This window comes from Hydrogenophaga aromaticivorans (assembly GCF_013387465.1).
GTDB classification, from domain to species: Bacteria; Pseudomonadota; Gammaproteobacteria; order Burkholderiales; family Burkholderiaceae_C; genus Hydrogenophaga; species Hydrogenophaga aromaticivorans.
In genome coordinates this window covers 58,872-112,255 of sequence record NZ_VYGV01000016.1, presented here as the reverse complement: position 1 = coordinate 112,255, position 53,384 = coordinate 58,872, and the positions used below count along the sequence as shown (strand labels likewise).

Annotated in this window: 58 protein-coding genes (1 of these 58 only partly in view); 14 read left to right on the top strand and 44 right to left on the bottom strand. The window is 68.4% G+C overall.

Annotated features, from left to right (window positions below; translation table 11 throughout):
* The 3 genes in view from F3K02_RS17470 to F3K02_RS17460 are tightly spaced (each overlapping or abutting the next) and all read right to left on the bottom strand, a layout consistent with a single transcriptional unit that may run on beyond the window.
* Window positions 1-656: the 5' portion of a lysylphosphatidylglycerol synthase domain-containing protein gene (locus tag F3K02_RS17470; RefSeq protein ID WP_177136914.1), read on the bottom strand. 310 nt of this gene lie to the left of the window's left edge; the window shows 656 of its 966 coding nt (coding positions 1-656); the start codon lies at window positions 654-656; its stop codon lies off the left edge, out of view.
* On the bottom strand, window positions 653-1,861 hold the full coding sequence (clsB, locus tag F3K02_RS17465) for a cardiolipin synthase ClsB (RefSeq protein ID WP_177136913.1): 1,209 nt from the start codon (window positions 1,859-1,861) through the stop codon (window positions 653-655). The genes F3K02_RS17470 and clsB overlap by 4 nt, the downstream gene beginning before the upstream one ends.
* Complete coding sequence (locus F3K02_RS17460; protein ID WP_218179488.1) at window positions 1,858-2,604, bottom strand: endonuclease/exonuclease/phosphatase family protein; 747 nt, start codon at window positions 2,602-2,604, stop codon at window positions 1,858-1,860. The genes clsB and F3K02_RS17460 overlap by 4 nt, the downstream gene beginning before the upstream one ends.
* Window positions 2,605-2,842: 238 nt before the next feature.
* On the opposite strand from F3K02_RS17460, the gene F3K02_RS17455 reads away from it, so the two are divergent.
* Window positions 2,843-3,079: a hypothetical protein gene (locus F3K02_RS17455; RefSeq protein WP_177136911.1), complete on the top strand. Its 237-nt coding sequence runs from the start codon at window positions 2,843-2,845 to the stop codon at window positions 3,077-3,079.
* Window positions 3,080-3,100: 21 nt separating this feature from the next.
* Here the strand turns inward: F3K02_RS17455 and F3K02_RS17450 are convergent, their stop codons facing one another.
* The 3 genes from F3K02_RS17450 to F3K02_RS17440 all read right to left on the bottom strand — a co-directional run bounded on the left by F3K02_RS17450 (window position 3,101) and on the right by F3K02_RS17440 (window position 6,151).
* Window positions 3,101-3,739: an MBL fold metallo-hydrolase gene (locus F3K02_RS17450; protein WP_177136910.1), complete on the bottom strand. Its 639-nt coding sequence runs from the start codon at window positions 3,737-3,739 to the stop codon at window positions 3,101-3,103.
* Between the two features lie 43 nt (window positions 3,740-3,782).
* Window positions 3,783-4,739 (bottom strand): LysR family transcriptional regulator, encoded by a 957-nt coding sequence (locus tag F3K02_RS17445; RefSeq protein WP_177136909.1) that lies wholly within the window; start codon window positions 4,737-4,739, stop codon window positions 3,783-3,785.
* A 518-nt stretch (window positions 4,740-5,257) separates the two neighbouring features.
* Window positions 5,258-6,151, bottom strand: coding sequence for a LysR family transcriptional regulator (locus tag F3K02_RS17440; RefSeq protein WP_177136908.1), 894 nt, complete (start codon window positions 6,149-6,151; stop codon window positions 5,258-5,260).
* Between the two features lie 144 nt (window positions 6,152-6,295).
* On the opposite strand from F3K02_RS17440, the gene F3K02_RS17435 reads away from it, so the two are divergent.
* The 3 genes from F3K02_RS17435 (at window position 6,296) to F3K02_RS17425 (ending at window position 8,525) form a co-directional block, all read left to right on the top strand.
* Entirely contained in the window at window positions 6,296-7,186 is an 891-nt protein-coding gene (locus F3K02_RS17435) for a class I SAM-dependent methyltransferase (RefSeq protein ID WP_177136907.1), read from the top strand.
* 92 nt (window positions 7,187-7,278) lie between these two features.
* Entirely contained in the window at window positions 7,279-8,190 is a 912-nt protein-coding gene (locus tag F3K02_RS17430; protein ID WP_177136906.1) for a DnaJ C-terminal domain-containing protein, read from the top strand.
* Window positions 8,187-8,525, top strand: coding sequence for a chaperone modulator CbpM (locus F3K02_RS17425; RefSeq protein ID WP_246309567.1), 339 nt, complete (start codon window positions 8,187-8,189; stop codon window positions 8,523-8,525). Before F3K02_RS17430 ends, F3K02_RS17425 begins: the two co-directional genes overlap by 4 nt.
* An 11-nt stretch (window positions 8,526-8,536) precedes the next feature.
* Here the strand turns inward: F3K02_RS17425 and F3K02_RS17420 are convergent, their stop codons facing one another.
* Complete coding sequence (locus F3K02_RS17420; RefSeq protein WP_177136905.1) at window positions 8,537-9,340, bottom strand: exodeoxyribonuclease III; 804 nt, start codon at window positions 9,338-9,340, stop codon at window positions 8,537-8,539.
* Here F3K02_RS17420 and pyrE point away from each other — a divergent pair.
* Both pyrE and F3K02_RS17410 read left to right on the top strand, forming a co-directional pair.
* Window positions 9,339-10,055: an orotate phosphoribosyltransferase gene (gene pyrE, locus F3K02_RS17415; protein WP_177136904.1), complete on the top strand. Its 717-nt coding sequence runs from the start codon at window positions 9,339-9,341 to the stop codon at window positions 10,053-10,055. The two genes, F3K02_RS17420 and pyrE, sit on opposite strands and share 2 nt — an antisense overlap.
* Window positions 10,056-10,064: 9 nt before the next feature.
* On the top strand, window positions 10,065-10,706 hold the full coding sequence (locus F3K02_RS17410) for a DUF4124 domain-containing protein (protein WP_177136903.1): 642 nt from the start codon (window positions 10,065-10,067) through the stop codon (window positions 10,704-10,706).
* Window positions 10,707-10,835: 129 nt separating this feature from the next.
* On the opposite strand, the gene gatB is transcribed toward F3K02_RS17410, so the two are convergent.
* Genes gatB through gatC form a run of 3 tightly spaced genes read right to left on the bottom strand, consistent with a single transcriptional unit; the run spans window position 10,836 to window position 14,079 of the window.
* Window positions 10,836-12,290 carry an Asp-tRNA(Asn)/Glu-tRNA(Gln) amidotransferase subunit GatB gene (gatB, locus tag F3K02_RS17405; protein ID WP_177136902.1) on the bottom strand — a complete coding sequence of 485 codons (1,455 nt, stop codon included), beginning with the start codon at window positions 12,288-12,290 and terminating at the stop codon, window positions 10,836-10,838.
* A 2-nt stretch (window positions 12,291-12,292) separates the two neighbouring features.
* A complete protein-coding gene (gene gatA, locus F3K02_RS17400) occupies window positions 12,293-13,783 on the bottom strand; it encodes an Asp-tRNA(Asn)/Glu-tRNA(Gln) amidotransferase subunit GatA (protein ID WP_177136901.1) in 1,491 nt (496 codons plus the stop codon).
* Window positions 13,780-14,079: an Asp-tRNA(Asn)/Glu-tRNA(Gln) amidotransferase subunit GatC gene (gatC, locus tag F3K02_RS17395; protein ID WP_177136900.1), complete on the bottom strand. Its 300-nt coding sequence runs from the start codon at window positions 14,077-14,079 to the stop codon at window positions 13,780-13,782. The genes gatA and gatC overlap by 4 nt, the downstream gene beginning before the upstream one ends.
* Window positions 14,080-14,346: 267 nt before the next feature.
* Between gatC and F3K02_RS17390 the strand changes: the two genes are divergently transcribed.
* The 4 genes from F3K02_RS17390 to mrdA all read left to right on the top strand — a co-directional run bounded on the left by F3K02_RS17390 (window position 14,347) and on the right by mrdA (window position 19,015).
* Window positions 14,347-15,390: a rod shape-determining protein gene (locus tag F3K02_RS17390; RefSeq protein WP_177136899.1), complete on the top strand. Its 1,044-nt coding sequence runs from the start codon at window positions 14,347-14,349 to the stop codon at window positions 15,388-15,390.
* A gap of 52 nt (window positions 15,391-15,442) precedes the next feature.
* Window positions 15,443-16,369 (top strand): rod shape-determining protein MreC, encoded by a 927-nt coding sequence (gene mreC / locus F3K02_RS17385; protein ID WP_177136898.1) that lies wholly within the window; start codon window positions 15,443-15,445, stop codon window positions 16,367-16,369.
* Window positions 16,366-16,896 carry a rod shape-determining protein MreD gene (gene mreD / locus F3K02_RS17380; RefSeq protein ID WP_177136897.1) on the top strand — a complete coding sequence of 177 codons (531 nt, stop codon included), beginning with the start codon at window positions 16,366-16,368 and terminating at the stop codon, window positions 16,894-16,896. Before mreC ends, mreD begins: the two co-directional genes overlap by 4 nt.
* A gap of 139 nt (window positions 16,897-17,035) precedes the next feature.
* Complete coding sequence (mrdA, locus tag F3K02_RS17375) at window positions 17,036-19,015, top strand: penicillin-binding protein 2 (RefSeq protein WP_177136896.1); 1,980 nt, start codon at window positions 17,036-17,038, stop codon at window positions 19,013-19,015.
* Between the two features lie 76 nt (window positions 19,016-19,091).
* Here mrdA and F3K02_RS17370 read toward each other — a convergent pair whose 3' ends face one another.
* The 3 genes from F3K02_RS17370 to F3K02_RS17360 form a co-directional block, all read right to left on the bottom strand.
* Window positions 19,092-19,838, bottom strand: coding sequence for a hypothetical protein (locus tag F3K02_RS17370; protein WP_177136895.1), 747 nt, complete (start codon window positions 19,836-19,838; stop codon window positions 19,092-19,094).
* A gap of 72 nt (window positions 19,839-19,910) precedes the next feature.
* Window positions 19,911-20,504, bottom strand: a complete 594-nt coding sequence (locus F3K02_RS17365) for a Tle-like phospholipase domain-containing protein (protein ID WP_177136894.1) — start codon at window positions 20,502-20,504, stop codon at window positions 19,911-19,913.
* Window positions 20,501-21,109, bottom strand: a complete 609-nt coding sequence (locus F3K02_RS17360) for a hypothetical protein (protein ID WP_177136893.1) — start codon at window positions 21,107-21,109, stop codon at window positions 20,501-20,503. Before F3K02_RS17360 ends, F3K02_RS17365 begins: the two co-directional genes overlap by 4 nt.
* Window positions 21,110-21,414: 305 nt before the next feature.
* Between F3K02_RS17360 and F3K02_RS17355 the strand changes: the two genes are divergently transcribed.
* Window positions 21,415-21,609: a hypothetical protein gene (locus F3K02_RS17355; RefSeq protein WP_177136892.1), complete on the top strand. Its 195-nt coding sequence runs from the start codon at window positions 21,415-21,417 to the stop codon at window positions 21,607-21,609.
* A gap of 12 nt (window positions 21,610-21,621) precedes the next feature.
* Window positions 21,622-21,822, top strand: a complete 201-nt coding sequence (locus F3K02_RS17350; protein ID WP_177136891.1) for a hypothetical protein — start codon at window positions 21,622-21,624, stop codon at window positions 21,820-21,822.
* A gap of 160 nt (window positions 21,823-21,982) precedes the next feature.
* Here the strand turns inward: F3K02_RS17350 and F3K02_RS17345 are convergent, their stop codons facing one another.
* From F3K02_RS17345 to F3K02_RS17200, 30 genes are all read right to left on the bottom strand, one after another.
* Window positions 21,983-22,741, bottom strand: coding sequence for a sulfite exporter TauE/SafE family protein (locus F3K02_RS17345; RefSeq protein WP_177136890.1), 759 nt, complete (start codon window positions 22,739-22,741; stop codon window positions 21,983-21,985).
* A 128-nt stretch (window positions 22,742-22,869) separates the two neighbouring features.
* Complete coding sequence (locus F3K02_RS17340; protein WP_177136889.1) at window positions 22,870-24,213, bottom strand: PAS domain-containing sensor histidine kinase; 1,344 nt, start codon at window positions 24,211-24,213, stop codon at window positions 22,870-22,872.
* Between the two features lie 7 nt (window positions 24,214-24,220).
* Window positions 24,221-25,678: a nickel-dependent hydrogenase large subunit gene (locus tag F3K02_RS17335; RefSeq protein ID WP_177136888.1), complete on the bottom strand. Its 1,458-nt coding sequence runs from the start codon at window positions 25,676-25,678 to the stop codon at window positions 24,221-24,223.
* A 7-nt stretch (window positions 25,679-25,685) separates the two neighbouring features.
* Window positions 25,686-26,681 (bottom strand): NADH-quinone oxidoreductase subunit B family protein, encoded by a 996-nt coding sequence (locus F3K02_RS17330; RefSeq protein WP_177136887.1) that lies wholly within the window; start codon window positions 26,679-26,681, stop codon window positions 25,686-25,688.
* Window positions 26,678-27,157, bottom strand: coding sequence for a hydrogenase maturation protease (locus tag F3K02_RS17325; protein WP_177136886.1), 480 nt, complete (start codon window positions 27,155-27,157; stop codon window positions 26,678-26,680). Before F3K02_RS17325 ends, F3K02_RS17330 begins: the two co-directional genes overlap by 4 nt.
* Entirely contained in the window at window positions 27,154-28,680 is a 1,527-nt protein-coding gene (locus F3K02_RS17320) for a Ni/Fe hydrogenase subunit alpha (RefSeq protein WP_177136885.1), read from the bottom strand. The genes F3K02_RS17325 and F3K02_RS17320 overlap by 4 nt, the downstream gene beginning before the upstream one ends.
* Entirely contained in the window at window positions 28,673-29,206 is a 534-nt protein-coding gene (locus F3K02_RS17315; RefSeq protein WP_177136884.1) for an NADH-quinone oxidoreductase subunit B family protein, read from the bottom strand. The genes F3K02_RS17320 and F3K02_RS17315 overlap by 8 nt, the downstream gene beginning before the upstream one ends.
* A complete protein-coding gene (locus F3K02_RS17310; protein WP_177136883.1) occupies window positions 29,203-29,901 on the bottom strand; it encodes a 2Fe-2S iron-sulfur cluster-binding protein in 699 nt (232 codons plus the stop codon). Before F3K02_RS17310 ends, F3K02_RS17315 begins: the two co-directional genes overlap by 4 nt.
* The gene (locus tag F3K02_RS17305; protein ID WP_177136882.1) at window positions 29,898-31,721 is read right to left on the bottom strand and encodes an NAD(P)H-dependent oxidoreductase subunit E; all 1,824 of its coding nucleotides are present in this window, start codon (window positions 31,719-31,721) and stop codon (window positions 29,898-29,900) included. The genes F3K02_RS17310 and F3K02_RS17305 overlap by 4 nt, the downstream gene beginning before the upstream one ends.
* Window positions 31,718-33,103: a sigma-54-dependent transcriptional regulator gene (locus F3K02_RS17300; RefSeq protein ID WP_218179506.1), complete on the bottom strand. Its 1,386-nt coding sequence runs from the start codon at window positions 33,101-33,103 to the stop codon at window positions 31,718-31,720. The genes F3K02_RS17305 and F3K02_RS17300 overlap by 4 nt, the downstream gene beginning before the upstream one ends.
* Before the next feature lie 71 nt (window positions 33,104-33,174).
* Window positions 33,175-34,989 carry an enoyl-CoA hydratase-related protein gene (locus F3K02_RS17295; protein ID WP_177136881.1) on the bottom strand — a complete coding sequence of 605 codons (1,815 nt, stop codon included), beginning with the start codon at window positions 34,987-34,989 and terminating at the stop codon, window positions 33,175-33,177.
* Between the two features lie 7 nt (window positions 34,990-34,996).
* Entirely contained in the window at window positions 34,997-35,545 is a 549-nt protein-coding gene (locus F3K02_RS17290) for a hypothetical protein (protein ID WP_177136880.1), read from the bottom strand.
* A 159-nt stretch (window positions 35,546-35,704) separates the two neighbouring features.
* Complete coding sequence (gene hypE, locus F3K02_RS17285) at window positions 35,705-36,817, bottom strand: hydrogenase expression/formation protein HypE (protein WP_177136879.1); 1,113 nt, start codon at window positions 36,815-36,817, stop codon at window positions 35,705-35,707.
* Window positions 36,814-37,977 (bottom strand): hydrogenase formation protein HypD, encoded by a 1,164-nt coding sequence (hypD, locus tag F3K02_RS17280; protein WP_177136878.1) that lies wholly within the window; start codon window positions 37,975-37,977, stop codon window positions 36,814-36,816. Before hypD ends, hypE begins: the two co-directional genes overlap by 4 nt.
* Window positions 37,974-38,222: a HypC/HybG/HupF family hydrogenase formation chaperone gene (locus F3K02_RS17275; protein WP_177136877.1), complete on the bottom strand. Its 249-nt coding sequence runs from the start codon at window positions 38,220-38,222 to the stop codon at window positions 37,974-37,976. Before F3K02_RS17275 ends, hypD begins: the two co-directional genes overlap by 4 nt.
* Complete coding sequence (locus F3K02_RS17270; RefSeq protein ID WP_177136876.1) at window positions 38,213-39,361, bottom strand: Kae1-like domain-containing protein; 1,149 nt, start codon at window positions 39,359-39,361, stop codon at window positions 38,213-38,215. The genes F3K02_RS17275 and F3K02_RS17270 overlap by 10 nt, the downstream gene beginning before the upstream one ends.
* 13 nt (window positions 39,362-39,374) lie before the next feature.
* A complete protein-coding gene (hypB, locus tag F3K02_RS17265) occupies window positions 39,375-40,358 on the bottom strand; it encodes a hydrogenase nickel incorporation protein HypB (RefSeq protein ID WP_177136875.1) in 984 nt (327 codons plus the stop codon).
* Window positions 40,359-40,377: 19 nt separating this feature from the next.
* Entirely contained in the window at window positions 40,378-40,725 is a 348-nt protein-coding gene (locus F3K02_RS17260) for a hydrogenase maturation nickel metallochaperone HypA/HybF (protein WP_177136874.1), read from the bottom strand.
* Window positions 40,718-41,896 (bottom strand): hydrogenase formation protein, encoded by a 1,179-nt coding sequence (locus tag F3K02_RS17255; RefSeq protein WP_177136873.1) that lies wholly within the window; start codon window positions 41,894-41,896, stop codon window positions 40,718-40,720. The genes F3K02_RS17260 and F3K02_RS17255 overlap by 8 nt, the downstream gene beginning before the upstream one ends.
* 61 nt (window positions 41,897-41,957) lie before the next feature.
* Window positions 41,958-42,494 carry a [NiFe]-hydrogenase assembly chaperone HybE gene (gene hybE, locus F3K02_RS17250; protein WP_177136872.1) on the bottom strand — a complete coding sequence of 179 codons (537 nt, stop codon included), beginning with the start codon at window positions 42,492-42,494 and terminating at the stop codon, window positions 41,958-41,960.
* A 4-nt stretch (window positions 42,495-42,498) separates the two neighbouring features.
* Window positions 42,499-42,750: a rubredoxin gene (locus F3K02_RS17245; protein WP_177136871.1), complete on the bottom strand. Its 252-nt coding sequence runs from the start codon at window positions 42,748-42,750 to the stop codon at window positions 42,499-42,501.
* A gap of 2 nt (window positions 42,751-42,752) precedes the next feature.
* Window positions 42,753-43,634 carry a hydrogenase expression/formation protein gene (locus F3K02_RS17240; RefSeq protein ID WP_177136870.1) on the bottom strand — a complete coding sequence of 294 codons (882 nt, stop codon included), beginning with the start codon at window positions 43,632-43,634 and terminating at the stop codon, window positions 42,753-42,755.
* A 26-nt stretch (window positions 43,635-43,660) separates the two neighbouring features.
* Complete coding sequence (locus F3K02_RS17235) at window positions 43,661-44,161, bottom strand: thioredoxin domain-containing protein (protein ID WP_177136869.1); 501 nt, start codon at window positions 44,159-44,161, stop codon at window positions 43,661-43,663.
* A gap of 22 nt (window positions 44,162-44,183) precedes the next feature.
* Window positions 44,184-44,489 (bottom strand): HypC/HybG/HupF family hydrogenase formation chaperone, encoded by a 306-nt coding sequence (locus tag F3K02_RS17230; protein WP_177136868.1) that lies wholly within the window; start codon window positions 44,487-44,489, stop codon window positions 44,184-44,186.
* Between the two features lie 3 nt (window positions 44,490-44,492).
* Window positions 44,493-45,170, bottom strand: coding sequence for a HyaD/HybD family hydrogenase maturation endopeptidase (locus F3K02_RS17225; protein ID WP_177136867.1), 678 nt, complete (start codon window positions 45,168-45,170; stop codon window positions 44,493-44,495).
* Window positions 45,171-45,190: 20 nt separating this feature from the next.
* The gene (locus F3K02_RS17220; RefSeq protein WP_177136866.1) at window positions 45,191-45,520 is read right to left on the bottom strand and encodes a HigA family addiction module antitoxin; all 330 of its coding nucleotides are present in this window, start codon (window positions 45,518-45,520) and stop codon (window positions 45,191-45,193) included.
* Window positions 45,521-45,524: 4 nt separating this feature from the next.
* Window positions 45,525-46,256 (bottom strand): Ni/Fe-hydrogenase, b-type cytochrome subunit, encoded by a 732-nt coding sequence (gene cybH, locus F3K02_RS17215; protein ID WP_177136865.1) that lies wholly within the window; start codon window positions 46,254-46,256, stop codon window positions 45,525-45,527.
* A 41-nt stretch (window positions 46,257-46,297) separates the two neighbouring features.
* Window positions 46,298-46,900 carry a HupE/UreJ family protein gene (locus F3K02_RS17210; RefSeq protein WP_177136864.1) on the bottom strand — a complete coding sequence of 201 codons (603 nt, stop codon included), beginning with the start codon at window positions 46,898-46,900 and terminating at the stop codon, window positions 46,298-46,300.
* A 137-nt stretch (window positions 46,901-47,037) separates the two neighbouring features.
* Entirely contained in the window at window positions 47,038-48,897 is a 1,860-nt protein-coding gene (locus tag F3K02_RS17205; protein WP_177136863.1) for a nickel-dependent hydrogenase large subunit, read from the bottom strand.
* Window positions 48,898-48,921: 24 nt separating this feature from the next.
* Window positions 48,922-50,010, bottom strand: a complete 1,089-nt coding sequence (locus F3K02_RS17200; protein ID WP_177137532.1) for a hydrogenase small subunit — start codon at window positions 50,008-50,010, stop codon at window positions 48,922-48,924.
* Window positions 50,011-50,534: 524 nt separating this feature from the next.
* Between F3K02_RS17200 and F3K02_RS17195 the strand changes: the two genes are divergently transcribed.
* Together F3K02_RS17195 and F3K02_RS17190 are read left to right on the top strand one after the other, a co-directional pair.
* Window positions 50,535-51,917: an ammonium transporter gene (locus tag F3K02_RS17195; RefSeq protein WP_177136862.1), complete on the top strand. Its 1,383-nt coding sequence runs from the start codon at window positions 50,535-50,537 to the stop codon at window positions 51,915-51,917.
* Window positions 51,918-52,045: 128 nt separating this feature from the next.
* The gene (locus F3K02_RS17190) at window positions 52,046-52,471 is read left to right on the top strand and encodes a hypothetical protein (RefSeq protein WP_246309669.1); all 426 of its coding nucleotides are present in this window, start codon (window positions 52,046-52,048) and stop codon (window positions 52,469-52,471) included.
* Between the two features lie 7 nt (window positions 52,472-52,478).
* Here F3K02_RS17190 and F3K02_RS27625 read toward each other — a convergent pair.
* The coding region (locus F3K02_RS27625) for a GMC family oxidoreductase (protein ID WP_246309565.1) at window positions 52,479-53,384 on the bottom strand (906 nt) is incomplete at its 5' end.

The following is a 53,384-nucleotide window of genomic DNA, read 5'->3' as shown; positions in this document are numbered from 1 at the left end:
AGCAGCCAGCTCGCGCCGCCCGCCACCAGCTGCCACACCGCCAGGGGGCCGCTGGCCAGCTTCAGCGACTGGCCGCGCCACGTTAGCCGACGCGGGCGCACGAAGCGGCACAGCACCGGGTAGGCCAGCGCCGCCAGCACCATCGCCAGCCCGATGGCGCGCAGGGCCGGGTCGGGCAGCGCCCAGCCGGCGCTCAGGCGCGGCGGCGCCCACAGCAGCACCGCACCGCCCACCAACAAATAACCCAGCCAGTTGGTCGCCATGCTGTGCGCGATGATCTGCGCCACCGTCGACGCGGACAGGCCCCAGCGCGTGTACAGGCGCAGCCGCAGGGCGAAGCCGCCCACCAGCGAGCCGGCGTTGAGGTTGAAGGCGTAGCTGATGGCGGCGGTGCCGAGCGTTCGCAGCGTGGACAGCCGATGGCCCGTGAGTCGGCGTCCGATCAGGTCGAAACTGGCGTACAGGCCATGGCTGAGCAGCGCCAGGCCGGCCGCCGCCGCCAGCCGACCGGGCGGCATCTGCTGCAGCGCCTGCCAGACCGCGGGCCAGTCCACCGTGCGGGCCTGCCGCACCACCAGTGTGAGCACCAGCGCCGCCAGCGCCCACGGGGCCACCCGCTTGAACCACGACCAGGCGGTGCGGGCCCAGGGCTTCATGTCGAGTCGGTCCGCAGCGGCACGACCCGCGGCGCGCGCAGGGGCGCGAGCCGCGCCCAGCTCGGGTAGCTGCGCAGGACGTGGAACACCACCAGGCTGCGCAGCGCGATCCAGGCCGAGCGCAGCCGCCCTGGCGTCGGCAGCTGCACGCGCTGGCACCCGCGCTGCATCAGGTGTTCGAGACGCCCGCTCAGATGCCGGGCGAACGCGCCGTCGCGCACCACCACGTTGGCCTCCAGATTCAGGCTGAGGCTGGTCGGGTCGAGGTTGCTCGATCCGACGGTGGCCCACAGGTCATCGACCACCGCCACCTTGGCGTGCAACGGGCGCTCAACGTACTCGTAGACGTTCACCCCGGCGCGCATCAGGTGGCCGTACAGCAGCGCCGAGGCCTTCTGCACCCAGGGCTGGTCGGGCCAGCCCTGCAGGATCAGGTCGACCCGAACGCCGCGGCGCGCCGCAGCGCGCAGGTCGCGCAGGAACCGGTAGCCGGGGAAAAAATAGGCGTTGGCGATCAGCACGCGTTCGTGCGCGCTGCGCACCGCAACGCGGTAGTGGCGCTCGATGTCGGTGCGGTGGCCGCGGTTGTCGCGCGTGACGAAGGCCGCCACCGCGCCCTCGCCCACGGCTTCCAGTCCGGAGCGCCGATGGCGGATCGCGCGCCAGCGCTGCAGCCAGTCGTGGCGCGCGGGCTGGGGCGCGTCCAGGTTGGCGCGGCAGAAGGCCTGGATCTGGCCCACCAGCGGGCCCTCAACTTCAACCGCGTAATCCTGCTTGGCCAGCGGCCCGAACTCGGCCAGGTGGTCCAGCGAATAGTTGATGCCGCCGACAAAGGCCCGCCGGCCGTCCACCACCACCAGCTTGTGGTGCATGCGCCGCAGCATGTTGATGCGCGCGCCCAGCAGGCGACGGGCCGGCTCGAAACTGCGCAGCCGCACGCCCGCATCGAGCAGCGGCTGCGTGAACGACGGCGGCAGGTCGGGCGAGCCCCAGCCATCGACCAGCACGTGCACCACGGCGCCGCGCCCGGCCGCGCGCAGCAGCGCCTGCTGCAGTTCGCGCCCGACCTTGTCGTCGAACAGGATGAAGGTTTCGAGCAGCACCTCGTGCTCGGCCGCGGCGATGGCGTCGAACACGCGCGGGAAGTAGACCTCGCCGTTCTCCAGCAGCGTGATGCGGTTGCCCGGCACCCAGTGCGAGTTCATGGCGCCTCCTGCAGATCGATGCCGGCGGCCAGCGGCGCGTGGTCGGACAGCCGGGACCAGGGCCGAAGCGGCAGCGGCAGCGGCGTGGCCGCGGCCACGCCTCGCACGTAGATGCGGTCGAGCCGCAGCAGCGGCCACCCCGCCGGAAAGCTGCGCGCGTGCGCACCCAGATGGTGGCGGAACACCTCGGTGAGCCCGCAGGGATTCAGGCTGGCGTCGGCGCGCGAACGCCAGTCGTTGAAGTCGCCGGCGACGATCAGCGGCGCGTCGGCCGGCACCTCGCGCTGCACCGTGTCGCACAGGCGCTCCAGCTGGTGGCGCCGGTGCGACTCCCTCAGCCCCAGGTGCACACACATCACCTGCAGATCGGGCAGGCCGTCGGGCATGGCCAGCACGCAGTGCAGCAGGCCGCGCGGCTCGACGCCGGGCAGCGAGATGTCGTGGTTGGCACTGTGCAGCACCGGGAAGCGGGAAAGCACCGCGTTGCCGTGGTCCAGCCCCTCGGCCACCGCATTGCGCCCGTAGGCGTGGTCGGACCAGATCTGGTCGGCCAGGAACTCGTATTGCGCGTCCGCGGCCCCCGAGCCGCCTTCGACCTCCTGCAGGAACACCAGGTCGCTGCCCACGGCGCGCACCGCCTCGCGCAAACCGTGCAGCATGGAGCGGCGGTTGAAGGCGCTGTAACCCTTGTGGATGTTGACGGTCAACACGCGCAGGAACCGCGAAGCCGGGAGGATGCTCATGTTCTCGGGTACGGGTGAATGGGAGGCCGGGCAGCGTTCCATCTTGGTCCGTCGGACCCCGCATGACTGTGCGTCATCGCACAGACGTTTTCAACCCCGCAAAAAAGCGCTGGCACCAGCGCCCGCGCCCTGGCATCCACCACCCCACGACCAAAGGGGCAAACGCTGTACGAGCGGGCACGACGCGGCTAGCATCCGCCAGTCGGCGCCTGCCGACGCCCACCCGTAGGAGACAACCATGAAAACCCTGGTGACCGCGTCCGCCTTGCTGTTCTGTTCGGTGGCTTTTGCCAACAGCTGCCCCGCCGAGATGAAGGCGATCGACGCCAAGCTCGGCACCAACCCGAGTCTGTCTGCGTCCGACATGGAGAAGGTGAAGTCCTTGCGCGCGGAAGGCGAAAAAATGCACAAGGACGGCAAGCACGACGAGTCCATGAAGGCGCTCGGCGACGCCAAGAAGCTGCTCGGCCTTTGAGCCCCAGACCGGGCGGGCGGCTCAGCCGCCCTTCACATACGGGTTGAAGCGCCGCTCTTCGCCAAACGTGCTCTCCGGGCCATGGCCCGGGATGAACACCGTTTCATCGCCCATGGGCCAGAGGCGCTCCTTGATGCTGGCAATCAGCTGCGCGTGATTCCCTTGCGGAAAGTCCGTGCGCCCGATGCTGCCGGCGAACAGCACGTCGCCCACGAAAGCGCGCTGCGCCTCGGGCGACTGGAACACCACATGGCCGGGTGTGTGGCCGGGGCAGTGGCGCACGTTGAGCGTGCAGTGACCGATCTGCACCGTGTCGCCATCGGCCAGCCAGCGCGTGGGCGTGAAAGGGCCCGCCGGCGGAAAACCGAACATGGCGCTCTGCTGCGGCAGGCCGTCGATCCAGAACTGGTCGCCCGGGTGCGGGCCGATGATCGGCAGATTCAGCCGGGTGGCGAGTTCGGCCGTGCCGCCGGCGTGGTCGATGTGCGCGTGGGTGAGCCAGATCGCCTTGAGCGTGACGCCCAGGCGCTTCACCTCGGCCAGCAAGCGCTCCAGGTCGCCCCCCGGGTCGATGATGGCGGCCTCCATCGTTTCATCGCACCAGACGATGGAGCAGTTCTGGGCAAAAGCCGTGACGGGAACGGTGAGGTACTGGAACATGGGGATCGGGGTCGGCTTTGAGGGACTGGCGGTACTGTATCAATCAGGTCGGGGGAACGCTGGCATCGCCATGCAGCAGGATTCCACCCGGCCAGTGACCCTCGGTGCAGAGGCGCTGCACCAGCGCCACCACCAGGCTGGCCACGGCCTGAGACGCCGACGACAAGGGGATGTGGACCGATGCGCAGAGCACCAGGACCCGCTCCAGGGGCGGGTTCACCACCGGCGTCGCCACCAGCAGGCCGGCTTCGATTTCCGGCCGCAGCGGCATGACGGGCAACAAGGTGCGGCCCAGCCCCGCCAGCAGCGTGGTGCGCAGGATGCTGATCGAGCTGATGTCGGCAAACACCTGGGGCGGCGCAAGGCCGGCCCGGGCCGCAGCCGCCTCGATGAGGGGGCGCACGCCGTGCGGACTCGCCGGCAGGATCAGCGGCTGCGCCAGTGCCTGGGCCAGCGTGATCGTCGCGGCCAGGGTGGCGCCGGGCCCGGCGGGCTCGATCAGGCACAGCTGCTCGCTCAGCAGGCGCGTGCTGGTGAAACCGCCCAGGTGGCCATCGTCGAACAGCACGGCCAGGTTGATCTGGCCGGTGCGCAGCTGCCGCGTGAGGTTGCCTGTGAGTTCCTCGGTGAGTTCGAGCTCGATCCGGGGGAAGCGCTGGTGGACTTCGCGCAGCAAGGACAGGGCCAATGCGTTGGAAGCGCTGTGCGGAATGCCGAACACCACCTTGCCACGCGGCTCGTCGTCGGTGTGGCGCGCGCTGTGCAACGCTTCCTCGGCCTGCCGCAGGATCGACACCGCGTGGGGAAAAAAGCGCTGCCCGGCGTCGGTCAGCTCCACGCCGCGGCGTGAACGGTGAAAGAGACCGACACCCAGCTCGTCTTCGAGCTGGGCCACCTGGTGGCTGAGCGCCGACTGGGCGACAAACACCCGTTCGGCCGCCTTGGAAAAGCTGCCACTGTCGGCGATGGCCACGAAGTAGCGCAATTGGCGGAGTTCCATGGTGGGCGGGCAATGGGGTTCAGGACGGAACCCATTATCTCGTTTCAAGATGGCAAGTCGCGCAATCTGTATTGGACAGATGATTCAGGCGCCCCTCTAATGCGTTCACCAACTTTGCCGACCATCTCTTCCAGCCACCCGCCAGAAGACAACCGCCGATCAGGCACCCGATGCCGGCAAAAAGCACCTCTTACCGGAAGTGCGGGGCCTTTGGCTTCCCGGCACAAGGAGGCCGACCGCAGAACGGGAAGTCGCATTCGATGGAGATGGGCGCGTGATCGCAGAACGCACCACAGTGCCGGGCAAGTACCCTTCACGGACGACCCCATGACCCGCCCCCATCCTCGACGAGGCCGCCATCCACCCTGCCATCCGCGAGAAGATCGCCCGCCTGCACAACGACCTGATCCAGCAGGTGCAGACCGCCATCGGCAGCCACCCGGTGGTCGTGGTCGGCCTGTCGGGCAACCCCTTTGTGGGCAGCAAGGCACGCAAGGCGCTGAGCGGCCGTCGCCGCCTCAGCCGGTGATGATGGGCCGCAAGGCATCAACCTCATCGACCAGGAAGTCGAACAGCGCCGCCACGCGCGGCGTGTGCCGCAGCTCCGCCGTGGTGAGCACGCGCCAGATACGCGCCAGCTCGGGGATCGGCCCCAGCACCCGCACCAGGTCGGGCTCGGCGTCGCCCAGCGCGGTCGGCAGCGCGGCCAGGCCCATGCCGGCCTTCGCCGAATACACCAGCCCGAGCACGCTGTCGTTGCGCGCCACCACACGGGCCGCTGGAGCGACCTGCTGCAACCATACCGATGCGCGGTGCTGGGCCATGGTTTCGTCAAAGCCGACCCAGTCGTGCTGCGCCAGGTCCTGCAGGCTGCCGGGCTGGCCGCGCCGTGCGATGTACTTCGGGCTGGCGTACACCGCCCACAGCGAATCGCCCACCTTGCGGCCGATCAGGGCGTTGTCTTCCGTGTCGCCCGAGCGCAGGGCCATGTCCGCATCACCCTGCGCCAGGTCGAGGTACTTGTCGCTCATCACGAACGCCACCTCCAGCCCGGGATAGCGGGCGCGAAAGCGCTCCAGCAGCGTCGAGCGGGAGAGCCGCAACATCAGCGGCTCCGGGCAGGTCACGCGCACCACACCCGACACATCGCGCTGGAAGGTTTCCACATGCCGGGCCAGCGCCAGTGCAGCGCGCTCCACGTCCTGCGCCAGCGGCAGCAGCTGTTCCCCATAGGCCGTGAGCCGGTAGCCGCTGGGGTGGCGCACCACCAGCGCTTGCCCCAGGTCGCGCTCCAGTTCGGCGAGCCGGCGCTGGACCGTGGACTGGTTCACCTGCAAGGCGCGCCCGGCGGCGGTGGTGCTCTGGTGCCGCGCCACCGCCAGCAGGTACTTCAGGTCATTCCAGTCGAACATGGCGGGCGACCTCGGGTGGGCAGATGCCTCGGGTGATGTATTTCTGCGGCCCCATTATGCGAGTCTGCGGCTTGTGGCGGGGGTGCCAACGGCCCAGACTGGCCCGGCCATCCCGCACCGCCACCACCGCCCGAGGAGTCCACCATGACCACCCCCTCAGCCCCTGTCGCCAACACACCCGGAACACCCCCGGACGGCCCGGCGTTCAAGGCCGCCGCCCGCGAACAATGGGACCGATCGGCCCCGGGCTGGAACGCCCACACCGCAGAGATCCGTGCCTGGCTGCGCCCCGCGACGGACGCCATGATCGACATGGCCGGCGTCGGCCCCGGCGACGCGGTGCTCGACGTGGCCGCCGGCGCGGGCGACCAGTCGCTGGACATCGCGCAGCGCGTGGGCCCGACGGGCCGCGTGCTCGCGACCGACCTGTCGCCCGCCATCCTGGCGCTGGCGCGGGACAACGCGCGCCTGGCCGGTCACGGCACCGTCCAGACCCTGGTGGCGGATGGCGAGGCCCTGCCGGTGCCGCCCGCCAGCTTCGACGCCGTGGTGTGCCGCCTGGGCCTGATGTTCTTTCCCGATCCCCAACAAGGCCTGCGCGCCATGCACCGGGCGCTGCGCACAGGTGGCGGCATCTGCACCGTGGTGTTCTCGCGACCCGAGCGCAACCCCTGCATCGGCCTGCTCATGGCCACCGCCCTGCGCCACGCCGGGCTGCCCCCGCGCAACACCAACCAGCCCGGTGGCCTGCTGAGCCTGGGCCAGCCGGGCCTGTGCGATCAGCTGTTCCAGTCCGCCGGCTTCCGGCAGGTGGCCACCACAGCGCTGGACGCGCCCTTTCGCCTGCCAACGGCGCGCCACTATCTTGACTTCGTGCGCGCCTCGGCCAGCCCCATCCAGCAGATCCTCGGCCGGCTGGAGCCCGAAGCCGCCGAGGCCGCGTGGGCCGACATGGAGGAGCGCCTCGGCCAGTTCAACACGCCCGGGGGCTGGGTCGGCCCCAACGAGCTGCTGCTCACGGCGGCGCAGCGCTGAAGCGATCTGGGTGGAGCGGGAGGCGCTCAGGGTGCGCCAGCGCACAGACCCGGTTATTCTGGTCACCCAAGCTGTGTCCCCGGGAGTCCTGCATGAAGTACAAAGACTATTACGCCGCCCTGGGCGTGCCGCGTGACGCGGACCTCGACGCCATCAAGAAGGCCTACCGCAAGCTCGCCCGCGAGCACCACCCGGACATGTCCAAGGCACCGGGGGCCGAGGCCCGCTTCAAGGAAGTGGCCGAGGCCTACGCGACGCTGAAGGACCCCGAAAAACGCGCCGCCTACGACGAGCTGGGCAGACACCCGGCCGGTGAGCCGTTTTCGCCGCCACCGCAATGGGGCCGCGACCACGCCACCAACGGCTCGGCGTTTGACGAGATGGACCTCGAAGACCTGCTCGCCGCCATGGGCCGGGGCCGCCGCGGTCCGCGCCAGGGCCCGATGCCCCGGGACGGGCGCGATCTGGAAACCACCATTCGCATCAGCCTGGAAGACGCCCACCGCGGACGCACCGTGCACCTGAGCCTGGACGACGGCGGCCAGGAGCGCACACTGGAAGTGAGCGTGCCCCCCGGCGTGCGCGATGGCCAGAAGCTGCGGTTGCGCGGCAAAGGCGGCAAGGGCCAGAACGGCGGCACCGATGGCGACATCTACCTGCACATCACGCTGGCGCCGCACCGCATTTTCCGCACCGACCACCAGGACCTGTATTTCGACCTCGTGCTCACGCCCTGGGAAGCGGCACTGGGCACGGAGGCCGAGGTGCCCACGCTGGACGGCCCGGTGACGCTGACCGTGCCACCCGGCACGCGCTCGGGCCGCAAGCTGCGGCTGCGCGGGCGCGGCCTGGCGAACGGTCGCAGCGCCCCGGGCGACCTCTACGCCGTGGTGCTGATCGACGTGCCCGCCACCCTCACCGAGCGCGAACGCGAGCTGTTTGAAGCACTCGCCAAAGACTCTTCATTCCATCCGCGCACCGCGCCAACAGGAGCCACTTCATGAACACCAACATGCAAGCCGTTGAATGGGTCTGGCTCGACGAGGTGCAGAGCGTCACGCTGCCCGAGCTGGCGCGGGTCTGTGGCATCAGCACCGCCGACGTGGATGAGCTGGTGGAATACGGCGCGCTGCAGCCGCTGCAGACCGGCCCGTCGGAGGCGGACCTGCGCATGTTTAGCGCCGACTGCGTCACGCGCATGCGCACCGTCAGCAAGCTGCGGCTGGACTTCGACCTCGACCTGTTTGCCGTGGCCCTGCTGCTGGACCACATCCAGCGCATCGAAACGCTGGAGCAGCAGGTGCGCTCGCTGCAGGCGCAGCTGCCCCAGCGGCACTGAGTCCGAGCATCTCAGAGCGTGAAGTCGTATTCGATCGTGATCGGCGCGTGGTCGCTGAACTTCTCGGCCTTGTAGATCGCTTCGGTGCGCGCGTGTTCGGCCAGCGCCGGCGTGGCCAGGTGGTAATCCAGCCGCCACCCCACGTTGTTCGCGTAGGCCTGGCCGCGGTTGCTCCACCACGTGTAGCAGGTGTCGGTGGTGTCGGGCTGCAGACGGCGGTACACGTCGACCAGGCCGCCATCGGTCAGCAGCTTGGTCATCCACGCGCGCTCTTCGGGCAGGAAGCCGCTGTTCTTCTGGTTGCTGCGCCAGTTTTTCAGGTCGGCGTTCTGGTGGGCGATGTTGACGTCGCTGCAGATGATGAACTCGCGCTGGCCCTTGAGCGCCATCAGGTGCGGGTAGAACACATCCAGAAAGCGGTATTTGGCTTCCTGCCGCTCGGGGCCTGAAGAGCCGCTGGGGCAGTAGACGCTGATGATGGAACGTTTCGCGGTGGGCGTGTCGAAACGCAGCTCCACGTATCGGCCTTCGGCATCGAACTCGCCGCCGTCGAAACCCACCACCACGTCGCTGGGCTCATGGCGCGTGTAGACGGCGACGCCGGAATAGCCCTTCTTCTCGGCGAAGTGAAAATGGCCCTTGAGTCCGGCGAGGGCCTCGAAGCGCCCGCTGACGTCGGGCGCCTGCGCCTTGACTTCCTGCACACAAATACAATCGGGCGCATGCTTGGCGAGCCACGCTTCCAGCCCCTTGGTGCTGGCGGAGCGGATGCCGTTGAGGTTGAGGCTGGTCAGTTTGAACAAGGATTTCCCCATGGTGTTGGAAGCGAGCTCGGCGGCTGCCGGAACAAAAGACGGTGCGCTGGCACAGGACTTCGTGCAGTTCTGCGTGGACTCGGGCGTGCTGCGCTTTGGCGAGTTCAAGACCAAGGCGGGACGGCTCTCGCCTTACTTTTTCAACGCTGGCCTGTTCGATGACGGCGCCAAGCTCGGTCGGCTCGCGCAATTCTATGCAAAAGCCCTGCTGGAAAGCGGCATCGAATTCGACATGATTTTCGGCCCAGCGTACAAGGGCATTCCGCTCGGTGCGGCGGTCGCCATCGAGTTGGCGCGCCTGGGGCGCAACGTGCCGTTTGCCTACAACCGCAAGGAAGCCAAGGACCACGGCGAAGGGGGTTCGCTGGTGGGTGCGCCGCTCCAGGGCCGGGTGCTGATCGTCGATGACGTGATGTCGGCCGGCACCGCCGCCCGCGAATCCATCGCCCTGATCCAGGCCGCTGGCGCCACGCCCCATGCGGTGGCGATCGCGCTGGACCGCCAGGAGAAGGCCACCGAGGTCGGCGCCGACGGCGTGCAGCGTGACGTGGAGCACAGCGCGGTGCAATACGTGCGGAACCAGCTCGGCCTGCAGGTCTGTGCCATTGCGACCTTGGCCGATTTGCTGCAGTATCTGAGGCAGAACACTGGCGACGAACTTGCCAGCCACCGCGACCGGGTGCTGGCCTACCGCCAGCGCTACGGCGTAGCCTGAGGATCCACTTTGCCCGCTTTCCTTCGCCCGCCGCTCCCGCCAACGTCCATCGCATGGGGCGTGCTGCTGCTGGTGTCGACGGTGGCGCTGGCTCAGGGCAAAGGCATCTACACCTGCATTGACAGCAAAGGACGGCGCATCACATCGGACCGCCCGATCACCGAGTGCCTGGACCGGGAACAGCGCGAACTCACGGGCTCCGGGACGGTCAAGCGGGTCGTGCCACCGAGCTACACGGCCGAAGAACGCGCCAGGATCGACGCCCAGAAGAAGGCCGAAGAAGCCTTGCAGGCCCGAATTGCCGAAGAAAAGCGCCGTGATCGGGCGCTGCTGATCCGCTACCCGAACAAGCCCGTGCACGACAAGGAGCGCGCCGACGCGCTGGCCCAGATCGACGAAGTGATCAGCGCGGTCAACAAACGCGCACAGGCCCTGCTCGATCAGCGCAAGGACATCAGCGCCGAGCTGGAGTTCTACCAGAACGACGTGAGCAAAGCGCCGCTGTGGCTGCGCCGCAAGCTGGAAGACAACGAGCAGCAGGTCGCGGTCCAGCAACGCTTCGTGGTGGAACAGACCCAGGAAAAACAGCGCCTCAACGCGCGCTTCGACGAAGAGCTGGTGAAGCTGCGCCAGCTCTGGGGGCAGAAGTAGTCCCCCCTGCGCCGCTGCGCGGCTTCCCCCCGAGGGGGACAACGCCTTTGGCCCGGCGGAGCCGGTTCTTCGGCGTTTGCTGGGTGGGGCACGTGCTCCGGAGGTAGCCCGCAGCTGGTGCCCTTGTCTTTACTGAAGCTTTTGCTTGAGCAGGTCGTTGGCCTGCTGCGGGTTGGCCTTGCCCTTGCTGGCTTTCATGACCAGGCCCACCAGCGCGTTGAAAGCCTTGTCCTTGCCGGCGCGGAACTGCTCGACCATGGGGGCGTTGGCGGCCATCACCTCGTCGATGATTTTTTCCAGCGCGCCGGAGTCGTTCATCTGCTTGAGGCCCTTGGCTTCGATGACGGCGTCGACGTCCTGGCCCTCTCCGCTCCACAGCGCGTCCATCACCTGCTTGGCTGCGTTGTTCGACACCGTACCGTCGGCAATGCGCTTGAGCAGCGCAGCCAGCGTGTCGGCGCTCACAGGCACCTGGGCGATGTCCTTCTCTTCGTTGTTCAGGCGGCGCGAGACCTCGCCCATGATCCAGTTGCTGGCCATTTTGGCCTGACCGCTGGCCTTGGCCGTGGTCTCGAAGTAGGCCGCCATCGCCGGGCTCTGCGTCACGGTGGTCGCGTCGTACTCGGGCAAACCGTAGTCACGCACCAGCCGCTCGGCCATCTGGCGCGGCAACTCGGGCATGTTGGCCTTCACCTGCTCCACCCAGTCGCGCGCGATCACCAGCGGCGGCAGATCAGGGTCGGGGAAGTAGCGGTAGTCGGCCGCGTCTTCCTTGGTGCGCATGGCGCGCGTCTCGCCGGTGTCGGGGTCGAACAGCACGGTGGCCTGCTGGATCGCGTGGCCGTCTTCGATCTGCTCGATCTGCCAGCGCACCTCGTAGTCGATTGCCTGCTGCATGAACTTGAACGAGTTCAGGTTCTTGATCTCGCGGCGCGTGCCCAACTCCGCACCGGGCTTGCGCACCGAGACGTTGGCGTCGCAGCGGAACGAACCTTCCTGCATGTTGCCGTCGCAGATGCCGATCCATGTCACCGTCTTGTGCAGCTCTTTCGCGTAGGCCACGGCCTCGGCGCTGGAGCGCATGTCGGGCTCGGTCACGATCTCCAGCAGCGGCGTGCCTGCACGGTTCAGGTCGATGCCGCTCATGCCGTGGAACTCTTCGTGCAGGCTCTTGCCCGCGTCTTCTTCCAGGTGCGCGCGCACCAGGCGCACGGTCTTCTTCTCGTCACCGAGGAAGAAACTCACCTCGCCGCCCTGCACCACCGGGATCTCGAACTGGCTGATCTGGTAGCCCTTGGGCAGGTCGGGGTAGAAGTAGTTCTTGCGCGCGAACACGCTCTGCTCGGCGATGTGCGAACCCAGCGCCAGACCGAGGCGGATGGCGTGCTCCACCGCACCGCGGTTCATCACCGGCAGCGTGCCCGGCAAAGCCAGGTCCACCGCGCAGGCCTGCGTGTTGGGCTCGGCGCCAAACGCCGTGGGCGCGCGGCTGAAGATCTTGGATTGCGTGGCGAGCTGGGCGTGGGTCTCGAAGCCGATCACGACCTCGTAGCCGTGCACCAGGAGGGATTTGCTGGAACTCATATTCAGAAACCTTGAGGTGCGCGGGTGTGCCAGTCGGTGGCCTGCTGGAAGGCGTGCGCGGTCTGCAGCAGTTCGCCTTCCTTGAAATAGTTGCCCACCAGTTGCAGGCCCACCGGCATGTTCGCCGCGCCGAAGCCGGCCGGCACGCTCATGCCGGGCAGGCCGGCGAGCGAGGTGGACAGGGTGTAGATGTCGGCGAGGTAGTTGGCGACCGGGTCGTCGCTCTTCTCGCCGATCTTCCAGGCCACCGTGGGCGCCACCGGGCCGGCGATCACGTCGCACTGGGTGAAGGCTTGCTGGAAGTCTTGCGCGATCAGGCGGCGGATCTGTTGTGCCTTGAGGTAGTACGCGTCGTAGTAACCGTGGCTCAGCACATAGGTGCCGATCATGATGCGGCGCTGCACCTCGGGCCCGAAGCCTTCGCTGCGCGACTTCTTGTACATGTCGGCCAGGTCGTCGAACTTGGCGGCGCGGTGACCGAACTTCACGCCGTCGAAGCGGCTGAGGTTGGACGACGCTTCGGCCGGCGCGATGATGTAGTAAACAGGGATGGACAGCTCGGTGCGCGGCAGCGAAATGTCGACCAGCGTGGCGCCGAGTTTTTCGTATTCGGACAACGCGGCGCGCACGGCGGCCAGCACGTCGGGCGCGCAACCGGCACCAAAGAACTCGGTCGGCAGGCCGATGCGCAAGCCCTTGAGCGGCATCGCAGCCATGGCGCCTTCGCGGGCCAGCCCCAGCAGGCGCGTGTAGTCCTCGGCGGGGTGGTCGAGGCTGGTGGAGTCGCGGTCGATGTCGGGGCCGGCCATCGCGCTCAGCAGCGTGGCGCAGTCGGCGGCGCTGCGCGCCATCGGACCGGCCTGGTCCAGGCTGGAGGCGAAGGCAACCATGCCGTAACGCGAGCAGCGGCCGTAGGTGGGCTTGATGCCGGTGATGCCGGTGAAGCTGGCGGGCTGGCGGATCGAGCCGCCAGTGTCGGTGCCGGTGGCGGCGGGCACCAGGCGCGCGGCCACGGCGGCGGCCGAGCCGCCCGAGGAACCGCCGGGCACGCGGGCCGTGTCCCAGGGGTTGTGCACCGGCGCGTAGGCCGAGTTGTCGTTGCCCGAGCCCATGGCGAACTCGTCGCAGTTGAGCTTGCCCAGGGTCACGGCGCCGGCGGCGGCGAGCTGGCTCACCACGGTGGCGTCGAACGGGCTCTGGTAACCGGCCAGCATCTTGGAGCCGGCGGTGGTGGGGAAACCCTGGGTGACGAAGATGTCCTTGTGCGCCAGCGGCACGCCGAGCAGCGGGCCTCGCTCGCCCGCAGCGATGCGTGCATCAGCGGCCTGGGCCTGCGCCAGTGTCAGGTCTTCGTTGAACGCCAAATAGGCGCCGAGGTTCTGGTGTTCCTTGGCGCGCGCCAGCAGGTGCTGCGCGGCTTCGACGCTGGAGGTCTTCTTGTCGGCAATGGCGGCGGCCAGTTCGGCCACGCCCAGGTGGTGGAGCTCGTTCATTCGATCACCTTGGGCACGAGGAACAGACCCCGCTCGACGGCGGGCGCGCTCTTCTGGTTCGCTTCGCGGTTGTTGGGTTCGCTCGCAACGTCCGGGCGCAGGCGCAGGCTGACGTGATCGATCACGGCGGTGGGGTGGGCCAGCGGCTCGACACCGGTGGTGTCGACCGCGTTCATCTGCTCGACGATGTCAAAAAAGCCGTTGAGCTGGCCCAGCATGCGCTCGCTTTGGGTACCGCTCAGTTCCAGGCGCGCCAGGTTGGCGATGCGCCCGATGTCGGACAAGGTCAGGGACATGGCAGAACTCGGTTCCGGAGTAAGAAAAAAGAAACCACCCAAACAGCGCCCCAAGTGCGCTGAAACGGGGTGTAAAGGGAAGATTTAGCCCCTTGATGGGCGAAGTTATGCACAGGGGATGCGGTATTATCCAAGGTTTAGCGGCAAATCCCGCGCCGAAACAGTTTTTGTCGCTGAATCAAAGACTTGTAGACCCCGACTTCCCCGTACAGACACCAGGCGATGGCCGCACGAAGCTGCTGCCATGCCCCACAGGATTTTTGCACCATGTTTGAAGCATTCCGTCGGCAATTTTCGACCGACCTGGCCATTGACCTTGGCACCGCCAACACCCTGATCTACGTTCGCGGCAAGGGCATCGTGCTGGACGAACCTTCGGTGGTCTCGATCCGCCACGAAGGCGGCCCCCAGGGCAAGAAGACGATCCAGGCGGTGGGCAAGGAAGCCAAGGCCATGCTCGGCAAGGTGCCCGGCAACATCGAGGCCATCCGCCCGATGAAAGACGGCGTGATCGCCGACTTCACCGTCACCGAGCAGATGCTCAAGCAGTTCATCAAGATGGTGCACCCGCGCTCGATGTTCAAGCCGAGCCCGCGCATCATCATCTGCGTGCCCTGCGGCTCGACCCAGGTCGAGCGCCGCGCCATCCGCGAGTCGGCCCTGGGCGCTGGCGCGTCCGAGGTGTACCTGATCGAAGAACCCATGGCCGCGGCCATCGGCGCCGGCCTGCCGGTATCGGACGCCTCGGGCTCCATGGTGGTGGACATCGGCGGCGGCACCACCGAAGTCGGCGTCATCAGCCTGGGCGGCATGGTCTACAAGGGCAGCGTGCGCGTGGGCGGTGACCGCTTCGACGACGCCATCATTGCCTACATCCGCCGCAACTACGGCATGCTGATCGGCGAGCCCACGGCCGAAGCGATCAAGAAGAACATCGGCTCGGCTTTCCCTGGCAGCGAAGTGCGGGAAATGGAAGTCAAGGGCCGCAACCTGTCCGAAGGCGTGCCGCGCAGCTTCACGATCTCCAGCAACGAAATCCTCGAAGCCCTGACCGACCCGCTGAACAACATCGTCTCGGCCGTCAAGATGGCGCTGGAACATACCCCCCCCGAGCTGGGTGCGGACATCGCCGAGCGCGGCATGATGCTGACCGGCGGCGGCGCGCTGCTGCGCGACCTGGACCGCCTGCTGGCCGAAGAAACCGGTCTGCCCGTGCTGGTGGCCGAAGAGCCGCTGACCTGCGTGGTGCGTGGCTGCGGCATGGCCCTGGAGCGCATGGAGCGCCTGGGCACCATCTTCACCAGCGAATAAGCCCCCGCGCCGGTTTCCGGCCTGACCGCACCACCCGCGAGCCTTTCCCGACATGCCACTGGGCACCCTGGACCGCACCCCGCCCCCCTTCTTCAAGCAGGGGCCTTCGGCCCTGTCCAAGCTCATGGTGTTCAGCGCCGTGGCCTTGTTTCTGATGGTGGCCGACCTGCGCTTTCGCATCACCGCGCCGGTGCGTGGCGCCGTGGCCACGGTCTTGTACCCGCTCCAGTGGCTGGTGATGCAACCGGTCCAGGCGGCGGGTCAGATGGGCGGCTATTTCACCAGCCTGCACCAGGCCCAGCAACGGGAAGGTGCGGCCATGCAGCAACTCGCCACCCAGTCCGAGCGGGCGCTGCAGGTGGAGCAGCTGGCGCTGGAGAACCAGCGCCTGCGCGAACTGCTGGCCATGCGCGAGCGCATCACCACGCCTTCCATGGGCGCGCAGGTGCTGTACGACGCGGCCGACCCTTACTCGCGGCGCATCGTGATCGACCGCGGTCAGGCCCACGGCATCGCGCTCGGCTCGCCGGTGATCGACGACAGCGGCGTGCTCGGCCAGGTCACCCGTGTCTATCCGCTGGTGTCCGAAGTCACCCTGCTGATCGACCGCGACCAGGCCATTCCCGTGCTCAATACGCGCACCGGCGTGCGCAGCGTAGCGTTCGGCCAACCCGGACCCGAGGGCGACGCGCTGGAGCTGCGCTACACCCTGGCCAATGTGGACATCGTCCAGGGCGATCTGCTCACCACCAGCGGTGTCGATGGCGTCTACCCGCCCGGCCTGCCGGTGGCCCGGGTCAACGCTGTGGGCCACCGCGCCGAGTCCGCCTTCAACCGCATCAGCTGCACGCCGCTGGCGCGGGTGCACGGGGCGCTGCATGTGCTGGTGCTGGCACCGGTGGGTGAACACCTGCCGCCTTCACCCCTGCAAGAAACCCCTGCGGCGCCGCCGGCCCGGATCGGGAGCACACGACCATGATCATGCGTCCCGGCCAGCAGCTGCTGCTGCCCGCCAACCCGCTGTTCATCTGGTTCAGCCTGTTGAGCGCCCTGGTGCTCAACATGCTCATGAACACCGGCCTGTGGGGGCGCGCCGCCTGGGTGCCCGATCTGCTGGCGGTCACGCTGGTGTTCTGGAGCGTGCACCAGCCACTGCGCATCGGCGTGGGCGTGGCCTTCGTGTTCGGCCTGACCATGGATGTGCAACAAGGCGCCCTGCTCGGTCAGCACGCCATGGCCTACACCGTGCTGGGTTTCCTCGCCGTCTCCATGCACCGGCGCCTGCTGTGGTTCGGCGTGCCCACCCAGGCGGTGCAGGTGCTGCCCCTGCTGATGGCCGCGCATCTGCTGGAACTGCTGGTGCGCATGGTGGCGGGTGGCGCGTTTCCGGGCTGGTCGTTTTTCCTCGCGCCGGTGATCGAAGCCGCCTTTTGGCCGGTGGTCAGCGTGCTGCTGCTGGCACCGCAGCGCCGCGCTCCGAATCCTGACGACAACCGACCGCTCTAGATGGAACACCCCCGCGCCGCCTTCGGCGTCACCCCCTCAAGGGGGCGACACCAGCCGTCCGGCAAAGCCGGCCCGGCGGTGTCCTGGGCGGGCGCTTCTTCGCACGGCGCGGTTCTCGCTTCGCCAGGCAGCACACGCCATGACTGAGCTGCGCAACGTCGAAGCCGACCTCGCCCAGTTCCGCACCCGGGTGCTGGCGGCCGGGTTGGCGGTGCTGGTCGCCTTTGGTCTGCTGGCCGCGCGCATGGTCTATCTGCAGGTCATGCGGCATGACGACCTGCTCGCGCAAGCCGAGAGCAACCGCACCGCCGTGTTGCCTGTGGTGCCCAACCGGGGCCAGATCCTGGACCGCCATGGCCGCGTGCTGGCGACCAACTACTCGGCCTACACGCTGGAGATCACCCCCGCCAAGGTGGACGACCTGGACGCCACCATCGAAGCCCTGGGCCAGCTGGTGGACATTCAGCCGCGGGACAAACGGCGTTTCCGCAAGTTGCAGGAAGAGTCCCGCAGCTTCGACTCGCTGCCGATCCGCACCCGGCTGTCCGACGAAGAAGTGGCCCGTTTCACGGTGCAACGCTACCGCTTTCCCGGCGTGGATGTGCGTGCACGGCTGCTGCGCAGCTACCCCAATGGCGAAGTCGCCAGCCACGTGATCGGCTACATCGGCCGCATCAACCAGCGCGAAAAAGAGTCCATTGAAGAATGGCCCGATGAAGAGCAGGCCAACTACCGGGGCACCGAACACATCGGCAAGCTCGGCGCCGAACAGAGCTACGAACGCGAGCTGCACGGCATCACCGGTTTCGAACGCGTGGAGACCTCGGCCGGGGGCCGCGCCGTGCGTTCGCTGGCCAACACGCCGGCCACGCCGGGCAACACCGTGGTGCTGGCGATCGACATCCAGCTGCAGAAGCTGGTCGAAGACATGTTCGGCGAACGCCGCGGCGCGCTGGTGGCGATCGATCCGCGCAATGGCGAGGTGCTGGCCTTCGTGAGCAAGCCCACCTTCGATCCCAACCTCTTCGTCGAGGGCATCGACACCGAGAACTGGAAGTTGCTCAACGAATCGCTGGACAAGCCCCTGCTCAACCGGGCGCTGCGAGGCACCTACCCCCCGGGCTCCACCTACAAGCCGTTCATGGCGCTGGGGGCACTGGAGATCGGCACTCGCAGCGCCTCCACCGTGATCAACGACCCGGGCTACTGGATGTTCGGCAACCACCGCTTCCGCAGCCACGGCGATGGTGGCCTGGGCGCGGTCGACATGTACCGCAGCATCGTCAAGTCGAGCAACACCTACTATTACTCGCTGGCCAATGAAATGGGCGTGGACACCATGCACGATTTCATGAAACCGCTGGGCTTTGGCCAGATCACCGGCCTCGACCTCAAGGGTGAGGTGCGCGGCGTGCTGCCCAGCACGGACTGGAAGCGCAGCAGCTACAAGCGGCCCGAGCAGCAGCGCTGGTACGCGGGCGAGACCATCTCGCTGGGCATCGGCCAGGGTTACAACAACTTCACCATGCTGCAGCTCGCCCACGCCATGGCCACACTGGCCAATGGCGGCATCAAGTACACGCCCCACCTCACGCTCGCCACGGAGAATGTGGTGACACGGCAGCGCACCCCCCTGGGGGCTGGCGCACCGGTCAACCTGGGCTACAAGCGGGAGAACATCGATGTGGTTCTGCGGGCCATGCAGGGCGTGACCACCGAAGGCACTTCGACGCGCGTGTTTGCCGGCGCCGGTTACGAGAGCGGCGGCAAGACCGGCACGGCGCAGGCCGTGACCATTGGCCAGAAAGACCGCTACGACGCCCGCAAGCTCGAAGAGCACCAGCGCGACCACGCGCTCTACATCGCTTTTGCACCGGTCAACAACCCCCGCGTGGCGCTGGCGGTGGTGGTGGAAAACGCCGGCTTTGGCGCCGCGCACGCCGCGCCCATCGCGCGGCGCGTGTTCGACTACCTGCTGCTCGACCAGTACCCGAATCCGGAAGACCTCAAGGCGGTGCAGCTGGGTCATGCGGCCGCCCCGATCGGCACCCCGCTCAAGGCCAGCGCACTGCCCTGGCCGCCGCTAACGCCACTAGCTTCGCCCGCCACGGACCCGTAGCGACCCGCAGCCCGGAGCGGGTACAGCGCCGGCTCGACACCGACCCCGACTCAGGAAACGTGCCGCCAGCACAGACTCACATCGCACGCAGCTGCGGTTCGTGCGCGGCGGGCTGCATCCCAGCGGGTTGCCTCCCGTTGCGTGGTTCCCGGCTCGCCTGCTGGTCGAGCGTCGCCAGCCGCGACATCGAGTCGGCGGCCGGCGTGTTGGCCGCCTGCCGGGCATCGAGCACGCCGTCTTTGAGCACACCATGCTCGTGCTGGCCAAACCGGATCTGGCCGTTGTTCACCCGCAGCAGGTTGATGCCGCTCAGGCCGTTTTCCCGCGCGCAGCAGGCCAGCGAACAGACCGTGTTGTCCAGGCCCCGGTCCCAGGGCAGTTGGTGGGTAACAGCGAGTTGGCGCACTTCGCGCTGGCTGTCGCTCAGCAACGCCTGGGAGACGCGTGAGAGCGCCGGGCCAGCGGCCCGGGGTTGGGTCACAGAGGTCAATGGCTGGGCGGCAGGTGCATCGGCTTCGCGCTCGCGCCGGGCGGGTTCACCGGGCGGCAGTGGGCCACGCAGGACATCCACGGCATCCAGAACATTGCCCACGGGCCCTCGGCCGACAGCGGTGATGACGCCGCGCATGCCCTGCACATCGCGCCGGTACTCGCCGATGCGCGTGACGTTGTCCTGTGCACGCTGCACGGTGGCCGGGTCCTCCAGCACTGAGCGGTCGGGGCGGCCGTTGGCATCCACGCTGGCGAAGTGGTGCATCTTGTGGCTGTCGGCCATGGCGATGGCGGCGGCCGAGGTGGTGGGCGGGGTGAATCCGGTGGCCAACTGGATGGGGCCGTGACCGCGCAGGGGATCGCTCCAGTGGGTCTTGTTGTCGTAGCCGTGGGCGTCCAGGGTCTAGATTTCCTGGGCCGTGGCATGAACCTTGACCTGGCCGTAGTGGGCGCTGGCGGCGCTGACCAGGTCGCCGGCCATGACGTGGTTGGTGACCGAACTGCCTCCGGCCGGGATGCGCAGGCCCAGGCTGGTGGCACCGTAGGCGTTGAAGGTTTCGCCACGCAGGTCGAAGTGGTGCGCCGTCACCTGCGCCAGCGTGCCGCCCAGGGAGTGGCCCGTGACGGTGACGGGGGGCGCGATGCCACCTTCTCCAGTTGCTTTTTCTTGTGCGAGCTGCAGCGCCTTGCGGGTTAGGGCGATCGCATCGGAGGCCTGCAAATTGGAGCGACTGAGCACCATGCCGCCGTCGGCCAGCAGCCCGTCTTTCAGGGCTTCACAGTCGAACTCGGTACCCCGGTGGGCGACGATGATTTCGTTGGTGTCCACCCGCTGGTAGATGGTGCCCTGGTAGCCGGTACGCGGGTTGTCGTGATGCGCCAGGACTCGGTATTCGTGCCGTCCGATGGGCACGGGCTTGTCGAGAGCCCCCGTCATCTGACGGGCGTTGTAGGCGTCCCTGGCAAGATCGGCATGGTCCTGGCTGTTCATGCTCATGGAAGCACCTTCCTAGGTGTCAACGTCAATGAAAAGAGCTCTGCCTGAAGTGCCGGTTTGAATTGGCTGCGGTCAGGCGACCCAAACGCCACCGGCGAGACCTGAATCTGCGCATCTGGCTTGCGCACAACAGTGCCGTAGGCACCTTTCCAATAGAACATCGAACGCGGTTTTTCAGCCAGCAAATGTTCGAGGTCAATATTGCCGTTGAACGCGGTTTCTTCCGGTGCACCGCTTGGCGAGCCTCCCGCACCCACACCCGCCAGCGTCCACTGGCACACCCCATTGCCGTAATAGTCCTCGTCCAGCATGGCGTCGAGGTAGACGGTGGCGGCGAAGCTGCCATCGGGGCGCTCGGTGAAGGGCAGCTCCACCGTGTGTTCCGGCTCCCCCCGCACCCCGGCGAAGTCGTTGACGACGTAGTTGCAGCCCTTGGCCTGGTACAGCGCGCTCCACCCCATTTTTTTGAACGGCCCCGGCGCGTCCTGGATGGTCAGCACGATCTCGTAGCCCTGTTTTGGCGTGGGGTTGAGGCGGTAGAGGTGCTGTTGCGCGGACTTGTCGTTCTTGCTGGCGCCGGGACTCGCTGGGACATCGGGTGTCATCGTGGATTCCGTGGTGGGTTGGGGTTGGCAGCCCGTGGCCCACAGCGTCAGGCTCAGGCACAGGGCGAGTGGCAGTCGGTGTTTGAACAACAAGGGACCTCCTTTGAGAACTTTTGCACTCAGTTTACCTGTGTTCAGGGGCGGCACCCGGGATGGCCTGCGTTGAACAACGCCTGAGTTCATGCAGCCCTGGTCCCCCGTCATACCTTGGGGAGTGGTTTCCGATGCTTAATTAGCATAACTTATGACATTGGCTTTCATGGTGAACATCTTTATACTTAGGGTAAACCCTAGTCTGATACATCATGAATACCCCCACCCCATCCCTCTGGTCCCGCGTGACCCGCACCATCCGCGACTTCTTCGACCGCGCCAGCGTCGGCACATCCGACACGCTGGAGGCTTACCTCGGCACGGCAACCAGCCTCTCTCAGCTGGAAGACATGCAGCGCCGTTGGGACCAAGCCCATCTTGGGCACAACAGCTCCGGTGCTTACTGAGCGAGAAATGCCATGCTGAATTTCCTCAAATCCCTGTTCGACATCGAAACGCCCCGGTTCACCACCGGGGCCCGCGTCAACCGTTTCAACAAAGGCAGCATCGACCGCCTTGATGGCCGCGTCGTGGCCCAGACCGATGAAGGCGTGCTGGTCGACTGGCCGCGCTACGGTTCGGGCTGGGAGCAGCCCCACAAGCTCTGCCAGCAGGTCTGAAGCCCCGCCGCTCCGCGTGCCCTTGTGGGACACGCCCCTCTGACATCGACCGACTTCGCCGGCGTGCGGGCTTGATCCCAAGATGCGGTGGAACCGGCTTCGCCGGGCCACTCGCATCGCCCCCGTGAGGGGGTGACCCGCAGGCGGCGCGGGAGTGGACTCACCGCCACCAGGCGTCGTAGCCGGTCTTCAGGATCAGTGCGGTGACCACCACGATGAAGGCGCCGCGCACGAAGCCGCTGCCGTGTTTGAGCGCCAGCCGCGTGCCGAGCAGGCTGCCCACCACGTTGGCCACGGCCATCACCAGTGCGAAGTGCCACCAGACGTGGCCCTTCCAGGCGAACAGCATCAGCGCCGCCAGGTTGGAGGTGGTGTTGAGCAGCTTGGCGCTGGCGCTGGCGTGCAGGAAGTCGTAGCCCAGCCAGCGCACGAACAGAAAGACGAAGAAGCTGCCGGTGCCGGGGCCGAAAAAACCGTCGTAGAAGCCGATGGTGGCGCCGAGCGTGGCGGCGGCCATCGCCTCCTGGCGGCCCGTGAAGTGCGGCGTGTGGTGACGGCCCAGGTCCTTGCGGGCCAGGGTGTAGAGCAGCACACCGAGCAGCACCAGCGGCAGCGCGCGACGCAGGAAATCGGGCGAGATGACCGTCACCGTCCAGGCGCCCAGCATCGAGCCCACGAAGCACACGGCCGCCGCCGGCAGCAGCGCGCGCCAGGGCATCTGCACCCGTTGCGCGTACTGCAGCGTGGCCACCCCCGTGCCCCAGATCGACGCGCCCTTGTTGACACCGAACAGCGTGGCCGGGTGGGTGTTGGGAAACACGGCGAACAGCGCCGGGACGAGGATCAGCCCGCCGCCACCGACGATCGAATCGACAAAACCGGCAAACAGCGAAGCTATTGAGACGAGCAGCAATTCCATGCGGGGATTGTCACCCCCCTGCGCCGCTGCGCGGCTTCCCCCCGAGGGGGACCACGCCCTGGGACCGGCAGAGCCGGATCCTCGGCGTGTACTGGGCTCGGGCGTGCGCTCCGGTGGATGGGCTTGCGTTACTGCGCCTTGGGCAGCTCCAGCACGAACTCGGCCCCACCGCCATCGGCGTTGTGCGCGCTCAGGCGCCCGCCGTGCTGCTCGACGATGCCGTAGCTGATCGACAGGCCCAGGCCCGTGCCCTTGCCCACCGGCTTGGTGGTGAAGAAGGGATCGAAGATGCGCAGCAGGTGCTCGGGCGGAATGCCGGGTCCGTTGTCGCGCACGCTCACGCGCACCTGCGTGCCCTCGCAGGCCATCGCCACCCACACGCAGGGCGACACCACCCCGGGGCCGCCCACGGCGTCGAACGCGTTCTGCAGCAGGTTCATCATCACCTGCTGCAGCTGCCCCGCACTGCCCATCACGGTGCAGCGCTCCCCGGCCTGCCAGCGCACGTCCACCGGCGTCGGCCTCCCTTTTTGTACCCAGTGGATCGCACGATCGATCACCTCGACCAGGTTCACCGGCGTGCGCTCCTCCGGGTCCATGGCCGAAAACCGCTTGAGCCCGTGCACGATGTCGGCGGTGCGTTGCGCGCCTTCGAGCGTGCCCTCGATCAGCGAGGGCAGATCGCCCAGCAGGTGTTCGATGCGCAGCTTCTGCCGCAACGCCTGAAGCACCGGCTCGGGCTCGTGCGCGTGCAGTGCGGCCATGTAGGTCTGCAGGCGGTCGCAGTACTTGCGCAGCGCGTGCACATTGCCCAGCACGAAGCTGATCGGGTTGTTGAGCTCGTGCGCCACGCCGGCCACCAGCTGGCCGAGCGAGGCCATCTTTTCAGAATGCAGCAGCTGCTGCTGGGTGCGCTTCAAGGCCTCGTGTGCGGCGCGCATCTCGTGGTACGCACGCTTGAGCTCGGCCGTGGGCCGGCCCACCCAAACGGTGCCGACGCGCCGGCCGTTGGGGCCGATGCGCGGTGTGCAGTTCGCGTCCACCGGCACCGGCTGGCCCGCGCGGTCGAGCAGGTTGAGCTCGATGCCCTGGCCGGCGCGCGGCGCGTCGGACCGGTCCATCGCGGCGCGCGCGGCGTCCACGCTGGCGGCGTCAGCCAGCAGGTCGGCCAGGCTGCTGCTGCGCAACTGTTCTTCGGGACGGCCCACCAGCTCGCACAGGGCCGCGTTGGCCTGCTCGATCAGACCGCGCTCGTCGCACACCACCAGCACGTCCGACATGGAGGTCAGCACGCTGAAGATGAACTGCTGCGACTGTTCCAGCTCGGTGTTCTTCTTCTCCAGCTCGACCTCGTCGTCGATCAGCCGCGTGTAGACCTCGTCCATCTTCTGGATCACGTCCAGCCAGGTGGACTCGTCCACACCTTCCATCGGCACGGTGGGCAAGGGGCTTGGGGAACGGGGCTTGCTCATGATCAATCTAGTGCACCGTGCAGACCATGCAGGGGTCGAAGGAACGCACGATGTGCTGGACAGCGACAGGGGTTTTTTCGCCTTCCCGCACCGGTGCGTCCACCAGCGCCTGCTCCAGCGCACCGGGCGTTCCCTGCGCATCGCGCGGGGAAAAATTCCAGCTGGTGGGCGCAACGATCTGGTAGTTGGCGATGCGCCCGCGCCGCACCACCAGCCAGTGGCCCAGGCTGCCGCGCGCGGCCTCGCTCAGGCCCACGCCACTGCCCTCGTCGGGCAGCGTCGTCGGCACGCAGAAGGCTTCGGTCGGGCGGATCGCCTGCAACCAGGCTTCCATCAGCGGCACCACGCGCGCGAGCTCGATCAGCCGCGCCAGCACACGCGTGTAGACCGTGCCGCCGTAGCGCGCCACCGCGTCGCGCACCAAGGGCATGCCGCTGGTGAGCTGGCGGGCGATGGCGCCGGTCTCGACCACGTCACCACCCAGGCGCGGCGCCTTGTTCCAGGTGTAGGCGCCGGGCTTGTCGGGCTCGGGGCGGGTGATGCCGTGCAGCGGGTGCAGCGGCTCGCGTGCGTGGGCCAGCCAGGCGTGGGTGGCGTCTTCGGTGATGGCGTGCGGGTTCAGCGCTTCGACCGCGCCGGTCTGCGCGCGCCACACCCCACCGGGCAAGGCCCAGCCACCACCCGACTGTGCATAAGCGCCATAGCTCAGGTAGCGGCCCGGACCGGGGCCGAGCGTGTCGAGCCGCAGGTCGCGCACAAGGGTGAGGAAAAAACGCAGGTCGCCGCCCAGCGGGTCCTGCGCGTGCCAGTCCCAGAGCGCGTCTTCGTTGGCCAGCGCGGCCACGGCTTCGAGCGGCGCGGCGAACAGCTGGCGCTCCAGGAAGCTGCGGAACTCGCGCACTTTCGCCAGCAGGCGCACACGCTCGGCGGCGTCGATGGCACGGGTGGATCCCCCCGGTTCGACCGACTGCGTGTGCGGCCACTTGCCGCCCAGCGTGCCCAACAGGGTGAGCCAGCGCTGGCGCGCCGCCGTGGCCGCACGCACCTGCTCGCCGTGGTCGGGCGCGAAGCGTCGTTGCGCCTCGGCATGCCAGGGGTGACCCGCGTAAACCGGGCGGGCGAAGTCCGGCATGAAGAACAGGTAGAAGTGCGTCAGGTGATCGGCCAGGTTTTCGGTCGCCAGGATCAGGTTGGTCGCGTGTTGTCCGTTGGCAGGCATGGTGATGCCGCCCAGGTCGGCCAGCGCACGCGCCGAAGCGACCGACTGCGACACCGAACAAATGCCGCAGATGCGCGGCACATAGACCAGCGCGTCGTGCGGCGCCTTGCCCTGCAGGATCTGCTCGAAACCGCGGTACATGGTCGCGTTGACCTGGGCCGAGGTGACGCGGCCATCGGCGATGTCGAGCGAGACTTCCAAGTCTCCTTCGACGCGGTTGAACGGACCAACGAGAAGCCTGCTCATGGTGTGCTCATTTCAAGCGTGTCTTGCGGACCGCGGGTTTGACAACCAGGTGATCCGCCACCGCGTTGTTCTTCACCCGCTTGGGCGTGGCACTCTTGGACAAGGAAGCCAGCGCGACAAACCAGGCCTTGGGCATGTCGGTCGGCAGGCCGATGGGGATGCCGGCGAGCTTGGGCGTTTCGTGGAACGGGTGGCCGGGCTCCTGGAAACCTGGCTCGGTGCAGGCGATGCAGGCGTAGCCGCCGCGCGTGCAGCTGCCTTCGCCGTTCCAAAGGCGGGTGTTGCAGTCGGCGTGCACCTGCGTGCCCTTGCAGCCCATGTGTTCCATCATGCAGCCGAGGTCCGACGGCTTCTCGGCACTGGCCTTGAACTCGTAGTACTCGTTGCGCGTGCAGCCGTGGTGCACCAGCTGGTCGGCGTAGAAACGCGGCCGGTTCAGCGGGTCGAGGTCGTCGGCCGCAAAGCCGTCGGCGGCCAGCGCCATGAGCGTGTCGATCACCCAGCTCGGGTGCGTGGGGCAACCCGCGATGTTGATCACCGGCAGGCCGCTGGTTGAGCGAAAGTCCGCGCCGAGCAGGCCACCGATGCGGTCGTCTTCGTACTGCAGGCCGCAGGCGTCGGTGGGGTTGTCGCCGCCCGCCGTGATGCCGCCCCAGGCCGCGCAGCTGCCCACCGCCAGCACATGTTGCGCCTTCGCCGCGAGCTCGCGCACCCAGTGGATCATGGGCAGGCCGGTGCCGGCCAGCATGTGGAAACGCCCGGTGCCGTTCGGGCCGCGCAGCAAGGAGCCTTCGACGCACAGCGCGTCGAGACGCGTGCCGCCGTCCTGCACCGAGTGCAGCAGCGCGATCACCTCTTCGCCACTCGCCATCGACAGCGAGGGGTGCCACAGCAGGTTCACGCCACCGTCGCGCAGGTGGCCCTGAAAATCGGTGGTGTCGGCGCACAGCAGCGACATGCTGCAGCCACCGCAACCGCCACTTTGAAGCCAGAGCACGTTCATGCGGGTATCTCCTCGGGCAGACGGGCCCATTCCATCGCCCAGGCCAGGGCCAAGGCCAGATCGGTCAGGGCCTGTTCGCCCGGCGCTTCACCGAGCTCGAAGCGCTGGGCGCGGATGGCGAGCAGCGTACAGGGCGGCGGCTCGGCGCGTTCCAGATCACGATACACCTGCAGCAGCGCCTCGGGCGCCAGCGCGTGGGTGGTGAAGCCGGCGACCGGCGCAGGCACCACGGTGCTCACCGCAAACGGGGTCTGCAGGCCGATGGCGGCGTCCACGAAGAGCACACGCTCGCGGCCCACGAGATCGAGCGCGTGTTCGACCTGCAACTGGAAATCGGTGAGGCATTCGAGCCGCCCCGCCGGCAGCGCTTGCGCATGGCTGGCCAGCTGTTCGACCAGCAGCGGGCCGAGCGCGTCGTCGCCCCGGCCCGGGTTGCCCCAGCCGAACACCAGCAGCGGCGCCACCTTGGAGCTCATAACGCAGCCTCCGCCGAATGCGGCCGGGTGCCGCGCACGGTGTCGCCACGGGACGAACGGTGCACGTGGTCGAGCACCTCGCCGCGCGCGTTGCGCAGCGTCACCGCCAGCGGCATCTGGCCCAGCGCATGCGTGGCGCAGGACAGGCAGGGGTCGTAGGCGCGGATGGCGACCTCGATGTGGTTGAGTAGCGGCTCGGTGATGGTCTGGCCGTCGAGGTACTGCAGGGCCACCGAGCGCACTGCTTCGTTCATGGCCTGGTTGTTGTGGGTGGTCGAGACGATCAGGTTGCAGCGCGTGACCAGGTCGTCGTCGCCCACCTCGTACTCGTGGATCAGCGTGCCGCGCGGCGCTTCGATGATGCCCACGCCGCCGCGCTGGCGCTCACCGGTGGCGATCAGCGGGCCACCGAGGATGACCGGGTCGTCCAGCAAATCGGCCACCACCTCCACGCCGTGCAGCAACTCGATCATGCGTGCCCAGTGGGTCGCCAGCACCGCGTGCACCGGCCGGCCGCCGTGCGCGGCGACAAAGGCCTGGCGCCGTGCTTCGGCGCGGGGTGTGGGAATGAAGTCGCAGTTCTGCACGCGGGCCAACGGGCCGACGCGGTACCAGCCGGCATCTGGTCCGAGCGTCAGGCGGTAGGGAAACTTCATGTAGGTCCAGGGCTTGACGCCCTCGCCGATCAGCTCGCGGTAGCGCTGGTCCTCGAAGCCGTCGACCGCGATGCGACCGTCGGCCTCGCGCACGCGCAGCATGCCGTCGTAGAACTCCATCGCGCCGCCGGGACCGACCAGCGACATCATGGCCGCCGGGGTTTCGGCAAAGCCCACCAGGTGCTGAGGCAAGCCGGTGTGCAGGCGCTCGGCCAGATCCACCGCCGCCTCGGCCCAGGCCAGCACCTGGGACAGTTGCGCGCGCAGCACATCGCGCTCGGCCGGATCCACCGCGCGGTTCATGCCACCGGGAATGGAGCCGGTGCCGTGCACCCGCTTGCCCGCCGTGATGCGGATCACCTCCTGACCGAACTTGCGCAGCATCACGCCCTGGCGCGCGGCCTCGGGGTGCGCCATCGCCACGCCGACGATGTTGCGCTGCGCGACGTCGGCATCGAAGCCGAACAGCAGGTCGGGCGAGGACAGGTGGAAGAAGTGCAGCGCGTGGCTCTGCACGATCTGGCCGTAGTGCATCAGGCGGCGAATCTTGTCGGCCGCTTCGGGCACCGGCCAGCCGCCGACCACGCGGTCCAGCGCCTTGGTGGCGGCCAGGTGGTGCGAGACCGGGCAGATGCCGCACAGGCGCTGCACCATCACCGGCACCTCCCAGTAGGGCCGGCCGACGATGAACTGCTCGAAGCCCCGGAATTCGACGATGTGCAGGCGCACCTGCTGGATGCGGTTGTCATCGTCCAGCAGCAACGTGACCTTGCCGTGGCCCTCGACGCGCGAGACCGGGTCGATCACGATGCGGCGCAGGCCCTGGGGTTCGGCGGCGGTTTCCAGCGGGCGGGTGGCTTCAGTCATAACGGATCAGCCCCTTGTTCAGCACGGGCTCGTGCCCGGCCATCAGGTCCTGCAGCAGTTGCCAGAAGGCATCGGCCGGAGGCGGGCAACCGGGCAGCGCGTGGTCGATGCGCACCACCTCGTGGATGGGGTGCACCTTGTTGAGCGGCAGCGGGAGTTCGGGGTCGTCGGGCACGGTGCCGTACACGGCCTGCAGCATGTCCCCGACATCGAGGTGGTTGCGCAAGGCGGGCAGGCCGCCGGTGATGGCGCAGGCGCCCACCGCCACGAGCACACGGCAGTTGGCGCGGAACGCCCGCAGCACCTCGACGTTTTCGGCGTTGCACAGGCCGCCCTCGACCAGGCCGATGTCGCACGGCCCCACCGTCTTGATGTCGGTCAGCGGCGAGCGGTCAAATTCAACGTGTTCGATCAGCTCGAACAGGCGCTCGTCGATGTCGAGAAAGGACATGTGGCAGCCAAAGCAACCCGCCAGCGAGACCGTGGCCACGCGCAGCTTGCGGGGGGTGGGGGTGTCGGTGTTCATCCGCGCGTCTCCGCGTCGTCGAAGGTCCGCTGACCGATGGGGACGGCAAAGCCGACCCGCTTGGGCAGCAGCGCGCCGACCGGGCAGATGTGGGCGGCACGGTCGTCCACCGAGAGCGCGCTGTCACCGAGCCGGCCGCTGTCGCTGTTGATCAGCAGATGCGTGCCGATGCCGTGGCCGCCGATGGCGAAGACCTGCTTGCCGTCGAGTTCATCGCTGGCGCGCACGCAGAGCTGGCACAGGATGCAGCGGTTGGGTTCGAACAGCACATCGGGGTGGCTGGCGTCGACCGGGCGCTCGGGGTTCAGGGTTTCGAAATGCAGATCGGTCATGCCGGCGCGTTCGGCCTGTTCCTGCAGCAGACAGTGGCCACTTTTTTCGCAGCCGGGGCAGAAGTGATTGCCCTCGACGAACAGCATCTGCAACAGGCGCAGCCGCTGCGCGCGCAGTCCGGCGGTGTGGCAGTCCACGGTTTGCCCGGCGGCCGCGGCGGTGGTGCAGGCTGCCACTGGCCTGCCGTCCACGTGCACCGTGCAGACCCGGCAGGAGGCACTGGCCGAGACCTCGGGGTGCCAGCACAGGTGGGGCACGGCGTGCCCGGCGCGCTGGGCGGCCTGCAGGATGGTGTCGCCGGGTTGCAGCGGCACCGGCTGGCCGTCAAACTGGAACAGGGGTTGGGACGTCACATCGGTCATGACAGATGCTCTGTGTTGAGGTGGGCACCCGGGTCGGTGCGACCCGTGACGCGCCGGGCCGCCGAGAGTTCGGCATCGAGATCGAACTCGGGTTCGAACTGTGGCGTCGTCGTGCGCGACGCGTAGACCTCTCCGAAGTGGGCCAGCGTGTCGCGCAGCGGGTTGCAGGCCGAGGCGCCGAGGCCGCAGTGCGTGCCGCTGTGCAGCAGCTCATCCAGCTCGTGCAGGCGTTCCAGGTCGAAGGCCGAGCCGCGACCGGCGCCGCGTGCCTGGGCGAGTTTGTCCAGCCGCCGCACCACCAGCTCGGTACCCACGCGGCAGGGCGTGCAGAGTCCGCAGCTCTCGTGCGCGAAGAAGCGGGCAAAGTGGCGCGCCACCTCGAACAGGTCGCGTGTGCCGTTGAAGACCATGAAGGCACCGGCGCTGGGCACGTCGTCGAACGCGATGCGCCGATCGAAGCCCGACGCGGGCACGCAGGTACCCGAGGGACCACCCACCTGCACCGCCTGGGCGTCGCGGGCGCCGCAGTCGGCCAGGATGCGCGCGATCGGCGTGCCCAGCGGGTATTCGTACAGGCCCGGGCGCTCGCAGTCGCCCGAGACCGAATGGATCTTGGTGCCGGTGGACGACGCGAGGCCGATGCCGGACCACCAGGCACCACCGCGCCGCGCGATGTGCGCCACGGCGCAGAAGGTCTCGACGTTGTTGACCACGGTCGGGCGCCCCAGGTAGCCGCGCTCCACCGGAAACGGCGGGCGGATGCGCGGCGAGCCGCGTTTCCCTTCCAGCGACTCGATGAGCGCCGACTCTTCGCCGCAGACGTAAGCCCCGGCGCCGAGGTGGATGCCGATGTCGAAATCAAATCCGGCCAGGCCAGTGGCGTTGGGCCCCAGCAGCCCGCTGGCGCGGCGGCGCTCCAGCACGGCTTGAAGATGCGGCAGCAGGTAGCGGTATTCGCCGCGCAGGTAGAGCCAGCCCTGCTGTGCGCCGACGGCGCGTGCGGCGACGGTCATGCCGTCGAACACCGCGTCGGCGTGGTCGCTGAGCAGCGCGCGGTCCTTGAAGGTGCCGGGCTCGCCTTCGTCGGCGTTGCAGACCACACAGCGCAGCGGCCCGCTGGCATCGCGACAGGCCTGCCACTTGCGCGCGGTCGGAAAGCCGGCACCGCCACGCCCGCGCAGGCCGGCGCGGGCCAGCTCGTCGATCAGGGCCTGGGGCTCGCGCGCGATCACGGCGGACAAGGCCGGCGCGTCCACCGACAGGCCGGTCAGCAGCGCATCGGCGCGGTGCACTGTGTTGTGCACATGGAACCAGTCAGCGGGCCAGTCGTCCACCGGCACCTCATCCCGCATGAGCACCGCGAGCGCATCGATGCGGTCGGCGTCGAGGCGGGTGATGACCTGGTGGTGGTTGATCAGCAGCGCCGGGCCCTGGTCGCACAGGCCGGTGCAGGACGCCCGGTCGACGCTGAACCGGCCCTGGACATCGGGCTGACCCGGCACCACACCGAGGCGCTCACAGAGCCGGGCCAGCAGCGCCTCGCTGCCCAACATCCGGTCGGTGATGTTGTCGGAGAACAGCACCCGCAGCCGACCCACAGGCCGGATGTGGAAGAAACGGTAGAACGTGGCCACGCCTTCGACCTGGGCCAGCGGCAGGCGCAAGGTTTGCGCGATGTGGGCCAGCAAGTCGCGTGGCAGCCAGTGGGTCTGTGCCTGCGTTTCGCGCAGCACCTGAACCAGCGCGTGCGGGTCGTGGCCCCAGCGAGCGAGCACCGCATCGGCGGCGTGGAAGGCAAGGGGCTGGTCGAATGCGGTCATGGCTTGTCGAGACCGAAACGCTGCATCTTGGCGCGCAAGCCCACGCGCGAGAGCCCCAGCTCGGCGGAGGCACGCGTCTTGTTCCAGCGGTGGCGCAGCAGGGTCTCGCGCAGCAGCATGGCCTCGATCACGTCCAGCCGTTCGCCCAGCGTGCCGCTCTGCGGAATGGCGGCGGTGAGGTCGTCGGCAGACCCCGAGGCGCGGCCCTGCAGCACGCGGCTGGAGAAGGCCGCGGCGTCCAGCTGCGTACCGTCGTGCAGCGCCAGCGCACGCGCGATCTCGTTGCGCAGCTCGCGGATGTTGCCCGGCCAGGGGTAGGCCACAAGACAGGCCATGGCTTCATCGGGCAGGGTCGCGCCCGGGTGCCCGAGCTCGGCGGCCACGTCCTGCACCAGCTGGTGCGCGATGGGCGGGATGTCGGCCACGCGCTCGCGCAGCGGCGGCACGGTGATGGTGATGCCGGCGATGCGGTAGTACAGGTCTTCGCGAAACAGGCCGTCGCGCACGCGCTGCTCCAGCTGGCGGTGGGTGGCGGCGATCACGCGCACGTCCACCGGCACCGGCCGCGCGCCGCCCACGGGCCGCACTTCACCTTCCTGCAACACGCGCAGCAGCTTGACCTGGAATGCCGGCGAGGTTTCACCGATCTCGTCGAGGAACACGGTGCCGCCGCTGGCGCGCTGGAACAGGCCGGGGTGGTCTTCGTACGCGCCGGTGAAGGCGCCACGCTTGTGGCCGAAGAGTTCGGATTCGAGCAGCGAGTCGGGAATCGCGGCGCAGTTTTCCACCACGAAGGGGCCGGTGAGCCGTGGCGAGGCGTAGTGGATGGCGCGCGCCAGCAGCTCCTTGCCGGTGCCCGATTCGCCGAGCACCAGCACCGGGATGTCGTAGCGCGCGGTGCGTTCGGCCATAGCGCACACATGGTCCAGCGGGCTGCCCGGCGCGCGCACGATGCGGTCGAAGCCGAAGCTGCTGCGCGCCTGCGCCATCTGCGTGGCCGTGCGCTGGCGCAGCACACGGTTGCTGGTGCGCAGCTCCAGGTCGAGCCGGCTGGTCTGGCGCTGCAGGGCCTGGGCTTCCACCGCGTTGCGCACCGAATCGAGCAGGTGGTCGGGCGCCCAGGGCTTGAGGATGTACTGGTAGATGCCGGCCTCGTTGATGCCGGCGATGATGTCTTCGGAATCGGTGTAGCCCGAGATGACGATGCGCACGGTCTCCGGCCACCGCTCGCGCACCTCCTTCAGGAAGGTCACGCCGGTCATGCCGGGCATGCGCTGGTCGCACAGGATCACGCTCACGGGTTGCCGCTCCAGCAGGCCACGCGCCTCGTCGGCGCTGCTGGCGGTGAAGACCGTGAAATCCTCGTCCAGCGTGCGCCGCATCGCGTCCTGCGAGCGCACCTCGTCGTCCACCACGAGCACGGTGGGCAGGGCTTCGGGAAGGAGGGGAGGTGTCACAGCCGGTGCACCGCCAGATGGCGGGGTGTCCAGGCGTGCGGCTGCTTGTGCACGAAGTGGTGGCGCGCCACGTGGTAGCTGGGATCGAAGCCGTAGAAGTTGCGGTGCATGCGCGCCAGTTCCTGTTCGCGGTAATGGGCCAGCGGACGATGGGCTTCGTCCTGCTCGCGCCGGGTCTGTTTGGCTGCCAACTCTCCGCTTAGATTGTAGGAGGCGGCCAGCGCCAGCGCGCGCTCCAGACACCGTTCTTCGAAGCCATCGCGCGGCCCCTCATCGTTGTGGTCGATCAGGCCGATCTTCAGCGCTTCGACGGCCAGCAGCGGCAGGCGCTGCGCCATCAGGTCTTTCGCACCGGCCTCGCCCAAGCGGCGCGGCAGCAGGTAGGTCCAGTACTCGGAGCCGTAGAGGTTGCCCATGTTCTTGTAGTGCGGGTTGAGCACCACGCTGCCGTGCGCCCAAACCTGATCGGCCGCCAGCGCGAGAAAGGCACCGCCGGCCCCCGCGTTGCCGCGCAGCACGCTGACGGTGAGCCGGTCGGTGGTCTGCAGCACCGCGAGCGCCACGTCGTTCATGGCCTGGATGTTGCGCCACGAGGCATCGGCCGCACTGTCGCCCGCGCGGTGGGCCGCGGCCTCGATGCTGTTGAGGTCGATGCCGTTGCTGAAAAAACCTTCGCCCCCCAGCAAGAGCAGCACCTGCGTGGGCCGCTCGCGCACCTGAAGCAGCGCGGCGCGCAGGCGCTCGCAGCGCGCGGTGGACATGGCGCCGTTGTAGAAATCGAAGCCCAGGCAGCCCACGCGCGCGCCCTCGGGGCCGTGTTCGGTGTAGCGCAGTTCGCCCCACTCGTCGTCTGGTCGCTCCAGCGGCGCCGGCCGCTGCGGCAGGCTGGCCGCTTCGGCGGCGAACAGCTCGGCCGCCACCTGCTTGAAGCTGCGGTGCGCCGGGTCCGTGTCCGGCGGATCGGCGCGGCGCGCCTGGCCGATCCAGACGCCGCCGTCCACCGTGCGGCGCAGCAGCGCGCCGTCGCGCACGGCCAGCAAGGCGCCGGGGTCGGCATCGCTGAATTCGGCCACTGTGGTGGCGCTGGCCGGATGCGCATCGCCCAGGTAACAGGGCTGACCCCAGAGCGCGTCGAGCACACCGGGCTGGCCGTCGCCGCTGCGGAGTTTGGCGAGCACGGTGGCGGTGCTGTCCTCGGCCCAGTGAACCGCGCGTTCGTTCTGGCGCAAGAGAGGTTGCCATCCACGCCCCCACGCTCCGCCGCTGCGCGGGTCGCTGCCCCCCGAGGGGGCTGATTCGCCTTGGGGCGGCCCGGCGGCGAATTGGAGCGGTGGCGCCTCGCGCTCGCCACCAGCGAAGCGCTGCACGGCGGCCAGCGTGGCCCGCAGCGCGGCCTGCGTCACCTCGCGCCGGTACAGGCTGCCCTTGGTGGCCGGGCGCATGTCAAACGAGGCATGGGCCCAGACCGGGCCGGCGTCGAAATCGCCGTTGGCCTGCAGCACCGTCACGCCCCAGTGCGGCTCGCCGCGCCAGACCGCCCAGTCCAGCGCCGACGGCCCCTGGTCGCCCGGCGGGCCGGGGTGCACCACGAGGCAGGTCACCCGCTGCCACACCGCCGCCGAAATGCGGCGCTTGAGAAACGGCGCCAGCACCAGGTCGGGCCGGAACAGGGCCACGGCCTCTTCGGTCACGCTGTCGGCGATGTCGAGCTCCACGCTCAGGGTGTGGCCCGCCGCGCGCAGCTCGGCGAAGAGCCGCTGGGTGAGGCTGTTGAAGCTGTGGCAGAGCAGGAGGATGCGCAAGGGGTTCATCGGGTGTTCAGGTGGCGGGGCGCAGCGCCTGCAGCTCGCGCGCGGCCTGCTTGCGCCCCATGTAGATGGCAAGTTTCGACTCGATGCCGTCCAGCGCGGCGTTGAACTCGGCCACGCTGCGCGCGCCCAGCAGGGCCTGCGCCACGAGGGGCGTGTCGGGTCCGAAATGGTTGCCCAGATGCACCAGGGCTTTGCGGCGCAGCGCGTCGAGGCCCGGGCCGGCGGTCGCCGCCTGCGCGGGCACGGAGGCCGGGGCCGGCGCGGTCAGCGGCGCCTCGATCACGGGTGGAACCACGGGCGACTGCGTCACGGCAGGTGGCGGCAATGGCGGTGCCACAGGCGCAGCACGGGCCACCACCGGCTCGATCAGCCCCAGCGCCAGCAGTGTGTCCAGATGCCCCTGCAGCTGCGGCAGACCACGCGCCGCCAGCACGTTCACCGAGTCGTTTCCATTGACCATGATCAGCACCGTGCGCGTGGCGGGCGACAGCCCCGCCTGCCGCCGGGCGATCTCGGCCTTGCCGCTTTCGGTCTTCTGAAACACCCCACTCGACATGCCCGTCTCCTCGTCTCTTGTTATGGGCCCCGACCTCAACCGATATGGCTCTCATCACCCGACGCGAAGTGCCCCAACCCAGAACGCCGCGGAACCGGCTTCGCCGGGCCGCCAGCGTTGCCCCCTGGGGGGGGTGACGCCGCAGGCGGCGCGGGGGGATCAACAAATCCGTGGCAGTTGTTCTCCACTCAGCCAGTCCACCACCCGCCGCCCACCGAAGCGCGTGGCCATCTGCACGAAGTGGTGCGGGTCCGCCGTCACCTCGCCGATGCGCGCCGCGTCAAAGCCCAGTGGGTGCGCGCGCATCGCGTCCAGCACCGCGTCGGCGAACTCCGGCGCCACCACCGCGATCAGCTTGCCTTCATTGGCGACGTAGAGCGGGTCCAGGCCCAGCAGCTCGCAGGCTGCGTCCACCTGCGGCTTCACGGGGATCGCCGCCTCCTGCAACAGCATGCCCACGCCCGACTGGCGCGCCACCTCGTTGAGCGTGGTGGCGAGGCCGCCGCGCGTGGGATCGCGCAGCACGCGCACGGCGCCCGGGGCTGCGGCCAGCATGGCGGCGACCAGGGTGTGCAGCGCGGCGGTGTCGCTCTGAATCGTGGTCTCGAAGGCCAGCGATTCGCGCTGCGAGAGCACCGCCACGCCGTGGTCGCCAATGCTGCCGGAGAGCAGCAGCACGTCGCCCGGCCGCGCGTTGCGCCCGCTGATCTGCACGCCCGGCGGCAGCACGCCGACGCCGGTGGTGCTGATGAACACGCCGTCGCCCTTGCCCTGCTCCACCACCTTGGTGTCGCCGGTGACCACCGGCACACCGGCCTCGCGCGACGCGGCGGCCATGCTCTTCACGATGCGCTGCAGCTCGATCAGCGGAAAGCCTTCTTCGATGATGAAGCTCGCGCTCAGGTACAGCGGCTTTGCGCCCGACATCGCCACGTCATTCACCGTGCCGTGCACCGAGAGGCAGCCGATGTCGCCACCGGGGAAGAACAGCGGCGAGATCACATGGCCGTCGGTCGCCATCACCAGGCGGCCTTGCGCCGGGTCGAACGCCGGCAGCGTCAGCACCGCGCCGTCGTCGCCCTGGCGCAGGAATTCATTGTCGAAGGCCGCGAGGAACAGCTCCTCGATCAACTGCGCCGCGGCCTTGCCGCCCGCGCCGTGGCTCATGTCGATGCGGCCGTGTTTGATGTCGAGCGGGCGGATGTAGTTCTTCTTCACCGGCTTGGGCGCGGGCGCCTCGCCACCGGCGGGTTGCTCGATGTCGGTTCTCATGGGGTGGCCTCTTCGGTGGCGGTGGTGACGACAATGGGGATGTCGCGGAAACGGCCGTAGGTGTAGTGCGCGGCGCAGGCGCCTTCGCTCGACACCATGCAAGAGCCGACCGGGTTTTCGGGCGTGCAGACGGTGCCAAAAATCTTGCAGTCGGTCGGCTTCTTCACACCGCGCAAGATCGCGCCGCACTCGCAGGCCTTGTTGTCGGCCACGGGCGTGTAGTTCAGGTCAAAGCGGCGCTCGGCGTCGAAGGCGGCAAAGCTCTCGCGGATCTTGAGCGCGCTGTAGGGCACCTCGCCCAGGCCGCGCCACTCGAAGCTCGGCCGGAGCTCGAACACCTCGGACACCAGGGCCTGGGCCTTGAGGTTTCCCTCGGGCGTGACGGCGCGGGTGAACTCGTTTTCCACATGGGCGCGCCCCTCGTTGACCTGGCGCACCAGCATCAGGATCGCCTGCATCACGTCCAGCGGCTCGAAGCCGGCGATCACCACCGGTTTGCGGTATTCCTCGGCGAAGTGGTCGTAGGGCGCGGAGCCGATGACGATGCTCACATGCGCCGGGCCGATGAAGCCGTCGATGGGCACCGTGCCGAGCTGGCGCACCTCGGGCGATTCGAGGATGTGGGTGATGGCCGAGGGCGTGAGCACGTGGCAGCACAAGACGCTGAAGTTGGCCAGTCCCTCGCGCGCCGCGTCGCGGATGGCGAGCGCCGTGGGCGGCGTGGTGGTCTCGAAACCGATGGCGAAGAACACCACCTCGCGCTGCGGGTTCGCGCGTGCGATGGCCATGGCGTCGGCCGCGGAATAGACCATGCGGATGTCGCCGCCGCGCGCCTTGGCTTTGATGAGCGAAAGGCTGTCCGACGCCGGCACGCGCATGGTGTCGCCGTAGGTGCAGACGATGGCGCCGCGCTCCAAGGCCAGGCGGATCGCGAGGTCGATGCGGCCGATGGGCAACACGCAGACCGGGCAGCCCGGGCCGTGGATCATGCGCACGTTGGGCGGCAGCAACTCCAGCACGCCGTAGCGGCTGATGGCGTGTGTGTGACCACCGCAGAACTCCATGAAGCTGTAGCTGCGATCCGGGTGCGCTTCGGCGGCGATGCGTGCGCCGATCTGGCGGGCGAGATCGCCGTCGCGGAATTCGTCGATGTATTTCATGCTGGTACCACCGGTGCTGGATTGGGCGCGAGCTGTGCCATCTCGGCGAACAGCGCCAGCGTGCGTTCGGCCTCCTCCGGATCGATCACGCCGATGGCGTGGCCCACGTGCACGATCACGTAGTCGCCCACCTGCACGTCGGCCACCAGGGCGATGGAAATTTCCTTGCGGATGCCGCCGAGGTTCACCACAGCCTGGTCGTTGGGGCGCAACTCCACCAGGAGCGCGGGAATGGCTAGACACATGGTTCGGTTTCCTTTGACGAAATGTTCTGCGGGGTCGCCGCCAATTGCTGTGCTGCGACCCAAGCCTGGCCGAGCGCGAGACCGGCGTCGCCGCAGCCCTTGTCGAGCGGCCGGTGCACACGCAACGCTGCCGCCTGCAGGCGCGTGGTCACGCGCTCGCGCAGGATGCCGTTGAAGAAGCAGCCGCCGCCGAGGCACACGTCGCGGCTGCCGCGTTCTTGGGCGGCCTGCGTGGCCCAGTCGGCCAGCGCGTCGGCCAGCGCGAGGTGGAAGCCCGCGGCCGCGGCGTCCACGCCATCGGCGCCAGCGTCGAACAGAGCGGGCATGAGGCCGCGCAGGTCGAGGCGGTTCTGGGTGTCGATCACGGCTCCGCGCAACGGGGCAGTGTCCGGGTATTGGGCGAGCCAGCGCGCGGCGGCGGCTTCGAGCGCGATGGCGGCTTGGGCTTCGTCGGCCTGGCGAACGCTCAAGCCCAGCGCGCCGGCCGCCGCGTCGAACCAGCGGCCGGTGCTGCTGGTGGCCGGGCAGTTCAGGTTTTTGGCCAGCATCTGCTGCACGCCAGCGGCCACGGCCTCGCCGGCCTGTGATGCAAAGCGTGAAGCGATCTGCTCACCACGGCCCATCGCGTGCAGCGCGCTGGCCGCCATGCGCCAGGGCTCGCGCGCGGCACGGTCGCCGCCGGGCAAAGCCAGCGGCAGCAGGTGGCCCAGGCGCTGCCAGAGCGCGCCGTCCACCCACAGCAGTTCACCGCCCCAGGCTTGGCCGTCTGTACCCAGGCCCACGCCATCGAGCGCGAGGCCGATGACAGGGCCGTCGATACGGTGCTCAGCGACAACAGCCGCGATGTGCGCGTGGTGGTGCTGCACGCCGACGGCGGGCACGCCGAGCGAGGCGGCGAGCTGCACCGCGAGCTGGGTGCTGAAGAAGTCGGGGTGCAGGTCGTGCGCCACGGCGGCGATGGGCGCGCCGTGGCCGGCCAGCAGGGCCTCCACCGAGGCTTCGAGCGCGGCGCAGGCCGCCGGGTCGCTGAGGTCGCCGTGCACCGCCGACCAGACCGGCGCGCCATCCACCAGCAGGCAGGCGGCGTTTTTCAGCCAGGCGCCGCAGGCGAGCACGGTGGGCAAAGGCGCGGTGTTCATGGCGGGCAGCGGGTCAGAGCGTGGCGTCCGCAGACAGCGCTGCGCGGGCTTGGGCCAGCTCGGCTTCGAGTTGCTGCACACGTTGCCGCAAGACGGCTGCGGTGTCAGGTTCTTCGTGGTGGTGATGGCCGTGGCCCATGGCGTGGTCGAGCCAGTGCAGCCAGGCGTCCATGCCTTCGCCGGTGGTGGCCGAGAGCTGCAGGATTTCGATGGTGGGGTTCACACGCCGGGCGAGTTCGATGCAGCGCGCCACGTCGAATTTCACGTGCGGCAGCAGATCGGTCTTGTTGAGGATCATGAGCTGCGAGGCCGCGAACATGTCTGGGTACTTGAGCGGCTTGTCTTCGCCCTCGGTGACCGAGAGGATGGCGACCTTGGCGGCTTCGCCCAGGTCCCACACGGCGGGGCAGACCAGGTTGCCCACGTTCTCGATGAACAGCAGGCTGTGATCGCCAACGTGGTGGTGATCGTGCGCGTGACCATGCCCGTGATCGTGGTGGTCATGACTGTGCAGTTGCGCGAAGGCTTCGCTCACCATGGGCGCGTCGAGGTGGCAGCCCTTGCCGGTGTTGACCTGGATCGCGGGCGCGCCGGTGGCGCGGATGCGGTCGGCGTCGAAGCTGGTCTGCTGGTCGCCTTCGATCACGGCGACGTGCAAGCCGGGCGCATGGGTCTTGAGGGCTTCGATGGTGGCGCAGAGCAGCGTGGTCTTGCCCGAGCCCGGGCTCGACACCAGGTTCAACGCGGTCACGCCGTGCGCTTCGAAGTGCGCGCGGTTCTGCTGCGCCACACGGTTGTTGGCGCCGAGGATGTCGGTCTCCAGCTTGATGGCGCGCGCCTGGCTCATGCCGGGCACCGAGACGCGGGCCGCACCCGCACCGAAATGCAGGTCGCCGTTGCCGAGGTTCACCCGCACCACACCGGCCTCGCCCGCGTGGGTCTGGATATGCCGGGCATGGGCCGGGCTGTTGTCACTGCATCCACATACGACACACATGTTCTGTCTCCTGGTTCACTCAATCATGACTGACTTGCATGTCGATGACACGCAATTCCATGCCGTCCGTGGGTTGTAGCTGGTAGCCGCCGCAACTCGGGCAGGCGTCACCGCGCTGGGCGATTGCCACGGTCTGGGCGCAGCCCATGCACCAGGCCTGGCCGGGAGGTTCTTCGATCTCGATCAACGCACCGTCGAGCACCGTGCCGGGCGCCAGGCTCTCCAGCGCGAAACGCAGCGCACGCACGTCCACACCCGCGAGCTGGCCGGCTTCGAGCCGCAGCGACAGCAGGCGTGAAAAGCCCTCGCTCACGGCCGTGTCTTCGACCAGCTGCAACACGCCACCGGCCAGACTGGCTTCATGCATGTTGCGACTCCTTCACGGTCGACACCCTGTGCGTCACGTCAAACGGCACGCAGGGGTCGAAGGCGGCCATGAGCAGGCACACACGGCGCTCCACAGTGGCGGCGGGCTCGGTGGCGTTCAGCCCGGCGATGCATTGCGCCACCACACCCTGCGGGTGGAAATTCCATTCGGTCGGCGCGAGCACACGGCAGGCGGCCACGCGCGCCGGCGCATCGCCGGCCGGTTGATCGATCTCCACCTGGTGCACGAGCAGGCCACGCGCCATCTCCACCCAGGCCATGCCCTGGCGTGGCCCGGTGCGGAGCGAACCAAAGGACAACCAGCCGGCACCGCTCTGGCCCGGTGCGTCGGGCTGACACAGGCGGATCAGCTCGGCGATGCGGCTGCCCAGCAGCGCCCAGGGACTCAGGGGCAGTTCGACGTCCATGCCATTCAAGCGCGTCCAGCTGCCGGTGTGGGCGCAGGCACTGTGCCACAGCGGGTGCAGCGCAAAGCCGGTTTGGAGCGCCAGCGCGGCGGACAGCGTGCGCTGGTCAGACCCATCGGCATGGGCGTGCAATGCTTTGGCGTGGGCCAGCGTGTTCGGCAGGTCCGCCTCGCGTGCGGCGCGCAGCAACGAGGGCAGCCAGCCACTGTGGCGACGGCTCCAGTCGTTTTGCCAATCGGCACCGCAGGCATTCCAGGCGCGTTGCCAGGTGTGGGGCGGCATCTGCAGCAGCTCGTCTTGCAACCAGGTGAGGGTGGCGGGCCAGGGGTCGGCCGGCAGCGTGGCCACCGGCCACAGCAGCGGGCAGCGTTGCAACGCGGCGTGTGCGGCATCGGCCCAGGCTGTGGTCGCAGGACCGGGCTCGGCGGCCAGCAGGCGCGGCCAGTCCAGGCCGATGCGACGGATGTGTTCCTGCGCGGTCTCGGTGCGCAGGCGTTGCGCCACCTGCTGCGGCGCGGGCAGCAGGCCGGGTGCGGCAGCCTCGATGGCGAGCTGGGCACACAGGCGGTGCGCGTGGCTGCAGAGGTTGAACAGGCTGGCCATCAGGCCGGGCAAGGCGCTCACCGCCTGACCGCGGGCCAGGCGCGGCGCCCAGTCCTGGCGACTGCTCTGCAGGGCCAGCGGCAGCGGCGCGCCCGGTGCCACGCGGAGGCTGCCGGCCAGCGAGGACAGCGCGGTGCTCATTGGGAAACCTCCACCCTTCGGGTTGCGGTGCGAACCCCCTTCGGAACGGCCGGGCGGGGGTTCATACAGCAGCTCCCGCGTCTGGCCGGCGGGCCATGAAGAACGCGCGGCGCGGTGGCAGCGGCTCGGCCGCGACGGGCGCCAGCTCGGGTGCTTCGGGTGCGGGGCGGACCAGCGCCAGCGAAGCCAGCGCGGTTTCGCGCGCGAGGTCCTGGCTGGTGAAACCGTTCATGGGAGAAAACAGCGCGCAGGTCTCGTGGTAGCCGATGGCGGGATCGTGCGCGCCGATGAAGTCAAACCGCTCGCTGCCGAAATCGCGCACGGCCTTGCGCCCCACGCGGTTGCCATGGGGCCCGTTCACCGAAGGCAGGCGCAGCAGGCTCATGAACCAGGGGGTGATGAGCACGCCTTCGGCCACCGCCTCTGAGCCCTCTTCAGCATCCCCCCCCCATTCAAAACCGACCGCCTCGACCGACAGCGCCGGGTTGAGCAAGGGGATGCCCACCATGCGTTCGGTCTGCACGCGCACGAAATGGGTGACCAGCGCAGAAACGCGCTGGTCCAGCCATTCGGGGGTGGGTTGAGATGGTGCAGACATGGGCTCAGCCTTCTTCGGCCGGCAGCAGCAGAAATTGATCGGACTCGCAGTCGCAGTTCGGGCAGCGCCAGTGGGCGGGCAAGTCCGCGAACGGCGTGCCGGGGGCGATCTGCCACTGCGGGTCGCCCAGCGCCGGGTCGTAGATCCACCAGCAGATCTTGCATTCGAGGCGCGAGCCGGGGCGCAGCACCTCGCGGTTGCCCAGGTACGAGCCTTCAAAGCCCTCGAATCCGTTGGAGAGGTCTGCGCCGGCCATGGTCACACCCCTTCTAAATAATTCATCACGTCGGCCAGGCGCTCGTGTGAGTCGCGCAGATCTTCAGGGGCGGCCATGGCCACTTCGGGCATGTCCACCACCTCGACCGTGTTGAGGATCACCTTGTCCATCGAGTTGTAGTACACCACGCGCCAGCAGTTCGGCAAGCGGGTGTTGGAGATGCGGCAGTTGCCGTACCCGCGCGAGAGCATGAGCACGCGGCCGGTGCCGAGGTGGTGGTCGAGAAAGCCGATGTCTTCGGGCGTGACCGGCAGCAGCGTGAGGTTGACCACGTGCGAGACCTGGCCGGGTTTCCAGCCTGCGACCTGGTCGCGGATCTCTTCCACCAGCAGGGGCGCGTTCTGCACGTTGGGTGGCAGCGGGCCGGCCCAGTGCGGCATGGCGCCCTGCGGCCACACGTCGTCCACCGCGATGGCGCGCAGCAGCGCAGGCACCGGGCCGACTTCGATCACGTCGTCGATCAGGTTGCGCTCGCCGTCCACGGTGCGGAAGGTGATGAGGCGCCACACGCCCGCGAGCACCGACTCCTGGATGCGCACTTCGAGCGCGCCGTCCTCTTCGCGCACCAGGGCGCTGGCCTCGCCTTCGCCCAGGATCTGGTTGACCAGCCGCAGGTCGGCCGCGGGCAATGCGGTCAGCGACACCTGGCCGCCCGGGCCGCGTTCGGCCGTGCGGTCCAGCAGCGCCAGCACCTGGCCGAGCACCGCGCGGGCGGCGTCACGCCCGGCCAGCTCTTCGGGCTCGGGCAGCACCGGCGGGCGGTAGGTGTCCATGTCTTTGGGCATCGGCAGGTAGTCCAGCGACTCGTCTTCGGACTGGGTGCCCGGGCCGAGGGCGACGAGCGGAATGGGGAAGTCTTTCATGGGGTGTCCTTGGTGGTCTGTGGGGTTCAGTGGCAGCTGCTGTCGCTGCTGGTGCTGCCCTGGCTCACCACAGGGATGCCGATGGTGGGCGGGCGCGAAGGCGGCATCGTGAGCGCAGCGGCCACACCGCTCAGGTACACGTCCCAGTCCTGCATGCCGGCGATGGCGGTGACGTACTGGCCGTCGCGGAAGAACAGCAGCGTGGGCCAGCGCTGCGAGCCGTAGCGGCGCGCCACCGCGTCCTCGTTGTCGCGCGGCACCACGGCGATCTGGAAGCGGTTGGCGAAACTCTTCATGAGCTCGGGCAGCACCGCCGCCACGTCCTGGCCTTCGGGGAAACGCACCGGGTCGCCGGCGAGCAGCACGACGCGGTCACCGCCGCCCGCGCTCCACGCGGCCACGGTGGTCTCATCCACCCAGGCGGCGCTGAAGTCGCGCGCCAGGCGCATCACCAACGGCGGCGCGGGGTTGGTGTCGGGCACGGGCAGCGCAAAGGCGCGGCTGGGGGTTTCTGTGGCGGTGTTCATGGAGGTCTCCTGAGTGAATTTTTTAAAACTGACCGGAGAGCTGCTTCAGCTGCTCGGCGGTCATCCGGGAAGGCAAAACAAAGCCCGCGTCGCCGCTGGCGTCGAAGCCCTGCATGGCGCCGAGCACGAGGTCCAGCGCGCCATTGACTTCGGCGGCGCGGTCGGCGGTGATGTGTTCGCGCGCGTCGCCCAGGAACACCAGCAACCAGTCGCCCGGCTCCAGCGGGCCGACCAGCGCGGTGGTCACGCGGCGGCGCTCACCGCGGCCCTCGCACCAGGCGTGGCCGGGCTCGGTGGCGGTGACCTGCATGGGCATGCCGATGCACATGGTTCAGTTCTCCACTGTCGTGGGGAAGAAGCGCTCGTCGCCTTCGCGGCATGCGGCTTCGGGCGCGGGGCGCTGCGTTTCGTAGGCGGCCAAGGCCAGCTCGTCCATGGTCACGGCCTCGCGTTCGCCCAGCGGCGTGCGGCGCGGTGCGGGCTCGCCGCCCCAACGCGCGATCTGCTCCACGCCCAGGGCCAGCGCCTCCTCCATCGCGGCCTTCACGACCGGGCGCAGGCTGCCGCCGTAGTCTTCCAGCTCCTGCGGCTGGCAGCCGATCAGCAGCACCTGCTGCGGGTACTTGCCGGTGAGCTGCGCGAGCGACAGCACTTCCTGGAAACCGGTCTGGTGCAGGCTCATCTTCTTGGCGCCCATGAAGCGCGGCACGGCGTCGTCGCGCACCTGCTTCAGCGTGCCGGGCTCCAGGCCGTAGTCGATGGCGTCGAAGATCAGCAGCGCGTCGGCCGCCTGCACGTGCTGGATCAGGTACAGCCCCTGGGTGCCGCCGTCGATGAGCGACACGTGTTCGGCGAACTCGAAGCGGCGTTGCAGCGCTTCGATGCAGCGCACGCCAAAACCTTCGTCGGCCCAGAGCAGGTTGCCGATGCCGAGCACCACGATGGTCTGCGGCTGGGCGGGGGTGTCACCACCGGGGTGACAGGTGGATTCGGACGGATGGGCGCTCATGGTGGGTGGTCCCGAAAAACTCAGTGAGAGACGGAAGGGGTGACCGAACCGGAACAGAGGCGCTTCCAGGCGTGGAAGCTGTCCCAGGCGGCCTGGTGCGCGAGCCAGAAACCGGCGTCGATGCCGAACTGCCGCGCGCAGCGGATGGCGGTGTCGGGCGACATCGCCCGCTGGCCGTGCACCAGCTCGTGCAGCCGACGGCGCGACAGGCCCAGTACACGGGCCGCCTCGCTCTGGCTCAGCCCCAGCGGTGCCAGGCAGGTGCGCGCCAGCAGCCGCCCCGGGTGCATGGGCGTGCGCACCGGAACGCCCCGCGGCGGGATGGACCAGCTGGCGGCCACCGGCTTCATGACATCAGTCCTTGAACGTCCGGCGGCCGGAGATCATGGTGGACACGATGGATTGGCGACCCATGATGTCTTCGCGGATCGCAGCGTAGATGTGCAACGTGATGAACATGATCAGCGCCCACATGCCCATGCGGTGCCAGGTGTGCACGTCCTGGCTCTGGCCGAACAGCGGGATCACCCAGCCGAACATCTGTTCCTGCCACGAGCCCATCTGCGAGCCTTCGCCGTAGAGCGCAAAGCCGGTGACGATCATGAAGATCGAGAGCATCAGGAAGCCCGCGAACATGGCCAGTCGCGCCAGCGGGTTGTGGCCCACGTAGCGGCCCGGCCGCGGGATCAGGAAGGCGTACCACTTGAACATGGTGAGCACCTCTTTCCAGTAGGCCTTCTGGAAGATCGGCACCCAGAAGATTTCGCGCGCGTGGTGGTTGCCGACCAGCGCCCAGTAGGCGCGGCCGAGCAAGCCCACGGCCAGCAGGTAGCCCGCCGTGAAGTGCGCGAAGCGGATGTAGCCCATGAGGTAGTGCGCGCTGGCCTCGCCGGGCATGGTGGGCAGCGGCTGGCCGATGAAATAGCCCGTGAGGGCCAGCACGGTGATGGACGCCGCGTTGATCCAGTGCCAGAGGCGCACGGGCGCTTCGTACACATAGACCGACCGGGTGGCCTGGCCGTGCGAGACGGCGCTCTCGTCGATGCCGGTGACATCGGCGAGTCGTTCGGGGGACGTGGTGGACATGGTGGCCTCCAAAGTGCGGTTGCCGTGGATCGGGGTGGCCGTCAGGCCGCCAGCTGACCGAAAAGCACCAGGCCGGATGCGCCCAGCACCGTGCCCAGGCCCCCCAGCGCCCAGCCGCTGCGCTCATTCAGCGCGCGGCGGATGCCGAGACCGGCGAACACGCCGCCGATGTGCAGCGCGGCCGTGGTCAGCAGGAAGCCCGAGGCATAGCCCGCGAAGCCCGTGGCCGGCGTTTCAGCGCCGTGCGCCAGGCCGTGCAGCGAAGCCGCCGCGGCCACCAGCCCCAGGCCAACGGCGGCCGGCATCGGCTGGCGGGCCAGCACCAGCATGGCGCCGAACAGCACCACCGACAGCGCCACGCCCTGCTCCAGGAACGGCAGGCTCACGCCCGCTGCGCCCAGCGCGGCGCTCGCCACCAGCGCCAGCAGGAAGGTGGCCGGGCCTTGCCAGGCCTTGCCTTGCGGCAGGGCACTGACCGACCACACGCCCACGGCCACCATGGCCAGCAGGTGGTCCAGGCCGAAGGGGTGAACCAGCCCTTCCATGAGGCTGTGGGTGCTGTGGCCGGTGTGGGCCTGGGCGGCGCCGGCCAGGCCGGCCATCAGCGCGGCCGCGCTCAGGCGGCGGATGTTCTTGGATTGCATGTCTCTCTCCTAGTGTGGGTTGATTTCATTTCCGGGATGGCGTGCCCCAACCCAGCGCACGCCGAGGATCCGGCTTTGCCGGTCCCAGGGCGTGGTCCCCCTGGGGGGACGACGCGAAGCGGCGCAGGGGGGTCATCTCACCTCACAGTGACTCTGCTCATTTCCTGGCCGTCTTCGCTCATCACGTGGGTCGAGCAGGCCAGGCAGGGGTCGAAGCTGTGCAGCGTGCGCAGGATCTCCAGCGGCTGCTCGGGGTTGACCATGGGCGTGTTCATGAGCGAGGCCTCGAAGGCGCCGATCTGGCCCTTGGTGTCGCGCGGCGAACCGTTCCAGGTGGTGGGCACCACGCACTGGTAGTTCTCGATCTTGCCGTCCTTGATCTTGATCCAGTGGCCCAGCATGCCGCGCGGTGCGGCGACCGTGCCCACGCCTTTGGCCTCTTTCGGCCAGGTGGACGGATCCCACTTGTCGGCGTTGACGGTGCTGGTGTCGCCGGCCTTGATGTTGCCGATGAGCTGCTTGAAGTCGTCCATCATCATCTCGGCGGCGTACTGGCTTTCCAGCGCGCGGGCCAGTGTGCGGCCGATGGTGGTGGGCAGCAGCTGCTTGAGCGTGAAGTTGGTTTCGGGCAGGCCCAGGGCCTTGGGGATCGCGCTGTTGATCGCCACCGCCGCGCCGTCCACCTGCTCCTTGACGCGTTGGCAATATTTGTTGCCTTGCATCGCGTGGGCATAACCCAGGATGTAGCGCGACAGCGGGCCGACCTCGACCGCGTGGCCGCGCCAGCGCGGGCTCTTGATCCACGAGTACTTGGCGCTTTCGTCGAGGTTCTCGATCTTGGTGCGCGTGCCCTTGAAGTTCGGGCCTTCGGGGGCGTAGTTGGCTTCGGTGACGCCGTCCCAGGGGTGCAGACCCTTGGTTTCGTCGCCGTACTTGTACCAGCTGTGGCTCACGAATTCCTGCACCTGCTCGGGGTCGCGCGGGTCGATGGCGTGGATCTTGTCCCAGTTGCCGTCGAGGATCACGCCGCCGGGCAGCTGGTGCGTGCTGTGGTCATAAGGCACCTTCTCGTAGGTGCCGTAGTCGGCCACGTTGGTGGCGCTCAAGCCGCCGCCGTACAGCCAGCCGGCGTTCTTGTAGATGGTGCCGATGGCCAGCACGTCCGGGATGTAGACGTTGTTGTTGAAGTCGATCATTTCCTGGATGCGGGCCTGCACGAAGTTCAGCCGCTCCATGTTGATCGGGGCGCCGGCGGCGCCGTTGCCGTCGAGGTTGATGGCGCAGGGCACGCCGCCCACCAGGTAGTTGGGGTGCGGGTTCTTGCCACCGAAGATGGTGTGCACCTTGACCCACTCTTTCTGCAGGTCCAGCGCCTCCAGGTAGTGCGTCACGGCCATCAGGTTGGCCTCGGGCGGCAGCACATAGGCCTTGCTGCCCCAGTAGCCGTTGGCGAACGGCCCGAGCTGGCCGCTCTCGACGAACTTTTTCAGGCGGTTCTGCACGTCGCGGAAGTAGCCGGCCGACGACATGGGGTGCGCGGGCGACACCATCTGCTGCAGGTCGCTGGTCTTCTTCGGGTCGGCCTGCAGGCAGGACACGACGTCGACCCAGTCCAGCGCATGCAGGTGGTAGAAGTGCACCGCGTGGTCGTGCACCTGCAGCGTCTTGGCCATCATCTCGCGGATCAGGTGGGCGTTCAGCGGGATCTTGATGCCCAGCGCGTCTTCCACCGCACGCACCGAGGTGAGTGCGTGGCAGCCGGTGCAGACGCCGCAGATGCGTTCCACGAAGGCCCAGGCGTCGCGCGGGTCGCGGCCCTTCAGGATCACCTCCAGACCGCGCCACATGGTGCCGGTGGACACCGCGTTGCGGATGACGTTGTTGCTGTCGAGGTTGACCTCGCAGCGCATGTGGCCCTCGATGCGCGTGACCGGGTCGACGACGATGCGCCGGCCGGTGTTGTCCATCTTGAAGCCCTGTGTTTCGTAAGCACCCATGGTGTTCTTCCTCGTTGTTCTGGATCAGCTGTTGGTGGACGCGGCTTTTTTCTCGACGGTCTTGTCACGCGAGCGCTTGGCCACCGAGATGGCGGCATGCGCCGCGACCGCGGCACCGACCACACCGGCCGCCGTGCCGCCGATCTCGTCGGCGTTGGCCTCGATGCCGAAGGCGTGGATGTCGGTCAGGCGGTCGTAGAACGAGCCCTTGTCCCAGAAGCCGTCTTCACTGCAGCCGATGCAGCCGTGGCCGGCCTTGATCGGGAAGCTGGTGCCCTCGTTCCACATCACGGTGGAGCAGGCGTTGTAGGTGGTCGGGCCCTTGCAGCCGACCTTGTAGAGGCAGTAGCCCTTGCGCGCGGACTCGTCGTCCCAGGTCTCGACGAACTGGCCGGCGTCGAAGTGGGGGCGGCGGTAGCACTTGTCGTGGATGCGCTGGCTGTAGAACATCTTCGGCCGGCCCTGGCGGTCCAGCTCGGGGATCTTGTCGAAGGTCAGCATGTAGGTGATCACGCCCGTCATCACCTCGGGGATGGGCGGGCAGCCCGGCACCTTGATGATGGGCTTGTCGGTGATGACCTTGTGGATCGGCGTGGCCTGTGTCGGGTTGGGCTTGGCGGCCTGCACGCAGCCCCACGAGGCGCACGAACCCCAGGCGATGATGGCCTTGGCGTCTTTCGCGACATGCTTGAGCTTCTCGATGAAGGGCTTGCCCGACTGGATGCAGAACATGCCGTCTTCGTTCAGCGGCGGGTTGCCTTCCACGGCCAGGATGTACTGGCCCTTGTACTTGGTCATGATCTCTTCGAGGATGGCCTCGGCCTGGTGGCCGGCGGCGGCCATCAGGGTGTCGTCGTAGTCCAGCGAAATCATGGAGAGCACCACGTCCTTGGCCAGCGGGTGCGCCGAGCGGATGAACGATTCGGTGCAGCAGGTGCATTCCAGACCGTGCAGCCAGAGCACCGGCGTGCGCGGCTTGGTTTCCATCGCGTGCGCGATCTGCGGCACGAACGAGGGCGCCAGCCCGAGCGAGGTGGCGGTGAGCGAGCAGTACTTGAGAAAGCTGCGGCGCGAAATGCCCTTGCGGCGCATCACCTCGTAAAAGGTTTCCATCATGGGTTTGTCTCCGTTGGCTGGTGTGGGGCAGAACCGGGTCCCGCCGTTGCAGGCAGGTGTGTGACCGTTTGCAATCGCCAGGCCACGATGGGCCAACCAAGGGAAAACACCGATCAAAGCGTTTAACGCATTGATTTGCATCAATATTTTCTGACAGATTTTGTCGATTCAAAACCCGGTCAATACGGCAGTGGACAGATGCATTCCACTTCCATATACAAAACGGAAGGTCGCAATTCATCTTCAGAAAACCGCGTGCCGCCCGCACGGGCAAAAAAAAGCCGACCCTTTTGGGGTCGGCCTGTGATACGTGGCATCTCTTGGGACGCTGAAACCATTCTTTCTGGTTGGACTGGGTTGTCTCCTCGGTCCTCCCGCGGTCACCAGCGCTGGGCGCTGTGTGCGAGTGGTGTGACTGTAATACTTTGCACCAGCGCTGTGCATCGGGGGTTTCCCTTGGTTCTTCGCACGGGTGGCACAGGATGTGCTCTGTGTCACTGGTCGTTGGAAAAGGTAACAAGATGCACCAAAACCGTAGATCCCCTGGATCCGTGGCGGCTGGGCTGGCTCTCGCCATCCCCTCGCTGACTTGTGCGCAGACCGCACCCCTCGTGGCCACCAGCCCCGCAGCCGACGCAGCGGCCACGCTGCCCGGCCCGGCGCTCGCCGCCATCAGCACCCTCAGCGGGGCCGACACCGCCTGGCTCATGGTGTCCACCGCGCTCGTGCTGCTCATGACGCTGCCCGGCATCGCGCTCTTTTATGGCGGCATGGTGCGCCGCCTCAACGTGATCAACACCATGGCCAGCGTGGTCGGCATCGCGGCCGTCGTCAGCGTGTTGTGGTTCGCATTGGCCTATTCACTGGCGTTCACGCCCGGCGATGGCGCGCTGGCGGGCTGGATCGGCGGCGCCCAGCGCATGGGCTTTGCCGGGCTCGATTACCTGGGCAGTACCGGCCAGGTGGCCGTGAGCCACATCGCGCCCCACGTGCCCGAGTCGGTGTTTGCCATGTTCCAGCTCACCTTCGCCATCATCACCTGCGCGCTGGTGGTGGGCGCATTGGTGGAGCGCATGCACTTCGGTGCCCTGCTGCTGTTCGCCGGCCTGTGGCTGCTGCTGGTGTACGCGCCCGTGGCCCACTGGGTCTGGGAGCCGGGTGGCTGGCTGGCCCAGCTCGGTGCGCTGGACTTTGCCGGTGGCGCCGTGGTGCACATCAACGCCGGTGCCGCCGCGCTGGTCTGCGCCTACGCCCTCGGCCCGCGCCAGGGCTACGGCCGTGAACCCTTCATCCCGTTCAACCTGGGACTGACCATGGCCGGCACCGGTCTGCTCTGGGTCGGCTGGTTCGGCTTCAACGCCGGCTCGGCACTCGCCGCCGACGGCCGCGCCGGGCTCGCGCTGGCCGTGACCCACATCGCCGCCGCCGCGGGCGCGCTCTCCTGGATGGCCGCCGAATGGCTGGCGCGCAAGCGCGCTTCGCTGCTGGGCCTGTGTTCCGGCGTGGTGGCCGGGCTGGTCGCCATCACGCCGGCCGCAGGCTTCGTCACGCTGCGCAGCGCGCTGATCATCGGGCTGGTGGCGGGAGCGGTCTGCTACTGGGGTGCCACCGGCCTGAAGCGCCGCCTGCGCGCCGACGATTCGCTCGACGTGTTCGGTGTGCACGGTGTGGGCGGCCTGGTGGGCGCGCTGCTCACCGGCCTGCTGGCCGACCCGGCCATCGCCGGGGTCGAGGGCAGCGTGCTGACGCAGCTGATCGCCTGCGTGGCCGTGCTGGCCTACAGCCTGGTCATGACCGGCGTGGTGCTGTGGATCACCTCGCGGGTGGCGCGCCTGCGCGTGCACGAGGTGGACGAACGCACCGGGCTCGATCTGGCGCTGCACAACGAACAGCTTGGTCATTGAGATGCACCCCCCGCGCCGCTTCGCGTCACCCCCCTCAAGGGAGGCGGCACTGGCCGTCCGGCAAAGCCGGCCCGGCGGTGCCCTGGGGTTTGCACCACTTCGCTCGTTGTTGTAGGAAGGACGCCGCCATGACCTCCACCGAAATCTTCGCCACCGCCGCCCATCTGCATGTGTTGCTGCGCCGCAAGACGGGGCGCGTGACCGACACCGAGTGGATGGCCACCAACGCCGACTACGCGCGCGCCATCGTGCGCTTCGCCCGCGAAAAGGCGGCCAGCGAGGGCCTCGATGAGCTGTTGCCCTGGGCTGAAAAACTGGAGACCGCCAGCACCGGCATGGGCGCGCCCGTGCGCAAGCCCCTGCTGCAAAGTGCCACCGAGGCCCTGCGCGCGGCGCAGACGCCGCCGCCCCGGGCCAGCGGCCGCCCCAGTGGCTTCGCCGACTCGGTGGCGGCGAGCGGGTTCCGCGAGTCTTCGCTGCACTCGGGCTTTGGCGGTGGCAAACGAAGCGATGGCGACGGGCCAGACACGCGCTACGTGGGCGGGATCCGGTAGCGCGGAGTCAGATGCCGCGCGCGATCCAGCGCGCCGCCTTCTCCGCGATCATCAACGTCGGGCTGTTGGTGTTGCCGCTGGTGATGGTGGGCATGACGCCCGCGTCCACCACGCGCAAGCCGGCCACGCCGCGCACGCGAAGGTGGCTGTCGACCACGGCCAGCGGGTCGTCGGTGCTCCCCATCTTGGTCGTGCCCACCGGGTGAAAGATGGTGCTGGCGATGTCGCCGGCCAGGCGCGCGAGCTCGTCGTCGGTCTGGTATTGCACGCCGGGCTTGAACTCTTCGGGTTTGTATTTCGCCATCGCCGGCTGCGCCACGATGTGCCGCGTCACGCGCAGGCTGTCGGCCGCGACCTGCCTGTCTTCGGCCGTGGAGAGGTAGTTGGGCGCGATGGCGGGCGCGTCTTCGCCGCGCGCGCTGCGGATGCGCACATGGCCGCGGCTGCCGGGGTTGAGGTTGCAGACGCTCGCGGTGAAGGCCGGGAAACTGTGCAGTGGCTCGCCAAACGCGTCGAGGCTGAGCGGCTGCACGTGGTATTCAAGGTTGGCGTGCGGCTGCGCCGGGTCGCTCTTGGTGAAGGCGCCGAGCTGGCTGGGCGACATGCTCATGGGGCCGCTGCGCTTGAGCGCGTATTCGAGGCCGATGCTGGCCTTGCCCCAGAGCGAGTTGGCCAGGGTGTTGAGCGTTTTGCCGCCCTGCACCTTGTAGACCGAGCGGATCTGCAAATGGTCTTGCAGGTTCTCGCCCACGCCGGGCAGCTCGTGTTTCACCTCCACGCCCGCGGCCCGCAGCACCGGCGCCGGGCCGATGCCCGAGAGCTGCAGGATCTGCACCGAGCCGATGCTGCCCGCGCTGAGCACCACCTCGCGCGTGGCCGCCACGCTCACGCGCTGGCCGCCGCGCCGCAGCTC

What these genes read in the sequence shown, in the direction of transcription:
- clsB (WP_177136913.1), bottom strand. Translation starts at nt 1,861, where the DNA reads ATGAACTCGCACTGGGTGCCGGGCAACCGCATCACGCTGCTGGAGAAC.
- F3K02_RS17460 (WP_218179488.1), bottom strand. Translation starts at nt 2,604, where the DNA reads ATGAGCATCCTCCCGGCTTCGCGGTTCCTGCGCGTGTTGACCGTCAAC.
- F3K02_RS17455 (WP_177136911.1), top strand. Translation starts at nt 2,843, where the DNA reads ATGAAAACCCTGGTGACCGCGTCCGCCTTGCTGTTCTGTTCGGTGGCT.
- F3K02_RS17450 (WP_177136910.1), bottom strand. Translation starts at nt 3,739, where the DNA reads ATGTTCCAGTACCTCACCGTTCCCGTCACGGCTTTTGCCCAGAACTGC.
- F3K02_RS17445 (WP_177136909.1), bottom strand. Translation starts at nt 4,739, where the DNA reads ATGGAACTCCGCCAATTGCGCTACTTCGTGGCCATCGCCGACAGTGGC.
- F3K02_RS17440 (WP_177136908.1), bottom strand. Translation starts at nt 6,151, where the DNA reads ATGTTCGACTGGAATGACCTGAAGTACCTGCTGGCGGTGGCGCGGCAC.
- F3K02_RS17435 (WP_177136907.1), top strand. Translation starts at nt 6,296, where the DNA reads ATGACCACCCCCTCAGCCCCTGTCGCCAACACACCCGGAACACCCCCG.
- F3K02_RS17430 (WP_177136906.1), top strand. Translation starts at nt 7,279, where the DNA reads ATGAAGTACAAAGACTATTACGCCGCCCTGGGCGTGCCGCGTGACGCG.
- F3K02_RS17425 (WP_246309567.1), top strand. Translation starts at nt 8,187, where the DNA reads ATGAACACCAACATGCAAGCCGTTGAATGGGTCTGGCTCGACGAGGTG.
- pyrE (WP_177136904.1), top strand. Translation starts at nt 9,339, where the DNA reads ATGGTGTTGGAAGCGAGCTCGGCGGCTGCCGGAACAAAAGACGGTGCG.
- F3K02_RS17420 (WP_177136905.1), bottom strand. Translation starts at nt 9,340, where the DNA reads ATGGGGAAATCCTTGTTCAAACTGACCAGCCTCAACCTCAACGGCATC.
- gatB (WP_177136902.1), bottom strand. Translation starts at nt 12,290, where the DNA reads ATGAGTTCCAGCAAATCCCTCCTGGTGCACGGCTACGAGGTCGTGATC.
- gatA (WP_177136901.1), bottom strand. Translation starts at nt 13,783, where the DNA reads ATGAACGAGCTCCACCACCTGGGCGTGGCCGAACTGGCCGCCGCCATT.
- gatC (WP_177136900.1), bottom strand. Translation starts at nt 14,079, where the DNA reads ATGTCCCTGACCTTGTCCGACATCGGGCGCATCGCCAACCTGGCGCGC.
- F3K02_RS17390 (WP_177136899.1), top strand. Translation starts at nt 14,347, where the DNA reads ATGTTTGAAGCATTCCGTCGGCAATTTTCGACCGACCTGGCCATTGAC.
- mreC (WP_177136898.1), top strand. Translation starts at nt 15,443, where the DNA reads ATGCCACTGGGCACCCTGGACCGCACCCCGCCCCCCTTCTTCAAGCAG.
- mreD (WP_177136897.1), top strand. Translation starts at nt 16,366, where the DNA reads ATGATCATGCGTCCCGGCCAGCAGCTGCTGCTGCCCGCCAACCCGCTG.
- mrdA (WP_177136896.1), top strand. Translation starts at nt 17,036, where the DNA reads ATGACTGAGCTGCGCAACGTCGAAGCCGACCTCGCCCAGTTCCGCACC.
- F3K02_RS17365 (WP_177136894.1), bottom strand. Translation starts at nt 20,504, where the DNA reads ATGAGCATGAACAGCCAGGACCATGCCGATCTTGCCAGGGACGCCTAC.
- F3K02_RS17360 (WP_177136893.1), bottom strand. Translation starts at nt 21,109, where the DNA reads ATGACACCCGATGTCCCAGCGAGTCCCGGCGCCAGCAAGAACGACAAG.
- F3K02_RS17355 (WP_177136892.1), top strand. Translation starts at nt 21,415, where the DNA reads ATGAATACCCCCACCCCATCCCTCTGGTCCCGCGTGACCCGCACCATC.
- F3K02_RS17350 (WP_177136891.1), top strand. Translation starts at nt 21,622, where the DNA reads ATGCTGAATTTCCTCAAATCCCTGTTCGACATCGAAACGCCCCGGTTC.
- F3K02_RS17345 (WP_177136890.1), bottom strand. Translation starts at nt 22,741, where the DNA reads ATGGAATTGCTGCTCGTCTCAATAGCTTCGCTGTTTGCCGGTTTTGTC.
- F3K02_RS17340 (WP_177136889.1), bottom strand. Translation starts at nt 24,213, where the DNA reads ATGAGCAAGCCCCGTTCCCCAAGCCCCTTGCCCACCGTGCCGATGGAA.
- F3K02_RS17335 (WP_177136888.1), bottom strand. Translation starts at nt 25,678, where the DNA reads ATGAGCAGGCTTCTCGTTGGTCCGTTCAACCGCGTCGAAGGAGACTTG.
- F3K02_RS17330 (WP_177136887.1), bottom strand. Translation starts at nt 26,681, where the DNA reads ATGAACGTGCTCTGGCTTCAAAGTGGCGGTTGCGGTGGCTGCAGCATG.
- F3K02_RS17325 (WP_177136886.1), bottom strand. Translation starts at nt 27,157, where the DNA reads ATGAGCTCCAAGGTGGCGCCGCTGCTGGTGTTCGGCTGGGGCAACCCG.
- F3K02_RS17320 (WP_177136885.1), bottom strand. Translation starts at nt 28,680, where the DNA reads ATGACTGAAGCCACCCGCCCGCTGGAAACCGCCGCCGAACCCCAGGGC.
- F3K02_RS17315 (WP_177136884.1), bottom strand. Translation starts at nt 29,206, where the DNA reads ATGAACACCGACACCCCCACCCCCCGCAAGCTGCGCGTGGCCACGGTC.
- F3K02_RS17310 (WP_177136883.1), bottom strand. Translation starts at nt 29,901, where the DNA reads ATGACCGATGTGACGTCCCAACCCCTGTTCCAGTTTGACGGCCAGCCG.
- F3K02_RS17305 (WP_177136882.1), bottom strand. Translation starts at nt 31,721, where the DNA reads ATGACCGCATTCGACCAGCCCCTTGCCTTCCACGCCGCCGATGCGGTG.
- F3K02_RS17300 (WP_218179506.1), bottom strand. Translation starts at nt 33,103, where the DNA reads ATGCGGCGCACGCTGGACGAGGATTTCACGGTCTTCACCGCCAGCAGC.
- F3K02_RS17295 (WP_177136881.1), bottom strand. Translation starts at nt 34,989, where the DNA reads ATGAACCCCTTGCGCATCCTCCTGCTCTGCCACAGCTTCAACAGCCTC.
- F3K02_RS17290 (WP_177136880.1), bottom strand. Translation starts at nt 35,545, where the DNA reads ATGTCGAGTGGGGTGTTTCAGAAGACCGAAAGCGGCAAGGCCGAGATC.
- hypE (WP_177136879.1), bottom strand. Translation starts at nt 36,817, where the DNA reads ATGAGAACCGACATCGAGCAACCCGCCGGTGGCGAGGCGCCCGCGCCC.
- hypD (WP_177136878.1), bottom strand. Translation starts at nt 37,977, where the DNA reads ATGAAATACATCGACGAATTCCGCGACGGCGATCTCGCCCGCCAGATC.
- F3K02_RS17275 (WP_177136877.1), bottom strand. Translation starts at nt 38,222, where the DNA reads ATGTGTCTAGCCATTCCCGCGCTCCTGGTGGAGTTGCGCCCCAACGAC.
- F3K02_RS17270 (WP_177136876.1), bottom strand. Translation starts at nt 39,361, where the DNA reads ATGAACACCGCGCCTTTGCCCACCGTGCTCGCCTGCGGCGCCTGGCTG.
- hypB (WP_177136875.1), bottom strand. Translation starts at nt 40,358, where the DNA reads ATGTGTGTCGTATGTGGATGCAGTGACAACAGCCCGGCCCATGCCCGG.
- F3K02_RS17260 (WP_177136874.1), bottom strand. Translation starts at nt 40,725, where the DNA reads ATGCATGAAGCCAGTCTGGCCGGTGGCGTGTTGCAGCTGGTCGAAGAC.
- F3K02_RS17255 (WP_177136873.1), bottom strand. Translation starts at nt 41,896, where the DNA reads ATGAGCACCGCGCTGTCCTCGCTGGCCGGCAGCCTCCGCGTGGCACCG.
- hybE (WP_177136872.1), bottom strand. Translation starts at nt 42,494, where the DNA reads ATGTCTGCACCATCTCAACCCACCCCCGAATGGCTGGACCAGCGCGTT.
- F3K02_RS17245 (WP_177136871.1), bottom strand. Translation starts at nt 42,750, where the DNA reads ATGGCCGGCGCAGACCTCTCCAACGGATTCGAGGGCTTTGAAGGCTCG.
- F3K02_RS17240 (WP_177136870.1), bottom strand. Translation starts at nt 43,634, where the DNA reads ATGAAAGACTTCCCCATTCCGCTCGTCGCCCTCGGCCCGGGCACCCAG.
- F3K02_RS17235 (WP_177136869.1), bottom strand. Translation starts at nt 44,161, where the DNA reads ATGAACACCGCCACAGAAACCCCCAGCCGCGCCTTTGCGCTGCCCGTG.
- F3K02_RS17230 (WP_177136868.1), bottom strand. Translation starts at nt 44,489, where the DNA reads ATGTGCATCGGCATGCCCATGCAGGTCACCGCCACCGAGCCCGGCCAC.
- F3K02_RS17225 (WP_177136867.1), bottom strand. Translation starts at nt 45,170, where the DNA reads ATGAGCGCCCATCCGTCCGAATCCACCTGTCACCCCGGTGGTGACACC.
- F3K02_RS17220 (WP_177136866.1), bottom strand. Translation starts at nt 45,520, where the DNA reads ATGAAGCCGGTGGCCGCCAGCTGGTCCATCCCGCCGCGGGGCGTTCCG.
- cybH (WP_177136865.1), bottom strand. Translation starts at nt 46,256, where the DNA reads ATGTCCACCACGTCCCCCGAACGACTCGCCGATGTCACCGGCATCGAC.
- F3K02_RS17210 (WP_177136864.1), bottom strand. Translation starts at nt 46,900, where the DNA reads ATGCAATCCAAGAACATCCGCCGCCTGAGCGCGGCCGCGCTGATGGCC.
- F3K02_RS17205 (WP_177136863.1), bottom strand. Translation starts at nt 48,897, where the DNA reads ATGGGTGCTTACGAAACACAGGGCTTCAAGATGGACAACACCGGCCGG.
- F3K02_RS17200 (WP_177137532.1), bottom strand. Translation starts at nt 50,010, where the DNA reads ATGGAAACCTTTTACGAGGTGATGCGCCGCAAGGGCATTTCGCGCCGC.
- F3K02_RS17195 (WP_177136862.1), top strand. Translation starts at nt 50,535, where the DNA reads ATGCACCAAAACCGTAGATCCCCTGGATCCGTGGCGGCTGGGCTGGCT.
- F3K02_RS17190 (WP_246309669.1), top strand. Translation starts at nt 52,046, where the DNA reads ATGACCTCCACCGAAATCTTCGCCACCGCCGCCCATCTGCATGTGTTG.